The sequence below is a fragment of the Haloflavibacter putidus genome, assembly GCF_006546625.1.
Lineage (GTDB): Bacteria > Bacteroidota > Bacteroidia > Flavobacteriales > Flavobacteriaceae > Mesonia > Mesonia putida.
In genome coordinates this window covers 57,672-115,342 of the sequence record NZ_VIAR01000001.1, presented here as the reverse complement: position 1 = coordinate 115,342, position 57,671 = coordinate 57,672, and the positions used below count along the sequence as shown (strand labels likewise).

At 36.8% G+C, this 57,671-nt stretch carries 46 protein-coding genes, 1 tRNA gene and 1 pseudogene (2 of these 48 cut by a window edge); 38 read left to right on the top strand and 10 right to left on the bottom strand.

Annotated features, from left to right (window positions below):
• The 3 genes from glmS to FKR84_RS00490 form a co-directional block, all read left to right on the top strand.
• On the top strand, positions 1-761 hold the end of the coding sequence (glmS, locus tag FKR84_RS00500) for a glutamine--fructose-6-phosphate transaminase (isomerizing) (protein ID WP_141420222.1). Its footprint begins 1,087 nt before the window's first position; the window shows 761 of its 1,848 coding nt (coding positions 1,088-1,848); its start codon lies off the left edge, out of view; its stop codon occupies positions 759-761.
• A gap of 126 nt (positions 762-887) precedes the next feature.
• Positions 888-2,405, top strand: coding sequence for a F0F1 ATP synthase subunit beta (atpD, locus tag FKR84_RS00495; protein WP_141420221.1), 1,518 nt, complete (start codon positions 888-890; stop codon positions 2,403-2,405).
• 26 nt (positions 2,406-2,431) lie between these two features.
• Positions 2,432-2,710, top strand: coding sequence for a F0F1 ATP synthase subunit epsilon (locus FKR84_RS00490; RefSeq protein WP_141420220.1), 279 nt, complete (start codon positions 2,432-2,434; stop codon positions 2,708-2,710).
• A gap of 135 nt (positions 2,711-2,845) precedes the next feature.
• Here the strand turns inward: FKR84_RS00490 and FKR84_RS00485 are convergent, their stop codons facing one another.
• The 3 genes from FKR84_RS00485 to FKR84_RS00475 all read right to left on the bottom strand — a co-directional run bounded on the left by FKR84_RS00485 (position 2,846) and on the right by FKR84_RS00475 (position 4,101).
• On the bottom strand, positions 2,846-3,265 hold the full coding sequence (locus tag FKR84_RS00485) for an MgtC/SapB family protein (RefSeq protein ID WP_141420219.1): 420 nt from the start codon (positions 3,263-3,265) through the stop codon (positions 2,846-2,848).
• A 112-nt stretch (positions 3,266-3,377) separates the two neighbouring features.
• Entirely contained in the window at positions 3,378-3,584 is a 207-nt protein-coding gene (locus FKR84_RS00480; protein WP_141420218.1) for a helix-turn-helix domain-containing protein, read from the bottom strand.
• A 1-nt stretch (position 3,585) separates the two neighbouring features.
• Positions 3,586-4,101: a DUF2975 domain-containing protein gene (locus tag FKR84_RS00475; RefSeq protein WP_141420217.1), complete on the bottom strand. Its 516-nt coding sequence runs from the start codon at positions 4,099-4,101 to the stop codon at positions 3,586-3,588.
• 188 nt (positions 4,102-4,289) lie between these two features.
• Here FKR84_RS00475 and FKR84_RS00470 point away from each other — a divergent pair, with 188 nt between their 5' ends.
• The 9 genes from FKR84_RS00470 to FKR84_RS00430 all read left to right on the top strand — a co-directional run bounded on the left by FKR84_RS00470 (position 4,290) and on the right by FKR84_RS00430 (position 21,018).
• Positions 4,290-6,602: a putative monovalent cation/H+ antiporter subunit A gene (locus FKR84_RS00470; RefSeq protein WP_141420216.1), complete on the top strand. Its 2,313-nt coding sequence runs from the start codon at positions 4,290-4,292 to the stop codon at positions 6,600-6,602.
• Between the two features lies 1 nt (position 6,603).
• Positions 6,604-7,017: a Na+/H+ antiporter subunit B gene (locus FKR84_RS00465; RefSeq protein WP_141420215.1), complete on the top strand. Its 414-nt coding sequence runs from the start codon at positions 6,604-6,606 to the stop codon at positions 7,015-7,017.
• A gap of 1 nt (position 7,018) precedes the next feature.
• Positions 7,019-7,372: a Na+/H+ antiporter subunit C gene (locus FKR84_RS00460; protein ID WP_141420214.1), complete on the top strand. Its 354-nt coding sequence runs from the start codon at positions 7,019-7,021 to the stop codon at positions 7,370-7,372.
• Entirely contained in the window at positions 7,369-8,886 is a 1,518-nt protein-coding gene (locus FKR84_RS00455) for a proton-conducting transporter transmembrane domain-containing protein (protein ID WP_141420213.1), read from the top strand. The genes FKR84_RS00460 and FKR84_RS00455 overlap by 4 nt, the downstream gene beginning before the upstream one ends.
• Positions 8,886-9,356 carry a Na+/H+ antiporter subunit E gene (locus FKR84_RS00450; protein WP_141420212.1) on the top strand — a complete coding sequence of 157 codons (471 nt, stop codon included), beginning with the start codon at positions 8,886-8,888 and terminating at the stop codon, positions 9,354-9,356. Before FKR84_RS00455 ends, FKR84_RS00450 begins: the two co-directional genes overlap by 1 nt.
• A gap of 1 nt (position 9,357) precedes the next feature.
• On the top strand, positions 9,358-9,672 hold the full coding sequence (locus tag FKR84_RS00445) for a cation:proton antiporter (protein ID WP_141420211.1): 315 nt from the start codon (positions 9,358-9,360) through the stop codon (positions 9,670-9,672).
• The gene (gene mnhG, locus FKR84_RS00440; protein WP_141420210.1) at positions 9,669-10,088 is read left to right on the top strand and encodes a monovalent cation/H(+) antiporter subunit G; all 420 of its coding nucleotides are present in this window, start codon (positions 9,669-9,671) and stop codon (positions 10,086-10,088) included. Before FKR84_RS00445 ends, mnhG begins: the two co-directional genes overlap by 4 nt.
• Before the next feature lie 341 nt (positions 10,089-10,429).
• Positions 10,430-20,791, top strand: a complete 10,362-nt coding sequence (locus FKR84_RS00435) for a CARDB domain-containing protein (RefSeq protein WP_141420209.1) — start codon at positions 10,430-10,432, stop codon at positions 20,789-20,791.
• Between the two features lie 11 nt (positions 20,792-20,802).
• Positions 20,803-21,018 carry a hypothetical protein gene (locus tag FKR84_RS00430; protein WP_141420208.1) on the top strand — a complete coding sequence of 72 codons (216 nt, stop codon included), beginning with the start codon at positions 20,803-20,805 and terminating at the stop codon, positions 21,016-21,018.
• Between the two features lie 585 nt (positions 21,019-21,603).
• Here the strand turns inward: FKR84_RS00430 and FKR84_RS00425 are convergent.
• Together FKR84_RS00425 and FKR84_RS00420 are read right to left on the bottom strand one after the other, a co-directional pair.
• Entirely contained in the window at positions 21,604-23,409 is a 1,806-nt protein-coding gene (locus FKR84_RS00425) for a hypothetical protein (protein WP_141420207.1), read from the bottom strand.
• 205 nt (positions 23,410-23,614) lie between these two features.
• Complete coding sequence (locus tag FKR84_RS00420; RefSeq protein ID WP_141420206.1) at positions 23,615-24,634, bottom strand: DUF6252 family protein; 1,020 nt, start codon at positions 24,632-24,634, stop codon at positions 23,615-23,617.
• A gap of 145 nt (positions 24,635-24,779) precedes the next feature.
• On the opposite strand from FKR84_RS00420, the gene FKR84_RS00415 reads away from it, so the two are divergent.
• The 4 genes from FKR84_RS00415 (at position 24,780) to FKR84_RS00400 (ending at position 27,956) form a co-directional block, all read left to right on the top strand.
• On the top strand, positions 24,780-25,355 hold the full coding sequence (locus FKR84_RS00415) for a 30S ribosomal protein S16 (RefSeq protein ID WP_141420205.1): 576 nt from the start codon (positions 24,780-24,782) through the stop codon (positions 25,353-25,355).
• 11 nt (positions 25,356-25,366) lie between these two features.
• Positions 25,367-25,891 (top strand): ribosome maturation factor RimM, encoded by a 525-nt coding sequence (rimM, locus tag FKR84_RS00410; protein ID WP_141420204.1) that lies wholly within the window; start codon positions 25,367-25,369, stop codon positions 25,889-25,891.
• Positions 25,892-25,990: 99 nt separating this feature from the next.
• Entirely contained in the window at positions 25,991-26,704 is a 714-nt protein-coding gene (locus tag FKR84_RS00405; protein ID WP_141420203.1) for a tRNA1(Val) (adenine(37)-N6)-methyltransferase, read from the top strand.
• A gap of 73 nt (positions 26,705-26,777) precedes the next feature.
• On the top strand, positions 26,778-27,956 hold the full coding sequence (locus FKR84_RS00400; protein WP_141420202.1) for an acyl-CoA dehydrogenase family protein: 1,179 nt from the start codon (positions 26,778-26,780) through the stop codon (positions 27,954-27,956).
• A gap of 97 nt (positions 27,957-28,053) precedes the next feature.
• Here the strand turns inward: FKR84_RS00400 and FKR84_RS00395 are convergent, their stop codons facing one another.
• Positions 28,054-28,461 carry a hypothetical protein gene (locus tag FKR84_RS00395; protein ID WP_141420201.1) on the bottom strand — a complete coding sequence of 136 codons (408 nt, stop codon included), beginning with the start codon at positions 28,459-28,461 and terminating at the stop codon, positions 28,054-28,056.
• A gap of 294 nt (positions 28,462-28,755) precedes the next feature.
• On the opposite strand from FKR84_RS00395, the gene dnaE reads away from it, so the two are divergent.
• The 8 genes from dnaE (at position 28,756) to FKR84_RS00355 (ending at position 39,930) form a co-directional block, all read left to right on the top strand.
• Complete coding sequence (gene dnaE, locus FKR84_RS00390; RefSeq protein ID WP_141420200.1) at positions 28,756-33,138, top strand: DNA polymerase III subunit alpha; 4,383 nt, start codon at positions 28,756-28,758, stop codon at positions 33,136-33,138.
• Positions 33,139-33,227: 89 nt separating this feature from the next.
• Positions 33,228-33,545 carry a thioredoxin gene (gene trxA, locus FKR84_RS00385; protein WP_141420199.1) on the top strand — a complete coding sequence of 106 codons (318 nt, stop codon included), beginning with the start codon at positions 33,228-33,230 and terminating at the stop codon, positions 33,543-33,545.
• Between the two features lie 180 nt (positions 33,546-33,725).
• Positions 33,726-34,655: a DUF58 domain-containing protein gene (locus tag FKR84_RS00380; protein WP_141420198.1), complete on the top strand. Its 930-nt coding sequence runs from the start codon at positions 33,726-33,728 to the stop codon at positions 34,653-34,655.
• 132 nt (positions 34,656-34,787) lie between these two features.
• Positions 34,788-34,861, top strand: a tRNA-Asp gene (locus FKR84_RS00375).
• Between the two features lie 149 nt (positions 34,862-35,010).
• Positions 35,011-35,244 carry a GIY-YIG nuclease family protein gene (locus FKR84_RS00370; protein ID WP_141420197.1) on the top strand — a complete coding sequence of 78 codons (234 nt, stop codon included), beginning with the start codon at positions 35,011-35,013 and terminating at the stop codon, positions 35,242-35,244.
• A gap of 964 nt (positions 35,245-36,208) precedes the next feature.
• Positions 36,209-37,264, top strand: coding sequence for a Fe(3+) ABC transporter substrate-binding protein (locus tag FKR84_RS00365; RefSeq protein WP_141420196.1), 1,056 nt, complete (start codon positions 36,209-36,211; stop codon positions 37,262-37,264).
• A complete protein-coding gene (locus tag FKR84_RS00360; RefSeq protein WP_141420195.1) occupies positions 37,245-38,906 on the top strand; it encodes an ABC transporter permease in 1,662 nt (553 codons plus the stop codon). Before FKR84_RS00365 ends, FKR84_RS00360 begins: the two co-directional genes overlap by 20 nt.
• Before the next feature lies 1 nt (position 38,907).
• Positions 38,908-39,930: an ABC transporter ATP-binding protein gene (locus FKR84_RS00355; RefSeq protein ID WP_233357612.1), complete on the top strand. Its 1,023-nt coding sequence runs from the start codon at positions 38,908-38,910 to the stop codon at positions 39,928-39,930.
• A gap of 10 nt (positions 39,931-39,940) precedes the next feature.
• On the opposite strand, the gene thiL is transcribed toward FKR84_RS00355, so the two are convergent.
• Positions 39,941-40,993: a thiamine-phosphate kinase gene (thiL, locus tag FKR84_RS00350; protein WP_141420193.1), complete on the bottom strand. Its 1,053-nt coding sequence runs from the start codon at positions 40,991-40,993 to the stop codon at positions 39,941-39,943.
• A 370-nt stretch (positions 40,994-41,363) separates the two neighbouring features.
• Here thiL and FKR84_RS00345 point away from each other — a divergent pair, with 370 nt between their 5' ends.
• From FKR84_RS00345 to FKR84_RS00280, 14 genes and pseudogenes are all read left to right on the top strand, one after another.
• Positions 41,364-41,693: a HesB/IscA family protein gene (locus FKR84_RS00345; RefSeq protein ID WP_141420192.1), complete on the top strand. Its 330-nt coding sequence runs from the start codon at positions 41,364-41,366 to the stop codon at positions 41,691-41,693.
• 58 nt (positions 41,694-41,751) lie between these two features.
• Positions 41,752-42,135 (top strand): annotated as a pseudogene (locus tag FKR84_RS00340) (four helix bundle protein).
• A gap of 33 nt (positions 42,136-42,168) precedes the next feature.
• On the top strand, positions 42,169-43,614 hold the full coding sequence (sufB, locus tag FKR84_RS00335; protein WP_141420191.1) for a Fe-S cluster assembly protein SufB: 1,446 nt from the start codon (positions 42,169-42,171) through the stop codon (positions 43,612-43,614).
• 13 nt (positions 43,615-43,627) lie between these two features.
• Positions 43,628-44,035, top strand: a complete 408-nt coding sequence (locus FKR84_RS00330) for a hypothetical protein (RefSeq protein WP_141420190.1) — start codon at positions 43,628-43,630, stop codon at positions 44,033-44,035.
• A gap of 7 nt (positions 44,036-44,042) precedes the next feature.
• Positions 44,043-44,798: a Fe-S cluster assembly ATPase SufC gene (gene sufC / locus FKR84_RS00325; RefSeq protein ID WP_141420189.1), complete on the top strand. Its 756-nt coding sequence runs from the start codon at positions 44,043-44,045 to the stop codon at positions 44,796-44,798.
• Positions 44,799-44,832: 34 nt separating this feature from the next.
• On the top strand, positions 44,833-46,146 hold the full coding sequence (gene sufD / locus FKR84_RS00320) for a Fe-S cluster assembly protein SufD (RefSeq protein WP_141420188.1): 1,314 nt from the start codon (positions 44,833-44,835) through the stop codon (positions 46,144-46,146).
• A 31-nt stretch (positions 46,147-46,177) separates the two neighbouring features.
• Positions 46,178-47,392 (top strand): aminotransferase class V-fold PLP-dependent enzyme, encoded by a 1,215-nt coding sequence (locus FKR84_RS00315; protein ID WP_141420187.1) that lies wholly within the window; start codon positions 46,178-46,180, stop codon positions 47,390-47,392.
• Complete coding sequence (locus FKR84_RS00310) at positions 47,389-47,790, top strand: META domain-containing protein (protein ID WP_141420186.1); 402 nt, start codon at positions 47,389-47,391, stop codon at positions 47,788-47,790. The genes FKR84_RS00315 and FKR84_RS00310 overlap by 4 nt, the downstream gene beginning before the upstream one ends.
• Before the next feature lie 55 nt (positions 47,791-47,845).
• Positions 47,846-48,223 (top strand): SufE family protein, encoded by a 378-nt coding sequence (locus FKR84_RS00305; RefSeq protein WP_141420536.1) that lies wholly within the window; start codon positions 47,846-47,848, stop codon positions 48,221-48,223.
• A gap of 12 nt (positions 48,224-48,235) precedes the next feature.
• On the top strand, positions 48,236-48,559 hold the full coding sequence (locus FKR84_RS00300; RefSeq protein ID WP_141420185.1) for an SUF system Fe-S cluster assembly protein: 324 nt from the start codon (positions 48,236-48,238) through the stop codon (positions 48,557-48,559).
• 10 nt (positions 48,560-48,569) lie between these two features.
• Entirely contained in the window at positions 48,570-49,076 is a 507-nt protein-coding gene (locus tag FKR84_RS00295; RefSeq protein ID WP_141420184.1) for a DUF2480 family protein, read from the top strand.
• Positions 49,077-49,554: 478 nt separating this feature from the next.
• Complete coding sequence (locus FKR84_RS00290) at positions 49,555-49,794, top strand: ribbon-helix-helix domain-containing protein (RefSeq protein ID WP_141420183.1); 240 nt, start codon at positions 49,555-49,557, stop codon at positions 49,792-49,794.
• The gene (locus FKR84_RS00285) at positions 49,787-50,074 is read left to right on the top strand and encodes a type II toxin-antitoxin system RelE/ParE family toxin (RefSeq protein WP_141420182.1); all 288 of its coding nucleotides are present in this window, start codon (positions 49,787-49,789) and stop codon (positions 50,072-50,074) included. Before FKR84_RS00290 ends, FKR84_RS00285 begins: the two co-directional genes overlap by 8 nt.
• A 266-nt stretch (positions 50,075-50,340) precedes the next feature.
• Positions 50,341-51,267, top strand: coding sequence for a DUF3078 domain-containing protein (locus tag FKR84_RS00280; RefSeq protein WP_141420181.1), 927 nt, complete (start codon positions 50,341-50,343; stop codon positions 51,265-51,267).
• Positions 51,268-51,786: 519 nt separating this feature from the next.
• On the opposite strand, the gene FKR84_RS00275 is transcribed toward FKR84_RS00280, so the two are convergent.
• The 3 genes in view from FKR84_RS00275 to FKR84_RS00265 are tightly spaced (at most 4 nt apart) and all read right to left on the bottom strand, a layout consistent with a single transcriptional unit that may run on beyond the window.
• Positions 51,787-55,260 carry an efflux RND transporter permease subunit gene (locus tag FKR84_RS00275; protein ID WP_141420180.1) on the bottom strand — a complete coding sequence of 1,158 codons (3,474 nt, stop codon included), beginning with the start codon at positions 55,258-55,260 and terminating at the stop codon, positions 51,787-51,789.
• Positions 55,253-56,422 (bottom strand): efflux RND transporter periplasmic adaptor subunit, encoded by a 1,170-nt coding sequence (locus FKR84_RS00270; RefSeq protein WP_141420179.1) that lies wholly within the window; start codon positions 56,420-56,422, stop codon positions 55,253-55,255. Before FKR84_RS00270 ends, FKR84_RS00275 begins: the two co-directional genes overlap by 8 nt.
• Positions 56,423-56,426: 4 nt before the next feature.
• Positions 56,427-57,671 carry the 3' portion of a TolC family protein gene (locus FKR84_RS00265; protein WP_141420178.1) on the bottom strand. 120 nt of this gene lie beyond the right edge of the window, so 1,245 of the gene's 1,365 nt are visible here — the last part of the coding sequence; its start codon lies off the right edge, out of view; the stop codon is at positions 56,427-56,429.

Genomic DNA, 57,671 nt, shown 5'->3' with positions numbered 1-57,671 from the left:
TGGCAGCGATAAAGCTAGCAAAAGAAAAAGGTGCTTTTGTTTTTGGCGTTTGTAATGTTGTTGGTTCTTCTATTTCTAGAGAAACCCACGCCGGAGCTTACACGCACGCCGGTCCCGAAATTGGCGTTGCTTCTACCAAAGCATTTACTACGCAAATTACGGTTTTAAGCTTAATTGCTTTAAAATTGGCCAAGGCAAAAGGTTCTATCTCTAATGCAGATTTTCATTACCATTTGCAAGAATTAGATTTAATTCCGCAAAAGATAGAAGAAGCTTTAAAGTCTAACGACCATATAGAAAAAGTTGCAGAAAAATATAAAGATGCCGCGAATTTCTTGTATTTAGGAAGAGGCTTTAATTTTCCCGTGGCTTTAGAAGGCGCTTTAAAATTAAAGGAGATTTCTTATATACACGCAGAAGGCTATCCGGCTGCAGAAATGAAACACGGTCCAATTGCACTAATAGATGAAATGATGCCGGTAGTGGTAATTGCCACTAAAAACGGGCATTACGAAAAAGTAGTAAGCAATATACAAGAAATAAAATCTAGAAATGGTAAAATTATCGCTATCGTAACCAAAGGCGATACCCACGTGCGCGAAATGGCAGATTATGTTATAGAAGTGCCAGATACCATAGAAGCGCTAACACCTTTGTTAACTACCATCCCATTACAATTATTGTCCTATCACGTGGCTGTAATGTTGGGAAAAAATGTAGATCAGCCAAGAAATTTGGCAAAATCTGTTACGGTAGAATAAAGAAAAAAATGTTATAATAATTTCAAAAATTGAGCTGTGATAATTCATACAAATAATTTATCTTTGCAGCCGAAAAACAATGCAGGTAGAATTGCATTAAGAAACTATAAATTAAACTAGTAGATAATGTCTAAAGTTACAGGTAAAGTTGCACAAATTATCGGTCCTGTTGTGGATGTGGAGTTCGACACAGAAAATGAAAACATAGAGTTACCGAAGATTTACGATTCCTTAGAAATAAATAGGGAAGATGGTTCCATCTTGGTACTGGAAGTTCAATCTCATATTGGCGAAAACACCGTTAGAACCATTGCGATGGATTCTGCCGACGGCCTGTCTCGCGGAACCGCGGTTGTGGCTACCGGAAATCCAATACAAATGCCAATAGGAGAAGATGTTTACGGACGTTTATTTAACGTTACCGGAGACGCTATTGACGGTTTAGGAGATCTTCCTAAAAAAGGAAAAGATGGTATGTCTATTCACCGTGAAGCTCCAAAATTTGAAGACCTATCTGTATCTACCGAAGTTTTATTTACAGGAATTAAAGTAATAGATTTAATTGAGCCCTATGCAAAAGGTGGTAAAATTGGTCTGTTTGGTGGTGCCGGTGTTGGTAAAACCGTTTTAATTCAAGAATTGATTAACAATATTGCAAAAGGCCACGGTGGTCTTTCTGTATTTGCAGGTGTTGGAGAAAGAACCCGTGAAGGAAATGACTTGTTGCGGGAGATGTTAGAATCTGGCATTATTAAATACGGCGACGATTTTATCCACTCTATGGAAAATGGCGGATGGGATTTGAAAACCGTAGATAAAGCTGCGATGAAAGAATCTAAAGCAACCTTCGTTTTTGGTCAAATGAACGAACCTCCCGGAGCACGTGCACGAGTTGCACTTTCTGGTTTAACCATTGCAGAGTATTTTAGAGATGGCGCCGGAGACGGTCAAGGAAAAGACGTACTTTTCTTCGTAGATAACATCTTTAGATTTACACAAGCAGGTTCAGAGGTTTCTGCACTTTTAGGTCGTATGCCATCTGCCGTTGGTTATCAGCCAACTTTAGCTACAGAAATGGGTGCAATGCAAGAACGTATTACCTCTACCAAAAAAGGTTCTATTACATCTGTACAGGCGGTTTATGTACCTGCAGATGACTTGACAGACCCTGCTCCGGCAACTACTTTTGCCCACTTAGATGCAACAACCGTATTGTCTCGTAAAATTGCAGAACTTGGTATTTATCCGGCGGTAGACCCGTTAGAGTCTACTTCAAGAATTCTTACTGCAGATATTTTAGGAGACGATCACTACAACTGTGCACAACGCGTAAAAGAGTTGTTGCAACGTTATAAAGAATTGCAGGATATTATTGCAATTTTAGGTATGGAAGAATTGTCTGAAGAAGATAAACTAGCCGTTTCGCGCGCCAGACGTGTACAACGTTTCTTGTCACAACCTTTCCACGTTGCAGAACAATTTACCGGTTTAAAAGGTGTGTTGGTAGATATTAAAGAAACTATAAAAGGTTTTAATATGATTATGGATGGCGAGTTAGACCACTTACCAGAAGCAGCTTTTAACCTTAAAGGAACTATAGAAGAAGCTATTGAAGCCGGAGAAAAAATGAACGCAGAAGCTTAATAAGGCTCGCTTTTAAATAAACCAATATGTTTTTAGAAATAGTTACCCCAGAAAAAGTTTTGTTGAGCACAGAAGTAACCTCAGTTACGGTTCCCGGTGTTAACGGCGAATTTCAAATGCTCGATAATCACGCGGCCATCGTTTCTATATTAGAAAAAGGCTTGGTAAAAATTGAGGGGGATTTTACGTTAGAAGACGAAGTAAAAGAAGCTTTTGAAACTACCAAAAATAACACCTATCAATTATCAATAAAAGGTGGCGTGTTAGAGCTAAAAAACAATAAAGCAATTATCTTGGCAGATTAAATTTTGCCAATTTTAAATAAAAAGAAAAGCTTTCTAAGTTTAATTATTTAGAAAGCTTTTTTTATGCATAACTTTTTTGTTTTCGCTTACGCGGAATTTAAAGTTGTTTCCCTAAATTTTCTTTACGGAAAATTCTTAATCGTTTCTTTTTATTTTATCGTCTATTTTTCCGAAAACGTAGTTGATTATAATAACAAAAGCAGTTAAAATAAGCAGCTCCCAAAGCATTCCTGCGGCGGCTAAACAGCCGGCGCCGGCACTACACCAAATAGTAGCGGCAGTTGTTAAACCGCTAATTTTAGAATCGCGTTTCATAATGGCTCCCGCACCTAAAAAACCAACCCCAATAGCCACCTGACTTAAAACACGCGTAATATCTGTATACGCCTGATCTGCATATTCTAAAGAAATCATAACAAATACCGCAGAGCCTAAGGTCACCAGAATATTGGTTTTTAAACCTGCGTGTTTGTTTTTATACTCCCGTTCTATTCCTATAAAAGCACCGGCAGCAAAGGCACAAACCAAACGAATAGTAAATTGAGATAAGTCCATTTTTAAAACTGATCTTTATTTTTAAAAGTAACCAAAATATAAATGACCTTTTTAATTTTAACCAAACTTTTGATTAAATGTCTATAGGTCTTTTTAAAATCTTGCGTTAGGCTTATTCTTCTTTGTATTTTAAAATATCGCCCGGTTGGCAATCTAAAGCTTTACAAATTGCCTCTAAAGTAGAAAAACGAACTGCTTTTGCTTTTCCGGTTTTTAAAATAGATAAATTGGCGGTGGTAATACCAATCTCTTCTGCCAAATCTTTGGAGGTAATTTGGCGCTCGTTTAGCAATTCTTCTAAGTTAATATAAATTGACATGCTAAATAGTTAACTGATTTTCTTGTTTTAGGTTTCTTGCTACTTTAAATAAGCCGGATAAAAAGATAAAGAAAAATCCAATACTAAGGGTAAATAAAGTGCTTTGAAACAAACTTTCGGTTTGAAAACTAATATTTATTTCCTGTTCGTAAAGTAATTCGAAAAGAAATTTGAAAGCAATTTCTGCCAAGGTTAAACCAATTATTAATCTTCCTATGCGCAATAGATAAGCAATTTGCAATTCCGTAAAGAGATTTTTAGGCTTTAAGTTATACACCAAATTTTTAAAAATATACAGCGTAAATAGATAGCCGCCGTATAAAAGTAAAATCATGAAACCCCAAATGCCAAGTTCTATTTTACTAAAAGTTAATAGCTTTTCATTGTTTATAATGTCTGCACTGCTTATATCAAAAAACAGTACAGCTAGCAGGCCTATAAAAAATGCAATAAAAAGAATAAAACTTAAAATGTAAATCAGGTTGATTAATTTCCGTAAAGTTGTAAGTGCTTTCATAATTGATTGTTATTGTTTATCGATAATAAATATACTAAAATTATTGATAAACAATAATAATTTCGCTATTATTAAAAATAACAGTACGTAATCGAGTGTTAGTAAGCTGTTAAACCTGTTTATGGATGCACTTTCTTTAAGGTATCTTAAAATATTACTTTTATATTTGCAGTTCAGATTTTACAAGTATGCTCACAGCAATAGTCTTAGGTTTTATCTTTTCTATCTTTCTAATTTTTGGAGGGAAATTTATTAAAGGTAAATTTTCGCTTGTTTCCAGTCTTATTCCGCTTTCCCTTTTTGTTTACTTTTCCCGTTTTATAGGGCAAGTATCGCAAGGAGAAGTGATTGAAAGAACCTACCAATGGATCCCTTCTTTTGGAGTTAATCTAACATTTAGGTTAGACGGTCTTTCTTTGCTGTTCTCTTTAATGATAACCGGAATTGGCTTTTTGGTATTTATGTATACTTCTGCATACCTCCGGAATCATAAATATTTAGATAGGTTTTATGGCTATTTAAGCGTATTTATGGCTGCTATGCTTGGTTTGGTGCTTTCAGACAACATGATTTCTTTGTTTGTCTTTTGGGAGTTGACCAGTATTAGCTCCTTTTTTCTCATTGGGTTTAACAATACCAGCTCTGCCTCCAGAAAATCTGCCTTAACCGCTTTGGGTATTACCGGGCTCGGCGGATTATTTTTGCTGCCGGGATCGCTTGTATTGGGTTATATGACCGGCACTTATGAAATTTCTGAAATGCTTGCGCAAAAAGATCTTATAACCGCTCACGCTTTATATCCCGTTGCAGTACTTTTTATTTTTGTAGCAGCTTTTACCAAATCAGCTCAATTTCCTTTTCATTTTTGGTTGCCCGGTGCTATGAAAGCACCAACTCCCGTTTCTACTTACTTGCATTCGGCTACTATGGTAAAGGCCGGTATTTATTTGCTGTTGCGTTTAACTCCGGTTTTGGGCGAGGAAAATTTATGGAATACCAGTTTGATAATTATTGGTGCAATAACAATGTTATACTCTGCTGTACACACTATTTTTAGAAGAGATTTAAAAGGTATTTTGGCCTATTCTACTATTGCCGCGTTAGGTATTTTGGTTTTCTTAATTGGTTTAGGAACCAAAGAAGCACTTTTGGCCGCCGGTGTTTTTATTATTGTGCACGCACTTTATAAAGCTACATTGTTTTTAATGACGGGAGCAATAGATTTGTATACCGGAACGCGCGATGTAACGCAACTAAGCGGTTTACGGAAAATTATGCTGCCGGTAGCCATTGCCGGAATTTTGGCCGCAATTTCTAACGCCGGTATTCCATCTTCTATTGGGTTTATAGGAAAAGATTTGATTTACGAAGGCACGTTAAATTTTAAACACAACGCAGCTTTATTAACAGCATTGGCATTACTTACAAATGTATTTATCTCGTATGCAGGCTACGTTGCAGGGGTGAAACCTTTTATAGGGAAATTGCCAGAACGTTTTGAAGATGTAAAACGTCCAGGATTTTTAATTTGGTTTCCGCCTGTATTGCTTGCCGCTTTAGGTCTGCTTTTTGGTTTGATGCCGTTTTTACTAGAACAAGCTTTGGTAAAACCAATTGTAACAGCTCTAAACCATGATGCGGGAGATATACATCTTAAAATTTGGCATGGCTTTACTACTATTTTGGCCTTAAGTTCTATAACCATAGTTTCCGGACTTAGTTTATACTTTATTTTAAAACCTTCAGAAAAACTAGAAGATTTTATTGAGAGATTTGAATTTATCTCTCCCAAAAGTATTACCGAAAACTTGGTAGATTGGTTTGATAAATTCTCTAGTTTATGGACAAACACTTTTCAAAATGGCTATTTACGGAATTATATAGCCGTAATTATCATGTTTTTGGTAGGAATTGTTTCTTACAGCCTATTGCGAAACACCACCTATCAAATAGATTATAATGCACTTTCCCGGTTAACTATTTACGAAGTAATTGTCGTAGCTATTTTGTTAGGCGCAATTTTTTATACCGTATTTACTAAATCTAGGTTAGCAGCAGTTGCATCTTCTGGTGTAATTGGTTATGCTATTTGTTTGCTCTTTGTGTTTTATAGCGCACCAGATTTGGCTATGACACAATTTGCCATAGATACCTTAACGGTTATACTTTTTGTACTGGTTTTATATAGATTGCCAAAATACCTGAGACTTTCAGACTATAAAATGCGTGTTAGAGATGGGATAATTTCTATAATGTTTGGCGGTTTAATAAGTATTTTAGCTTTAGAGGTTTTGGCGCAACCAGCCAATAAAGATATTGCAAATTATTATGCAAAAAACGCCTATTTAGAAGCCCACGGAAAAAACGTGGTAAATGTAATTTTAGTAGATTTTAGAGGTACAGATACAATGATAGAAATATCTGTGCTAACTATTGCAGCAATTGGCGTTTTTGGGTTGCTTAAGCTGCGTCTAAAATCTACAGAACGTAAACAAAAATAAGATGAGAACAATTATATTAAATACAGCCTCCAATTATTTGTTGCCTATTTTACTGTTGTTTTCAGTATTTATATTGCTGCGCGGTCATTACGAGCCGGGCGGTGGTTTTGTAGGCGGACTAATTGCTGCAATTGCATTTGTATTGCACGCTTTTGCCAACGGTTTAAATAACACCAAACGTCTTTTAAAATTTCATCCGGGATTTTTAATGCCGTTAGGTTTAGCGGTTTCTTTCCTTAGCGGATTGTTGCCGTTATTAATCAACTCGCAAGCGTTTATGACCGGTTTATGGTTAGAGCAACCCATCCCGGTAATAGGTGCTGTTGGTACCGCTTTGTTTTTTGATATTGGCGTGTATTTGGTGGTGTTGGGCGTAGCTTTAACAATAATATTTACAATCTCAGAATCTGCTTGATATGGAGTTATTGTTAGCATTAATGGTGGGAGTACTTTATGGTGCAGGCTTGTATATGATGCTGCGCAGAAGTTTGGTAAAATTGATAATTGGCTTAATTATAATTGGAAACGGAGCAAACTTGTTAATTTTCCTTTTAGGAAGAATAACCAAAGGTCAACCTCCAATTATACCCGAAGACGCCAAAGTTTTTGCCGAAATTTACGCAGATCCCTTACCGCAAGCTTTAATTCTTACGGCTATTGTAATTAGTTTTGGTTTGCAATCTTTCGCAATAATTTTGGTTAAACGCGCCTATCAAGTGGTAAAAACAGACGATTTAGATAAAATGAATGCAACAGACGAAGAATCATGATGCAACAGTTACTTATATATCCTTTACTGCTTCAGCTACTCCTAAGCATTATTCTTATGTTTATGTGGCGACACATCAATGCGCAACGAGTAGTAAGTATAATTGGTAGCGCCGTTGGAGTTTTACTTTCCGGTATGCTACTTTATCAAGTTTGGACAGAAGGAACGCAGCTTATGCAAGCCGGTTCTTGGTCTGCACCATTTGGAATTAGTTTTGTCGCAGATGTACTTTCTTCTACTTTAGTGTTGTTAACTTCTATTGCCGGTTTTGCGGTTTCCAGCTTTTCGTCTGCTTCGGTAATACCGGCACGATTACGATTTGGTTATTTTGCTATTTTTCATTTTTTAATTTTAGGATTGATAGGTGCTTTTCTCACCGGCGATATTTTTAACCTGTATGTTTGGTTCGAAATTATCATAATAAGTTCTTTTGTATTAATAACCCTTGGAGGGGAAAAAGCGCAGATAGAAGGAGCCGTAAAATATTTTACACTTAATTTTTTAGCCTCTATAATATTTTTAACCGCTATTGCCGTAATGTACGGTTTGGTAGGTTCTCTTAATATGGCAGATTTAGCAGTGTTAGTACCCAAAATAGAAAATCAGGGTTTACTACGAGTTGCCGCTTTGTTGTTTTTGGTTGGATTTGGTATTAAATCTTCGGTTTTTCCACTTTATTTTTGGTTGCCGGCATCGTATCATACGCCACCTTCTGCGGTATCGGCTATTTTTGGTGGTTTATTAACCAAAGTTGGGGTGTATGCCATAATACGAATTTTTGGTCTACTTTTCTTAGACGATCCATTTATCGCAGACATGCTGAGTATAATTGCTGTACTTACATTATTTAGCGGAGCCGTGGGAGCTTTGGTACAGCGCAACCTTCGTAAAGTATTTTCCTATCTTATAATTTGTCATATAGGGTTTATGATAATGGGTCTTGGTATGTTTACTGAAGTTGCTATAGCCGGAGCAGTTTTTTACTTAATTCATGATATTGTAATAAAGACTAATTTGTTTATGATTGCCGGGGTTATTTATAGAATTAAAGGAACAATCAATATAAAAAAACTCGGTGGTTTGTACGAAAGTCACCCGTTGCTGAGTTTATTAATAATTATTCCATTCTTTTCGGTAATTGGTATTCCGCCATTTTCTGGGTTTTGGCCCAAGATTTCCTTAATTATTGGGGCTTACCAAGATTTAGATTACGTAGCAATTGGTGCAATAATTTTTGCCAGTTTGCTTACCTTACTTATAATTTCAAAAATATGGTCTGAAGTTTTCTGGAAAAAAGGAGAAGAACTTCCAATTAGAGAACATTTTTTGTATTTTAAAGACATGACAAAGCTGCGAAAAATTCAGTTTATCGGACCGGTGGTTTTTTTAACATTAGTTACTTTATACATTGGGTTTGGTGCAGAGCATATCCAGCAATTATCTTTACGGGTAGCAGATGAATTATTAAACAAAGAGCAATATATTAACGCAGTATTGCCAAATTTAAATCAGTAATGAAAAATAGGTTTTTATCTAACATATTACTTACCTTCATCTGGGTTTCCATCACGGGAGATTTTCAGTTTTCCAACTATGTATTTGGTTTTCTGTTAAGCTTTGCCATACTGTTTATCATTACCAGAGGAGATGCTAAATATTTTAAGGTAATTCCTAAATTAATATTTTTTATATTTTTTTTCCTTTATGAATTAATAAAAGCAAACTTGCAAGTGGCTTTTGATGTGATAACTCCAAAGTTCTATATGACTCCGGGAATTGTAAAAGTACCTTTAGATGCCGAAACCAATTTAGAAATCACGCTGTTGGCAAATTTGATAACTTTAACACCGGGAACTTTAAGTTTAGATGTCTCTGACGATAGGAAAGTTTTGTACGTGCACGCAATGTACATCAACGATCGCGAAGAATTTATAAAAGGCATTAAAAACGGGTTTGAAAGACGATTACTCGAAATTCTGAGATAAAATGACAATAGAAGAATATTTATATTATATTATTTTGCCGGTGCTAGCCGTCTCCGTTTTGTTGGTTTTTTACCGCTTTATTATTGGTCCTAGCATTGTAGATAGGGTAGTAGCTCTAGATTTATTAATAACCATTGGTATTACTTTAATAGCCGTTTATAGTATTGTGTATGGGCAATCTACCTTTTTGGATATTGCCATGATTCTTGGTCTTATTGCTTTTTTGAGTACGGTTGCTTTTTCTTATTATTTAGAGAGAAGAACCAAAACAAAACGGGAAAAAAAGCTAGACGAGCAAAAAAATAAAGAAAAATGACAGATATTTTTATAGTTATACTGGCAACTTCGGGCGCTATCTTTATTTTGTTGGCTGCTGTGGGTTTTGTGCGTATGCCCGATACCTATTTGCGTATTTCGGTAACTACAAAAGCCGCTACTTTGGGTGTTGGTTTAATTTTAATTAGTGCTGCGGTCTATTTTCAAGACCTTTCGGTGACTTCTCGGGTTTTGGCTATCTTTCTCTTTATCGTATTAACCGCCCCAGTTGGAGCGCATTTAATTGGCCGGGCTTCTTATTTCTTAGGAGCGCGTTTATGGTATAAATCGTTAATAGATGACCTTAAAGGAAAATACAAAGAACACTCCCACGAGCTTACCAGCGGCGAAATAGAAGACGAATTATTACTCAAAAGTAAAAAGGAAGACCAAGACCATAAATCTACAAATAATTAATTCCCTCGGTTCATTATGCAACTAAACCTTCCGTAAAGATATTTACCGATTATCCTTAAAAACTTACCATTTACAAAGTATTTTATGCAGAGTATACAGTATACTTAAAACTTGGCTCTATTTTTATGATATTTGTGTATAAAACCATTTTGTTTTATCAAATTAATAACAAATAGTGTATTTTTTGAAAAGTTTCATAAATAGAGGTGTGGTTAAAATACTTTTTTAATTTCTTCTAATTCTTTAAGGTTACTAAAGTGCATTGCTCGTATCGAGATGAAGCGTGTTTTTTAGAAATACACAAAAAACTATTTTTTGTTGGTTCACAAATACGCTATATTATGAAAAATTTTAACTTTCTAACGGGCATTGCAAGTTGTGTAATATTGTTGTTTGGTATGTTACCTATGCACATAAATGCACAGGCGCCAACCACTCCATCAAGCAATCTGACTTTTTCTAGTATTGATGGTAATCGTTTCCGATTAAATTTTACAGAAGGAGATGGGGCAGAGAGAATTATTATTGCAAAAGCGAATTCTCCTGTTACAGCTGTTCCGGTAGATGGGACTGATTATCTGGCAGATGATTTTGGAGAGGGTAATGAAATTGCACCGGGTGAGTTTGTAGTGTATAAAGGCTCTTATAACAAGCCTACTATAGTAGGTTTGGACCATTCTACCACCTATCATTTGAGAATTTACGAATTTAACGGCAGTAGTTTTTCTACAGAATACCTGACGTCCAGTTTCTTGGAAGGCAGCCAAGCAACTTTGACCCATCCCGAAATCCAAGCGAGCAATATTACATTTAGCAATGTGGTAGGAAGTGAGATGACTGTTAATTGGACTAATGGTGATGGCACTGGACGTATATTGATAGCACGGGCAGACAGTCCTGTAGATGTAGAGCCACAGAATTTAGTAGATTATAACAGTCCATATTACAATAATTTTGGTAATTCTAATTACGAAATCGGAACTGGAAATTATATTATTTATGAAGGAAGTGGAAGTAGCACAGATGTTATAGATCTTGATCCCAATACTACTTATCATTTCGCATTATTTGAATATAATGGCGATTATGGCAAGGTATATCTAACTTCTACTTCTGCTTTAAATCCCGCTCCGGGTGCTATAGGTAATCAAAATACAGTTGCTTACCCTACAATTAATAGTAGTAATATGGTATTTAGTTCTATCGACGGGGATAGATTTAGATATAGAGTAGATAATAGTTCTATTGGAAATGGCGAAAGTAGGCTAATTATTGCCAAAGCGGGAAGTCCGGTAACTGCAGTTCCTGTAGATGGCAATGAATATACAGGTGATAATACTTTTGGAGACGGAGACGAAATAGCTCCGGGTGAATTTGTGGTTTATAGCGGAAGCTCTACTAGCACACAATATCTTTCTGGCCTACAACCCCATACTACCTATTATTTTAAAGTATATGAATATAATGGTAGCGTGGCCAATACCTTCTATCTAAAAACCAGTGATACCAATGGTGATCCTGTTTTAGAAGCTAATCAAGCAACTATTACTTATCCCTCCACGCAAGCCAGTAATATCACTTTTAGTGATATAATGGTTACCAGTATGAATGTTAATTGGACTAATGGTAATGGCGCTGGGCGTATATTGATTGCACGTGCAAATAGTCCTGTAGATGTAGAGCCCCAAGATTTGGTGAATTACAATGACCCTTATTATAATGATTTTGGTGTTTCCGGTTATGAAATTGGTTCAGGAAATTATATAATTTATAGGGGTAGTGCAAGCGGAACAGATATCAATAGTCTAGAATCCAATACCACCTATCATTTTGCCTTATTTGAATATAATGGTGATAGTGGCAAAGTTTACTTAACTTCAACTTCAACCTTCAATCCTACTCCCGGCGCTACGGCAAACCAAAGTACAGACGCCTATACTGCCCCCACAGTTAATGCTAATAATATGACCTTTAGTTCTATTGATGGAGATAGACTCCGTTATAGGGTAAATAATAGTTCTGTTGGAAATGGCGAAAGTAGGCTAATTATTGCCAAAGCGGGAAGTCCGGTAACCGCAGTTCCTGTAGATGGCAATGAATATACAGGTGATAATACTTTTGGAGACGGAGACGAAATAGCTCCCGACGAGTTTGTGTTGTATAGCGGCACCTCTACTGGCACACAATATCTTTCAGGCTTACAACCACATACCACTTATTATTTTAAAGTATTTGAATTTAATAGTAGTGGAACCGAGACCATTTATTTAACAACAACAGATACCAATGGTGATCCTGTTTTCGAGGCCAATCAAGCAACCATTACTTATCCCACCACCCAAGCCAGTAATATCACTTTTAGTGATATAATGGTTACTAGTATGAATGTTAATTGGACTAATGGTAATGGCGCTGGGCGTATATTGATTGCACGTGCAAATAGTCCTGTAGATGTAGAGCCCCAAGATTTGGTGAATTACAATGACCCTTATTATAATGATTTTGGTGTTTCCGGTTATGAAATTGGTTCAGGAAATTATATAATTTATAGGGGTAGTGCAAGCGGAACAGATATCAATAGTCTAGAATCCAATACCACCTATCATTTTGCCTTATTTGAATATAATGGTGATAGTGGCAAAGTTTACTTAACTTCAACTTCAACCTTCAATCCTACTCCCGGCGCTACGGCAAGTCAAATTACGGACGCCTATACTGCTCCCACAGTTAATGCTAACAATATGACCTTTAGTTCTATTGATGGTAATAGGCTGCGCTATAGGATGTATAGTGGTGACATTGGAAATGGTGAAAAAAGATTGGTTATAGCCAAAGCGGGAAGTCCCGTTACGGCAGTTCCCACAGATGGAATTGAATATACAGGCGATAATTATTTTGGAAATGGAGATGAGATAGCTCCCGACGAGTTTGTGTTGTATAGCGGGAGTTCTACTGGCACACATTATCTTTATGACTTACAACCGCATACCACTTATTATTTTAAAGTATTTGAATTTAATAGTAGTGGAACCGAGACCATTTATTTAACAACAACAGATACCAATGGCAATCCCGTTTTAGAAGCTAATCAAGCAACTGCTACTTATCCCACCGTACAAACCGGGAATGTTTTTGTGAATAGTAAAACCACAACTTCCTTCAACATAAATTGGACGAACGGCAATGGGGCAAGACGTATTTTGGTCGCTAGAGAAAACGAACCCGTAAATGCCGAACCACAAGACTTAACAAGTTATTCCAGTTCAAGTGGTGGTTTTGGTAATGGATATTATGAAATTGGTATTGGAAATTATGTACTTTATGATGGAAGCGGAACTTCAGATAATGTAACTAATTTACAGCCCGGCACTAATTATCATTTTGCTCTTTTTGAATATAATGGAAGTTCAGGAAAAGTCTATTTAAGGCCAGGCTATACTTTTGAAGCCGAAACTTTTGGGGCAACACCAACCACGCAGGTTTCCAATGTCAATTTTGCGGAAATTGGCGCAACTTCAATGCAGGTTAATTTTACCCGCGGAAATGGCTCCTCTCGTCTAGTAATTGCAAAAAAAGGAGCCCCCGTGGATGTACAACCATCCGATAATACTACCTATTTGGCAGATACTAATTTTGGTGCAGGACAAGAAATAGGCGCTAACAACTTTGTAGTCTATAACGGTACAGATGAAGAATTTATACTTTCCAACTTAGAAGAGACCAGCAACTATCATTTTGCTTTTTTTGAATATGCCATCAATCAAAATAACGAACTATATCTCATACCGGGAGAAACAGCTTCGCGAGCAACACCAGCTCCACCAACTGTAATTCCCAGTAATTTTAGCTATACAAGACCTTGTGATAGCGATCTTATTTTAAACTGGACGTCCGGAAACGGACAGGGACGAATCGTTATTTTAAGCGAATCTCCCCTAAACACTACCCCAACAAATGCGACCAACTATGATGCAAATTTTGGGTATGGCTTAGGAGATGCTATTGGTAATGGTTTTGTTGTTTATAATGGTGCCGGAAATTTGGTTCCGCCTAATTTATTACAAGCCTCAACCAATTACTACGTTAATATTTACGAATATAACGGCACGAAAACCGATCCTATTTTTAATATGACCCCCTTACAAGGTTTTATAGGAGATATAACAGCACCTAGTGCAAATTGTAATGATATTCCAGTGGTTTTAGATGAAAATGGAAGTGCCACTATAACACCCGAAGACGTTGGGACAATACCAACGGGAGACTGCGGTACTGTTACAGCAGCAATTGATATAGATACGTTTGATTGTTCTAATTTGGGTCCAAATAACGTTACGTTTACCATTACAGATTCTGATGGAAATACAAACTCTTGTGTAAGTATAGTAACCGTAGTAGATGAAACTGTACCTACGGTAAATACCAAAGATATTACTGTTCAACTGCAACCAAATGGCACCGCAACCATTACAGAAGATGCTGTTGATGATGGTTCCACAGATGCTTGTGACTCATTAAGTTTCGATACAGATATCACCGCATTTGATAGCAGTGATTTGGGCGACAATACTGTAACCTTAACCGTTACAGATGGCAGCGGTAATGAAAACTCTGCTACCGCCTTAGTAACCGTAATAGATATAGCTGCACCAACTAATGATGATCTTTGTAATGCTACTTTATTAGCAATAGGTGCGACCTCCAATGGCGATGCTTATTCTAACATAGCCGCATCTGCACAAAACCTTGAATCTGGCGGGACGTGCTGGGGAGGAACACTCGATTTGCAAACCGTTTGGTTTAGTTTTGAGGCTCCCGGTAGCGGTAATGTAATCGTAAACACCAATATTATAGGAGGTACGTTAAACGATACACAAATTGCTATTTATGAAAGTGCAGGAGATTGCAACGACTTGTCTTCTTTGGGTAATGAACTTGCCTGTAGTGAAGATACCAATGCAGGCGCAAAAGCAGAAACACTAGTTACAGGTCTTAATCCCGGTAGTATTTATTATGTGCAAGTAGATGGAAAAAATACCCAAACAGGTACGTTCGGAATTGAAATCTCAGACGCCGGTTGTATAGCGCCTTCCGACTTATCTTTAGACGCAACAACAGACACTACGGCCGATATTTCTTGGACAAACAATGGTTCGGAAACGGAATGGATAGTTAAGTATAGCGAGACTCCAGGTTTCGATCCCGTAACGGAAGGTAGTTCAGAAACTGTAAACGGTTCACCAGACTTTCAGTTAAATGGTCTAAGTGCAAACACCAATTATCAATTATATGTAAAAGCTAATTGTGGTGGGGGAGACGAAAGTAATTTTGTCGGGCCATTAGCATTTACCACAGACTGCCTAGGCTCTCCAAATCTTTCCTTTTTAGGAACTGGCGAATTCCAAAATGGTATTGTTAGTCCTACTCAAGGCACGCCAGAAACAACCTATGAGTTTGCTGTGGTTTATACTAATGAAGACGGAATAATGCCACCATACGGTTTTCCCCGAGTAGTGTTAGATTATGAAGGTAATGGCAGTTTCAGCAACACAAACGATAGATCGGTTATTCTATCTCCTGCAGACCCAACAGATAATAATACGGCAGATGGAAAAGTTTACGTGGGTTCTATCAGTCAATTACCTTCTGGTACCAATTGGCAAGCTTATGTGCAAGTGCAAGCAGATGCTTGCGAAACACAAATTGGTCCTTTTGATGCGCCAAATGTTTTAATCGCTCCAGACTTGGAGATTTTTGCAAACGATATTGTTTTCGATAATCCCAATCCAGATGTTTCGTCGGCCTTGCAAATTACCGCTACCATTCATAATAATTCTGATTTGCCGGCAGAAAATTTTGTCGCACATCTAGAAAATCAATACAATCCCACTGCGGTTTATCCAGATATAAATGTAGATTATCTTGGTCCGCAAGAAAGTACAAACGTGGTTTGGAATATAACTACCCCGGCAGATCCATCGTGGAATCCTATGGAAGTGTTTATAGACCATACAGATGTAATAGAAGAATCAAATGAGCTGAATAACAGAGCAATGCGTCCATTTATAAATGGCGACTATAATCTTCCGGGGGCAATCAATATAGAGGCTTCTGTTAGCCCAAGTCTTGTACAATTACCTTCTGGCAATGATAAAGTGACTATTTCTGGTCACGCCTATTATACAGATACGGCAGTAGTATTACAAGATTCTACTGTGGCGGGAGCTACAGTAACATTTGTAAATCCAATCACAGGAATTCAAGTACAAACGCACACCAACTCAAATGGTTATTTTTATTTTAAAACCCACAGAGGTTCCCAGCCGGGCGTTTATACTGCTCCGGTAGAGGTGACCGATTTTACCCTAACCGCAGAATCGCCCATTACTTGGGAACTTGTTCAAGGGCCTTGTCTAAAAGATTTACGAGCAAAAATAAATCTTTTTGATAATCACATTCTTGTTGGAGAATCCATTTCTGGAGAAGTGGTAGTATCTAATAATGGTTGCCAGGCTGTTGCGGTAGAAACCTTGTTAGAGATAGATCAGACCGGAGGTTTACCGCTTATAAACGATGTAACCGTTCCGTCACTCGATCCGGGAGAATCTTTCACCTATCCTTTTACCGCTCAATTCAATACGGAAGGAACCTATTATATTACGGCAATGACAGATACCGGTTCTGTAGTACAAGAATCTTCCGAAAACAACAATTTTGCAAACAGCACCATTATTGTAAATCCTGCTATTCCAGATATAACTCCTGTAGGAAGTGCTTCGTTAGGGACAACATATCTATGTAATGCCAGTACTACACAAAGTTTCGGTATAAAAAATATTGGGTATGTTGCTACGGGAGAATTTGATAATACTATTGAAGTCTATTACAATGGTTCTTTAGAAGACACCTTTACAAGAACAGTTCAAAACATAGAACCTGGTCAGAGTACTTCGGTTTCTATTCCGTATGCATATCAACAAACAGGAAACTACAGCTTCGTGCTAAAATGCGATGTGCCTTTACCGGATGGCGTGGTAACCGAAATTTTGGAAAACAATAATCAAAAAAGTTATGCTATTGATATTATTGAATGTCAAGCAGACTTGTATATCGCATCCAGTTGCGATCTACTTGTAAACCCAATAGATTTGCAAGTTCCGGGCAACGTTACCTATTCTGTAGATGTGCGGAACAAAGGGAATGCCACGGCAACCGCTCCCGTAGAATTACAGTTTACGTTGAGTAATGGAGAGATTTATAACCTTGTTCATAACCAAGATATTTTACCGGGCGAAACAGTTACTTTTATAACACATCCCGTTCCTGCATTAAATTCCGGAGGCGTGCAGCTTACAGCCAGCGTAGATCCCAACGAGCTTTTAGAAGATGCAAGCCGCGCCAATAATAGCAAATCAGAAACTCTATGTTGGGAATTCAGCCCTGTAGAACGCTGTGGTTATGATTTCTGGAACGGAACTTATCATGAAAACGAATCGGTGCAATTGGCCCTTGGAATAAAAGCGGAACATTTATACCAAGCTTCTGAGGTAAAGGTACGTTTTGAAGTAAGCGGTCCCGGCATTTCAGGATGGGCATTATTGGGAGACGCGGCAGTTCAAAATATAAAAAACTGTCACGGCTGTCCGTATAGTGCTGCACTTCCTACGCAATTTGTTTTCAACCAAACTGGTGTCTATACGTTTAGAATGACATCAGATCCTGATAACGAATATACAGAATGTAATGAAAGCAATAATGTATTAATCAAAGAAGTGACTGTTGCCAACAAGCCAGACATGCGAATCTTGTCAGAATATATCAATCCTACTTTGCTTAATCCTGATCCCGGCGAATCTATATTCTTAGATATTTCTTACGAAAACATCGGCTATTCCAATATTAACGATGAGATGGATCTTACTATATTAATAGACAACCAAGAGCATGCGGTTGTGCAAAATGTTTCGGGTCTTATTAAAAATACGACCAATACGATTGCGGTGCCGGTTTCCTATTCTTCAGAAGAAATAGGCCTGCATGTTATTCGTGCTATAATAGATTCTAATCTGGAAGTTAATGATGCTAACAGAAGTAACAATGAGGCCACCCGATCATTTATTGTTGGGGAAGCAGCAAACTTGTTTTTCGATGATTTTTATGTTTCTAACGAAATTCCCAATGTAGGCGAAACCATTAACATTGAAGCGCTTATTGAAAACAATGGCGAGATTGATGTAAATGCAGATGTATTGTTTTCCTATGTTTCTACTGCCGGAGACACCTTGGCAATTGCCACTAAACCGGTTAGTTTGGCCAGTGGTGCTAATCAAGCGGTTTCACTTCCGTGGAATGTTCAGCAAAGTCCAACAATTATAGTAGCAGAAATTATTAACACGTCTGAATTAGAATTTGATTATAATGATAATTTTGCCACTGCTCAATTAAATAGTTTTACAGTTTCTGTGGCAGCAACACCTGCCTGTGAAGAACAATATTTGGGCAGTTTAACTGCCAGCGCAAGTAACGGAACCGCACCTTATACGTATAATTGGAGTAATGGCACGACGGGAGAAGTCTTAGATGCGCCAGCCGGAACTTATAGTGTAACTGTGGTAGATGCCGCCGGAAAGCAAGCCTTTGCCACAGGAATAATAGAAGAAGATAGCGCTTGTACGCCACCATCTTGTAGTTTGTCGGCAGTAAGTTTTGAAATTGGATCAGAATGTGGTCTCAATACTGGAGTTTACTCTACAAATTTGGTAGTAGCTTACGAAAACGAACCCACACAAGGTTCAATTACCGTAAACGGAACAGATTACCCAATCACCGGAAGTCCGCAAAGTTTTGATATAGATTTTACAGCCGGACCGGTAAATTATACGGTTTCCTTTACGGAAGAAAACAGCTGTAATTTAACCATTCCTACCGGGGCTGTATTAGATGCCTGCGGACAAGATGGTTATGTTTACCTAAATGATACCGATGGTTGGACGCCGGGCAATCCTAACATAGATCTCAACTTTACACCCGCCGATAATATTACAATAATGGAAGGCACCGCCAGCCTTACCACCAATATAGAAGTAAACGATATTATCGTAAACAGTGGTGCAACTTTAAACGTAGAACAGGTATTAACTATAAACGGCAATATTACCAACAACGGAAACTTTATATTTAAAAGTTCCGAAAATAAAAACGGAGAGTTGGCTGCAGTTCCTTCTACATCAGTTATTACAGGAGAGTTTACAATAGAAAGATATATGAGCGCAAACCGTTCTTATCGTTTTGTAAGTAGTGCAGTAACCAGCTCACAGCCTATTCACGCCAATTGGCAAGAAGGGGCAACCAGTAATACAGATAATCCTAATCCGCATTACGGAACCCATATTACCGGAACCACTACAGACCAAACCAATGGGTTTGATGCAACGTTAACAGGAAATCCGTCTATGTTTACTTTAGATGCGATAGATCAGCAATTTGTAGCTGTTCCTAATACAGATAATACAAACATTACCGCGGGAGAAGGCTATTTATTATTTGTTCGCGGTAGTCGTGCGGTAGATTTAACCAATAATGCAGCAATTGCAGATACCACGGTTTTACGAACTACGGGAGATTTATTTATTGGAGATAAGCTACAAACTTTCAACTTAAGTAATGTAGCTGGCGAGTTTAACTTGTTGGCGAACCCGTATCAAAGTGCTGTAGATGTTACCAGTGTACTTGCAAATTCGCAAAACTTAAATGCAAATTATGTGTATGTGTACGATCCAACTTTAGGTACTTATGGTTCTTATGTAACAGTAGATTTAAGCACCGGTGGAAATAGTTCCGGCTCAGATGCGAATCAGTTTATACAACCGGGACAAGCGGTACAAGTTGCAACAGCTGCAAATGGAGCTACGTCTGTTTTGTTTTCCGAAACAGATAAAACCGCCGGACAGCATACCAGTACATTTAGACCGGAAAACCTGGTAGAAAACAATGCTCACATTACAGGACAGCTTTTTACAGCAGAAAATTATAATTCTGGCGGAAAGTTGCACGATAGTTTTGCCATCTTGTTTGCGCCGGGATACGATAATGCTTTGAATAACCATGATGCGGTAAAGCCATTTAATTTTTCAGAAAATATAGGTATTGGTAGTGCAGACTCTGTATATAGTGTAGAGCGCAGGGAAGCTCCGTTAGATGGAGAGCAGATTGCTTTGTTTACCAATAATTACGAGCACCAAGCTTATATGTTAGTGGTTACGACAGCTAATTTGGGCGAGAATACTACAGCCTATCTCGTAGATTCCTTTACGGAAGAAGAAACACTTTTAAACGCAGGAGAAAACACCATTGGTTTTGACGTACAGCTTGATAATAATGCAAGTATAGCCGTAGATAGATTTTATTTACGTTTTGAAGACGAAACTTTATCTACAGATGGTAGTTTTATAGCAAATAATTTGGAACTCTTTCCAAACCCTACCAGTTCTGAAAAAGGCTTTTACCTGACCTCTTCTTTATGGAAAGATCAAGAAGTGAAAATTGATGTTTGGGATTTATTTGGAAGATTGATCTATAGCTCTCAAAAAAGTTTTTCTAATGGCAAACTACACGTAAACCCTGGTAAGTTGAGCAACGGAACTTATTTTGTAGAACTTATACAAGACGATAAGCGTGTTATAAAACGATTTATAATCAAATAAAAAATAATAGCATGAAGAGACATGAAACCACTACATTTTTTAGGCTATTCTTCAGTGTGCTGTTTTTTATCACAATTACACTGCCCGTCCAAGCGCAAATTCCATTTCCGGGAGGAGATCCCAATGTTCCAGATGTGCCAGAAGCACCAATAGACGGTTTAATAGGATTAGCATTAATTGCTGGGGCTTATGTGGGAATTAAGAATTTTAAGAAAAATAATTTTTAAATTGATGAATCTGTATAAAAGAAAAGCCCACTATCTGGTAGTGGGCTTTTTTATAATTAAAAATTTTGCAAGTGCTGTATAGAGAGTTTGAAATGGTCTTCACTAGGGCAAATCAAAAACCTAATAAAAATCAATAGGTTGCTAATCTAAGTAAAAATTTGTTGTGTGTTTCAGACTAAGCCCAATTTTAGTTCACTTTATAAGTATAAAGAATATTGGACTGCGTTCAAACCAAAATTTTTTTAAAGACTTTGAATTACTTCTTGTTAAATTGGTAATTAAGCTAGTATACAGATAATTAAATATTGATCTTTATATTTCTTTTTTAAATTTAGGAATTACCTCTAAAAAAACAAACAATGACAGAAGCCGAAATGAGCGCAAAGAAATTGGAAATCATACAATTTATACTGGATTGTAACGAGGAAAAAGTCCTATTAGAATGCGAAAGGATTTTAAAAGAAGCGAGGGAATAATTCTTTACGGAATGATTTTTAATTCCGTAAAAAAAAGAGAGATTAACTTAATGCTATTTAGATTTCTTAAGTTAATCTCTCTATTGAATTTTATTTTAAAGCCACCAGCTTAACTCGCTTGCGGAAGCAAATGTGCTTTTAAACTTACTATCGAAGTTTTACACGCTAACAAATCTTCTTTAAATTGGAGCTTCTCTGTAATTTTATTTCCAGAATTAAGGGTTTCATAATGTTTTACCCCCTCCAATAAATTATTTATAAACTTTTCCCACTTTTTAAACTCTCTACGCGTAGGTTGCGCCACTGTTTTAATTTCTTTGGTAAGAAAATCTATATACAAACGCAGTTCGGTTATAAACATAGATGGTCGGTCAGGTTTTACTGCCAAAGCTCTACGACCATAAATATGGTCTGTCATTTCTTGTAAACTGCTAAGTTTTGAAAAATTGGCAATATTTGGTCCCGGGCAAATGGTTACCGCCTTTTGCTTTTTGAGAAAGGGAACTTGGTAATTTAACGCCGCCGAATTACTTAAACCGACACAAAGACATTCTTTTGCCAAAACATCTACTTTTTGTTGTTTTAATTCTTTTTCCGGCAAGTTGGCTTCTTCCAGTTGTTGTAATTTTAATTTTTGGTATTTGTGCGAAGCCGTGCAAATGGGTTTGTCTGTAAACTCTGTGTTAGAAACCAATAATTTTTCGGTACACGGACTTCCGGGTTTTCCGTTTTCTATACGCTCTAAACGTTCTTTTTCTGCGCTCGTGTTTTTTAAATAATTAAAACCTACGCCTAAGGGAGAGGCTTTACTGCAAAATACATCCTTTTCTTTGGCTTCTTGCAACTGGTTTAAGGTCGTTTTATCTACATTGGTAGCTTCCGGACACAATAAAAATGGCGTTCCCCAGCCGGTGCCATCTACTTGGTAATATTTTCGTAATAATTTATCTTCTTCGTGTGTGCCAATACCGCCTTGCACAGTAATTTTAATAGGGTGCGGCTTAGAAAAACCGGTTTTTCCTTTGGCAATTAAGGCCGGATTGTAAAGCTCGAATAAGCTTGTTTTCAGGTTTTCTTTATTCTCTTTAAATTCTTCTAAAATTGGTCCCATTAGCAAGCCTTGCGTAGCAAAAACGTGGCCGCCACAATTAAGACCAGATTCTATACGAAACTCGCTTACCCAAATTCCTTTTTTGGCCAGATATTTTCCTTGTATAAGTGCAGAACGGTAATCGCTTACTTTTATAACCACACGTTTACGAAAATTCCCCCAGCTTTGCGCATCAAAGGCAGAAAAGCCTTCCATATAATTAAACAAACGCGGGTTCATCCCCGCAGAAAGCACCAAAGAAGAATTTTGCAAATTGCTCTCTGCATACCCCTTTAGAGCAGTTAAAGCATCGGAACCATTTTCTATAATTTCTCCTTTTTTATCAAAATTATCTTTATCTACTTTGGTCATTATATTTACCTCGATAGCGCCTGGCACAACCGCATCGCGTAATTCTTCCGTAAAGCTATTTTCTAAAGCAACACCTGCTTCTGCCCGCCAATCTTTAAATTTTTGATAAAGCTTAGATTCTTCGGGAAGCATCTCAAAATATTTGCGTAAATCTGAGCCGGTCTCAAAAGTAGAGCGCTTGAGTTTCTCTAAATTAGACTGTACCAAATCTTGCATTAAGTTTAAGTAATCTGTAACCCGGCGCGAACGAAATTCTTTTTCTTTTGGCCCAATTGGCGTATAAGTTTGCCCTTCTTTTTGATAATAATATTTCCGCATTAACTCTACTAAGTTATCTTCTATAACAGAAACTGCAGAATTAATTCCGAAATGCGCTACTTTAACAGGAGAGTCTATGGTGTAAGCAATGCCCATTACCGGGATGTGAAAACTATGCGGACTAGGGGTTTGCATAAAGTTGGTTTTTAAATTTAAAAGCGGTAAACTTAAAAAACAACTTCTCTGTAAAATATGACAAGTGTCATATAATTGCTTAATTCATTTTAGTCTTAAAAGTAGAATGTTTTCTTTACGGAAATAAAAGCAGCTGTTTTCAAATAAAGATTATTCTAATTATTTGAAAACAGCTGCTAAATTTTTAAAGCAAAAAGATTAGCTATTAGTATGCTAACTCAAAAGTACCATTGGTTATTTCTATTTGACCGTTATCATTATTTTCTAGTAAACCAGAAAAAGTACCGTTTAGATTTCCGGTAGTATTAAGGCTTATCGTACTGGTAAAAGGATTTGTCTCTGGCATATCTGCAGGATAAAATGTAGAAGTAAGCATAAGCTCAAAATTCTGTATTATATCTTGGCCTTCTGTTGCTTCGGGAACTTCAAAATAAATAGTATAGTTGTTTTCTGCAGAGGTTTCGCCACTTACTTGTAAAAGGCCTTCTACAAGGTTTACATCTACCATATCAAAAGTAATTTCCTGACTGCCTGCTGTAAGACTAATATTTCCAATATCGTTGTTACCACCTTCATCTTCACAATCACCCAAAGTGTCTATCATTGCTTGCAGTTCGCCATTTTCATCGCCACAAATTTCTATTTCTTGTAACAAAGCATCTTTATAAGCATTACAAGCTAAGATAAATTCTTCAGCGTTTTCAGGATTAGCTTCCTGATAAATCAAAGCTGCGGCCTCGCGTGTTTCTGTAGCTTCTGGGCAAGTAGTTTCTTCCCCGCCGGGAGTAGGGTTTTGTCGTGGTACAAAAAAGAAATAACCTTTGTTAAAATTTAAGGTGTCTCCGGTAGCGCTATAAGCGTCAAAATAAAATTGCCCGGAGACTGTATTGCCTTCTAATTTTGTTATTTCTATTTCCCCATACCCATTAGTACCGGTAGTAAAAACTTCTTGGTCGCTATTGGTAAAAGTAGCTTTATTTAAATTGTTTTGTCCCAAAGTATAACTACCCAATTTTATTGTATCTACTGTTAGAGCTATTTCTTCAAAACCGGTTTCTCCTTTTATAGTATAGGTGTTGTCTTCATTTTTTACCACAAAAGAGCTGTTTGCTCTAAAAAAGACACCATCTACCTCGCCTTGTATTGCCGGAGAGTTAGATTCTATTTCGTCACTACAGCTAAAGCTTAAGCAAGCAATTAGCAATAAAATTAAATATTTCTGCATAATTATTGGGATATTTTAAACAATTGATTCTGTTACAAATGTAACAGAAAAAAACAACAAGTTTTTATATTGAATAAAAAAATATATAGTACATTTGCAGCCTTATTAATAATCGGGGTCGAGCACCCTAAAATTTAATTTAATTATGTCTGTAAAAATAAGATTACAAAGACACGGGAAAAAAGGAAGTCCATTTTACTGGATTGTTGCTGCAGATTCGCGTGCTAAAAGAGATGGTAAGCACTTAGAAAAACTAGGTATTTACAATCCTACCACCAACCCTGCAACAATAGAATTGAATGTAGACAAGGCGGTACAATGGTTGCAACACGGTGCCCAACCAACAGATACGGCACGTAACATTCTTTCTTATAAAGGAGCTTTGTTAAAACATCACCTAGCCGGTGGCGTAAGAAAAGGAGCTTTAACAGAAGAGCAAGCAGAAGAGAAATTTAAAGCTTGGTTAGAGGAAAAAGAAAGCAAAATAAGCAACAAAAAAGAGTCGGTTTCTAAAGCAGACGAAGATGCAAAAGCAAAAGCTTTAGCTGCCGAAAAAGAAGTTAACGAAAAACGCGAAGCAGAATATAAAGCTGCTCGCGAAGAAGCAGAAGCTGCCGCAAAAACCGAAGAAGGTGAGCCGGAAGCAGATGTAGAAAAAGAAGTAGAGGCAGAAACAGCAGAAGAAGCCAAAGCGGAAGAAAAGAAGAAAGAAGAAAAATAATTTGCTAATCAATGCAAAAGAAAGATTGTTTCTATCTTGGCAAAATAGTTAGTAAATTTAGTTTTAAAGGGGAAGTACTGGTTAAATTAGACACAGACGACCCTGAATCTTACTTAGAAATGGAATCGGTTTTTGTTGACTATAACAAAAATCTGGTTCCATTTTTTATTGAAAAAAGTTCGCTACAACGCAGCGAGTTACTTCGGGTAAAATTTGAAGATGTAGAAGATGAAGCAGATGCCGAAGATATTTTGAGGTGCGATGTATATTTACCCCTCTCCCAACTTCCAAAATTAAAAGAAGACCAGTTTTATTTTCACGAAATAACCGGTTTTGAAGTCACTGACAAAAACTTTGGAAATGTTGGAACGATAAAAAGCGTAAACGATTCTACTCCACAAGCCCTGTTTGAAATAGAAAAAGACGGTAAAGAAATCTTGATTCCCGTTAACGACGATTTTATTGAAAAGGTAGATAAACCAAATCGTAAAATCTATGTAAACACCCCAGAAGGTCTTATAGAAATGTATCTTTAGTAATTAGAGGTGAGTTTTTTAGTGGTGAGTGGAATTATTTTAATGTAGTAAATTCATTATCCAATAACCATTCTCTAGTCATCCAATTTATCAACTGCCATGTCCAAACCTTTTAGATTTAAAGAATTTAGCGTAGAGCAAGACAAATGTGCAATGCAAATTGGCACCGATGGTGTTTTGTTGGGAGCTTGGACTACAATTCCTAAAAACACATTTTCTATTCTAGATATTGGCGCCGGCACGGGCGTAATTGCTTTGCAAATGGCACAACGCAGTCAAGCAGAACTTATAGATGCCATAGAAATAGAAGAAAACGCTTACGAACAATGCGTAGAAAATTTTGAAAACAGCCCGTGGAACGATAGGTTGTTTTGTTACCACGCCAGTTTAGAAGAGTTTACAGAAGAAATAGACGAGAGCTACGATTTGATTGTTAGCAATCCGCCGTTTTATGACGAAGATTTTACTTCCGTGGAAGCTACAAGAAACACTGCCCGTTTTACGGAAGCTTTACCCTTTAGTGAGCTTATAAAAAACGTTGCTAAATTACTTTCCGAAAAGGGAAATTTCTCTTTGATTATTCCGCATAAAAATCAAGAAGAAGTTTTGCAATTAGCCAAAGAGGCAGGTTTATACCTTCAAAAAATAACCTTGGTGCAAGGCAATGCAGACACTCCTGTAAAACGCAATTTGTTGCAGTTTAGCTTTACGGAAGTTGCTCTTGAAAAAACCCAATTGGTTATAGAAAAAGAGCGCCACCAATACACGCAGGAATATAAAGATTTGGTAAAAGCCTTTTATCTAAAAATGTAAGAGATTAACTGGTAATCTTAATTGCTTTCGCTAACTTTACGGCTAGGATTTAACTTAAAAGCAAATTATATAAATGAAAACCGACTTATTTCAAGCTCCGGATTATTATAATATAGACGATTTACTATCAGACGAGCATAAAATGGTACGCACTGCAGCGCGTGATTGGGTTAAAAAAGATATTTCTCCAATTATAGAAGAAGCTGCGCAAAATGCAGAATTTCCTAAATCTATAATCAAAGGTTTGGCAGAAATTGGCGCTTTTGGTCCCTATATTCCACAAGAATATGGCGGCGCAGGTTTAGACCAGATTTCTTATGGATTGATTATGCAAGAAATAGAACGTGGCGACAGCGGAGTGCGCTCTACCGCTTCTGTGCAATCTTCTTTGGTAATGTTTCCTATCTGGAAATACGGGAACGAAGAGCAGCGTAAAAAATACTTACCAAAATTGGCTACCGGAGAATATATGGGTTGTTTTGGTTTGACCGAACCCGACCACGGTTCTAACCCAAGCGGAATGACCACCAATTTTAAAGATAAAGGCGATCATTATTTATTGAATGGCGCCAAGATGTGGATTTCCAATTCTCCTTTTGCAGATATTGCCGTAGTTTGGGCAAAAAATGAAGAAGGAAGAATACACGGTCTTATTGTAGAAAAAGGTATGGAAGGTTTTTCTGCTCCCGAAACCCATAATAAATGGTCGTTGCGAGCTTCTGCCACCGGCGAACTTATTTTTCAAGATGTAAAAGTGCCAAAAGAAAATTTATTACCAAATAAAAACGGCTTGGGCGCCCCACTGGGTTGCTTAGATTCTGCGCGTTACGGAATTTCCTGGGGAGCAATTGGTGCAGCGATGGATTGTTATGATACCGCCCTGCGTTATGCAAAAGAACGCATCCAGTTTGATAAACCTATTGCGGCTTACCAATTACAACAAAAAAAGTTGGCAGAGATGATTACCGAAATTACCAAAGCCCAATTAATGGCCTTGCGTTTAGGACAGCTTAAAAACGAAGGAAAAGCTACAACCGCACAAATATCTATGGCAAAACGCAACAACGTAGATATGGCGATAAATATAGCCCGTGAAGCCAGACAAATTCTCGGCGGAATGGGAATTACCGGCGAATACAGCATTATGCGTCATATGATGAATTTAGAAAGTGTAATTACCTACGAAGGTACGCACGATATTCATTTGCTAATTACCGGAGCAGATATTACCGGTATCCCGGCGTTTAAATAATAAAATTGAATTAATAAAAAAGGGTAGTTATTTCACGGTAACCACCCTTTTTATTTATTCTCCCAAAACGCTTGATTAAGCACTGCATTTATTGCGTTTATGTTATTATAGTTGTTATACTGCAAAAAATTAACAACGCAAAACCTAAGCCAATTACGGCTTGTCTACTCTTGCTTACGGACAAATAAGCGTAAATCATAACTCCAAAATTTAAAATACCAAAAACTCCAATTGTTGTTTTAATTAGTGAATCATAGATTTCGAAATAGCTAATTGATGTAGCCAAAAGTATTACGATTAACGCCACAATTTGTTGCAAGCTATAAATTGGAGTAGCTTTGTGAGATTGTGATTCTATATTGCTAGTAATCAAATAAACAAAATATACGGCGATTATTATTGCAATAATGGTGAAGGTAATTATAGAAAGTTCCTCTTTTACTATTAATAAGTAAAGAACAGATAAGATTAATAATAATACGGCCTCTTTGTTTAACTTACTCATTTTAAAAGCTTCTAGGTTAAGATATGTCTGTATTTAAAAATCTTTAGCGCATAAAAATATTTAAAATTTATCTTTGCGCCAAAAATAGCAATGTAAATAGAACTTCTAAAATAGCTTTACGGAAGTTGACAAATTATTAAGATTACCAATCACGGTAAGTGAAAATTATAGTGACAGACCCAAAAAACCGCATTTTTTTTGGAATTTGCTTTTCTCTCATTATGGATAAATTAACTTTTTTGAAGCCAAGAGATTGGTTACATTTATTGCCCAAAACCTTCAGAAAAATAAATTATGTACCTAATTTTTGATACAGAAACTACCGGCTTACCCAAAAGGTGGGATGCTCCTATAACAGATTCAGACAACTGGCCAAGAGCTATACAAATAGCTTGGCAGTTGCACGATGATATGGGGCAACTTATAGAGCGCGAAGATTTCTTGATTAAGCCAGAAGGTTTTAACATTCCGTACGATGCAGAAAGAATTCACGGTATTTCTACAGAGTTGGCACAAGAAAACGGCATACCGCTTAAAGAAGGTTTGCAGCGGTTTAAAAAAGCTTTAAACAAAACTACTTTTGTGGTTGGTCAAAATGTAGGTTTTGATGTTAATATTATGGCAGCCGAGTTTTACCGCGAAGCTGTAGATAACAATTTGGCGCAACTACCGGTTTTAGATACGTGTACAGAAAAAACCGCACAGCTATGTCAAATTCCTGGTGGTAGAGGAGGCAAGTTTAAATTACCAACCTTAACAGAGCTGCACGAATATTTATTTAACCAACCTTTTGCAGAAGCGCACAACGCTACGGCAGATGTAGAAGCTACTACACGTTGTTTTCTAGAACTTATAAGAAAACGCGTTTTTACCGCCGAAGAGTTAGATGTGCAACCGGATTATTTTGAGCGTTTTTCAGAAGAAAATCCGCAGCCTATTGCGCTTATTGGTCTAAAACATATTAATCTGCAAAAAGCTTCTGCCGTTATTCGGGAGCAATTGGCAGAGAAAAAAGAAGATTTTATTTCTGAAGAAGAAGTAGAAGAAAATATAGCGCTTTTAGAAGATGAGAATTTTTCGCACTTACATACGCACACGCAATTTTCTATTTTACAATCTACCATAGATGTAAAAGGCTTGGTAAAAACTGCCGGAGACTTTAATATGCCGGCTGTGGCAATTACAGATCACGCCAATATGATGGGCGCTTTTCATTTTGTGACAGCTGTAGAAAAGTACAACGAAAAACTGGCAGAAGAAAAAGCAACGGCAGAAGAAAACAAGGAAAATTTCAGTAAAAAAGAATTAAAACCCATTGTAGGTTGCGAGTTTTTTGTGTGCGAAAATCATTTAGATAAAAGCAGAAAAGACAATGGTTATCAAATCGTGCTTTTGGCCAAAAATAAAAATGGCTACCATAATTTGGCCAAAATGTCTTCTATTGCTTACACAGATGGTTTTTACTATGTGCCAAGAATAGACAAAGAAATTATAGAAAAATACAAAGAAGACGTTATTGTATTAAGCGGTAATTTATATGGCGAAGTGCCTAGTAAAATATTAAATGTAGGCGAAAAACAAGCCGAAGAAGCTTTACTGTGGTGGAAAGAAACGTTTCAAGACGATTTTTATGTAGAAGTAATGCGCCACGGTCAAGAAGACGAAGATAGGGTAAACCAGATGCTTATTCCTATGGCCAAAAAGCACGGCGTAAAACTCATCGCTTCCAACAACTGTTATTATACCGAAAAAGAAGAAGCCAACGCCCACGATATCTTATTGTGTATTAAAGATGGCGAAAAACAAGCCACCCCAATTGGTCGAGGTCGCGGGTATCGTTATGGGTTGCCAAACCAAGAGTATTATTTTAAATCTTCTGAAGAAATGAAGGAGATTTTTAAAGATTTGCCCGAAGCGATTACCAATACGCAAGAAGTAGTAAATAAAATAGAAGTTTATAAATTATCGCGCGATGTTTTATTACCCGCATTTACAATTCCCGAGCGCTTTTTAGACGAACGTGATAAAGAAGATAATGGTAAACGCGGAGAAAATGCCTATTTGCGTTATCTCACTTTCGAAGGCGCCAAAGAACGCTATGGCGAAATAACCCCGGAAATAGAAAAGCGCTTAGATTTTGAGCTTTCGGTAATAGAAAATACGGGTTATCCCGGCTATTTTCTTATTGTAGAAGATTTTATTCGGGAAGCCAGAAATATGGATGTTTCTGTTGGACCGGGAAGAGGTTCTGCGGCAGGAAGTGCGGTAGCATTTTGTTTAAAGATTACCAATATAGATCCAATTAAATACGATTTGCTTTTTGAGCGTTTTCTAAATCCGGATAGGGTAAGCATGCCTGATATTGATATAGATTTTGACGACGAAGGCAGAAGTAGGGTAATGGATTATGTAATAAAAAAATACGGCGCCAATCAAGTTGCGCAAATTATTACTTACGGAACCATGGCGGCAAAATCGAGTATTCGCGATACCGCCAGGGTTTTAGATTTACCGCTTAGCGATGCAGATAGAATTGCAAAGCTGGTACCAGATATGTCTAAACTCTACAAGATATTTGCTTTAGACGAAAAGGGAATCCGGTCTAAATTCAAAGCAGAAGATGCAGAAAAAGTAAACGAGCTTTTAAACCTTTCAGAAGGCACAGATTTAGAAGCAGAAACTGTTAACCAAGCGCGCGTATTAGAAGGCTCGGTAAGAAATACCGGTATTCACGCTTGCGGCGTAATTATAACGCCAGGAGATATTACAGATTACGTGCCGGTTTCGGTAGCCAAAGATTCCGATTTGTATGTTACGCAATTTGACAACTCGGTTGTAGAAGATGCCGGCTTGCTTAAAATGGACTTTTTGGGCTTAAAAACCCTTACTTTAATAAAAGATACCGTAAAAATTGTAAAAGGAAGGCACGGTATAGATTTAGATCCGGAGAGTTTTCCGCTTGACGATGAAAAAACTTACGAGCTCTTTCAACGTGGCGAAACGGTTGGTATATTTCAATACGAATCTCCCGGCATGCAAAAGCATATGAAAAATCTGAAACCTACGGTTTTTGAAGATCTTATTGCTATGAATGCTTTATACAGACCGGGACCAATGGAATACATCCCGAGTTTTATTGCCAGAAAACATGGCGAAGAAGAAATTGCCTACGATCTGGAAGATATGGAAGAATACCTGCAAGAAACCTATGGTATTACCGTATACCAAGAGCAGGTAATGTTACTTTCGCAAAAACTGGCCGGTTTTTCTAAAGGTGAAGCAGATTTACTCCGTAAAGCAATGGGGAAAAAGATTTTTGCTTTGCTGGAAACCCTAAAACCAAAATTTTTAAACGGTGGCGAAGAAAAGGGGCATCCGCGAGAAACTTTAGAAAAAATCTGGAAAGATTGGGAGGCTTTTGCCAGTTATGCATTTAACAAATCGCACTCTACTTGTTATGCGTGGATTGCCTACCAAACGGCTTATCTTAAAGCACATTATCCGGCAGAATATATGGCAGCGGTTCTTTCTAATAATATGAATAACATCAAAGATGTAACTTTCTTTATGGAAGAGTGCAAACGCATGAAGTTAGAAGTTTTAGGGCCAGATGTAAACGAGTCTTACTTTAAATTTTCGGTAAACAAAAATAACGCAATTCGTTTTGGAATGGGCGCGGTAAAAGGCGTAGGAAGCGGCGCGGTAAAAACCGTTGTAGAAAACCGTAAAGAGGGCTCTTACCGTTCTATTTTTGATATGGCCAAACGTATAGACTTGCGTGCTGCCAACAAAAAAGCTTTTGAAAACTTGGCTTTGGCCGGTGGTTTTGATGGTTTCACCCCAACACATAGAGCACAATACTTTCATACAGAAGGCGATGAGGTTACCTTTTTGGAAAAAGTAATAAAATATGCCGCCAAATACCAAGAAAACCAAAACTCGTCGCAAGTAAGTCTCTTTGGCGAAGCCAGCGAAGTACAAATACCCGAACCAATAGTACCACCTTGCGAAGAATGGCCAACTATGGAAAAGTTGCGAAAAGAACGCGAAGTAGTAGGTATCTATATTTCCGGACACCCGTTAGACGATTTTAAGAGTGAGATAAAATATTTTTGTAACGGAACACTAGAAGATTTTAGAGCCTTAGAAAAAAACGTAAACCGCGAGATTTCTTTTGCCGGCGTGGTAAACGACGTACAGCATTTGGTAAGTAAAGCAGGAAAAGGCTGGGCGCGTTTTACGGTAGAAGATTATAACGAGTCTTATGAGTTTAGGATTTTTGGCGAAGAATACCTTAAATACCGTCATTTTTTAATGGCCAATAATTTTGTACACATCAAAGCATTTGTAAAAGAAGGTTGGCGCAATAGAGAGACCGGCAAAAGTGGCGACCCAAGAATTCAGTTTCGCTCGTTTAAACAATTGCAAGATGTTATGAATACCTATGCCGGTAAACTTACTATACAATTAGATATAGACAATTTGCAAAAAAATCAAATAGCAGATTTAAAAGATTTATTTAGGTCGCATCCCGGCGATCATCTTTTAAATTTTGTGGTATATAAAGTACAAGACCGTATAAAATTACATATGCCCAGCAAACGGCAAAAGGTAAAAATATCGCAAGAATTGTTACAAGGTTTAGAAGAGCAAAACCTGCATTATAAAATAAATTAAACCAATAAGCGCATAACCTAATCTAATCTAAAAGCACAAAATAATGGTTTAAAAATTGTATATTTGTGTAACAAAAAAAAATAAAAATTATGGCATTAGAGATAACAGACGCAACGTTTGAAGAAAAAGTTTTAAAAAGTGATAAGCCGGTAATGGTAGATTTCTGGGCAGCTTGGTGCGGACCTTGTAAAATGGTAGGACCGGTTATAGACGAAATTAGCAACGAGTACGAAGGTAAAGCCGTAGTAGGTAAGGTAGATGTAGATGCTAACCAAGAATTTGCTGCAAAATATGGCGTAAGAAACATCCCAACCGTATTGGTATTTAACAATGGCGAGTTGGTAGGTCGTCAAGTAGGCGTTTCGCCAAAAGATACGTATACAAAAGCAATAGACGAGCTTTTGTAAACTAAGAAAAACATATATTTTAAAAGGTTTGGCATAGCGTCAAACCTTTTTTATTTTTACCTTTATGCTGCCCCACGCAAAAAAGCGTGGCCGGGCTTTCGTTAGTCGCTTTATTTTGCCAACAAAGGCAAAATAAGAGCTCCAACAGGCCACTCAATCCCTGGCAGAAAAACAAAAACCATGCAATTAAAAGACCAACTTTCTAAAACCGGTGGCTTTGCACATATAGACTTGTTGGCAAAACAAGTAGTAGAAGGCTTTATTTCCGGCATGCATAAAAGTCCGTTTCACGGGTTTTCAGCAGAATTTGCCGAACATAAAATTTATAATCCCGGCGAGAGCACCAAACATATAGATTGGAAATTATATGCAAAAACAGACAAGCTCTACACTAAACGCTACGAAGAAGAAACCAATTTACGTTGCCATCTTATTGTAGATAATTCTTCTTCTATGCACTATCCAAAATTAAAGCAACAAAACATAGACAAACTCAACAAAATAGGTTTTTCGGCTTTAGCCTGTGCTGCGCTAATGCAATTATTAAAAAAACAACGCGATGCGGTTGGTTTAAGTATGTATAGCGAAGATTATGAGTTTTACGCCCCTGAAAAAGCAGGAGACAGACACCATCATTTACTGTTAGATACACTTGAAAAAAGTATTTTATCTACCCCCAATAATAAAGAAACAAAAACCTATACGTATTTGCATCAAATAACACAAAAACTCAAGCGCCGCTCATTGGTATTTTTATTCACAGATATGCTGCAGTCTGATGTGGAAGAAGACAAGCTGTTTGATGCCCTAAGCCATTTAAAATACAACAAGCACGAAGTAGTTTTATTTCATACCTACCACAAAAAAACCGAGTTGGATTTTGATTTTGACAATGCTCCCAAAAAGTTTTTAGACGTAGAAAGCGGCGAAAGCATAAACTTATATGCAGAAAATATTCAAGAAAATTATCAAAAGGCGATAAAAAGTTATTTCGAAAAGCTACGTTTACGCTGCATTCAGTATAAAATTAAGTACGTGCCGGTTGCCGTAGAAGAAAAATTCAATAAAATCTTGACCACCTATCTTATTGAACGTCAAAAATTTGTATAGAAGTAAAAAATAACTTAAAAAAAATTTATATTTATTTTTGCAGAAACTATAAATGCATGTATATTTGCCCTCGCAATTACGCAACGCGTTGGTTGTAAATAGACAAGCTTTAAGTCTTTAAAATACAGCAACGGTCTGGTAGTTCAGTTGGTTAGAATACCTGCCTGTCACGCAGGGGGTCGCGAGTTCGAGTCTCGTCCAGACCGCAAAATAAAAAGCTTCAATTTCTATTGAGGCTTTTTTTGACGAAGTTGTGTTGTGAATATCGAGCTTAAAGCTTTGATATTTAAGGTTTAAGTAGTTAAACCAATGAAGAGCTTTTCCTGTAAGAAGGAGAGGCTTTTTTTGTTTTTTTATGGAGAAGTATTTTGTTTATATAATTTATTCTAGTTCCTGCGATAGTTATTATCGAGGTTATTCTACACAACCTGAAAAACGTTTAAAACAACATAACGAGGGAGAAAGTCGCTATACTAAAAATAAAAGGCCTTGGGTGTTAGTTTTTGTACAATCTTATGTAACTAAACGAGAAGCTTTGATTCGGGAAAAAAGATTAAAAAATACAGTAAATCTCAAATTATTCAATTGATAGAGTCTCCAAAAAACGAATTAAAATAGAATATCTGCCTGTCATCCCCAAGTGCACTTGGGGACGAGTTCGAGTCTTCCCCAGTAGACTTGGGGACAAAATAAAAAGCTTCAATTTTTAATTGAGGCTTTTTTTGACGAAGTTGTGTTGTGAATATCAAGCGTAAAGCTTTGATATTTAAGGTTTAAGTAGTATGCCAATTTAATTTTATAATGTTATACAGAAAACGTAGTTGCTTTTTTGTTCTATGACGCTATGAATGATTTGCATAGCCTTAGCTATGGAAATTAAGAATAAGGAAATAGAACGGAAAATGAACAAGTTTGAAGATGACATTATATTGTTAAATTGGTATGTAACCAATGAAGAGCTTTTCCCGTAAGAAGGAGAGGCTTTTTTTGTTAATCATAAGCAATATGCTGTAAGCTTTATGCGGTAAGCGGGGATCAAGAGCCATTGTTGTGTTTAAACAAAATGGGTTTAATCTGTATCAAAAGCTTATGCAAAGCTTATGCAAAGGTTATGTAAAGGTTATAGTAGTGCTATAACGACAGATGCAGAAAATATTGAGATTATAGCCATAGTTAGCGTTTGTTTTTATAAAAAACAGATATTACAATTTTATATAGCGAATAGGTCTTGCATCTTTAACCGGACAATAGTGTTTAACAATATCAAATTCAAATTATAAAATAACGCCAAAAGTTCTTTTTAGTTTTTATGAGGGTTTAATGAACTATCTATGGCTTATCTATGGGGTAACTATGGAGTATCCTTTAATCATAGAATTGAAAAAGTATCGCCAAAAGTATTTCGATGGTGTGAAGCGATCTTTTTATATCCTTCTTTTTCAATTAATTTCCGTAAAGCTATTTCTTAATAAATGTTAAAATTAGCTTACAAATAGCTTATTTTTATTTAAATCGATTCTAAATTAATACATTTGCTGTTCTAAAAAATCACCATGAAAAAAGTATTTTTAATTGTAGTTGCTTTTGCACTCTTTACTGCTTGTAAAAACGATGAGAAAAACAAAGAAACTTCTACGGAAGATAAAGCACAGAAAGAACAGGTTGTTAACCTTTACACGCACCGTCATTACAAACCCGATCAAAACATTATAGAGATGTTTGAAAAGGAAACCGGTATAAAGGTAAAGGTGACCAACGCGAGTGCAGATGAGTTAATCCAGAAAATGAAAATGGAAGGAAAGCAATCTCCTGCAGATGTTCTTATCACAGTAGATGCCGGCCGTTTACACCGTGCAAAAGAGCAAGGTTTATTGCAAAGTATTGAATCTGATAAGCTTGAAAGCAGAATTCCTTCTCATTTACAGGATACCGATAACCAATGGTTTGGCATCACTAAAAGAGCAAGAATTATCGCTTATGCCAAAGACAGGGTTTCTCCAGAAGATTTATCTACTTACGAAGATTTGACTTCCGAAAAGTGGAACAATAAGATTTTAGTACGATCTTCTTCCAATATTTACAACCAATCGCTTATGGCTTCCATAATTGCCAATAACGGTGAAGAAGAAGCAAAAGAATGGGTAAAAGGTATTGTAAACAATATGGCAAGAGCGCCAAAAGGCTCCGATAGAGATCAGGTGAAAGCCGTTGTTGCCGGCGAAGGCGATTTGGCGATTGTAAATTCTTATTATATCGGTAAAATGCTAAACTCTCCCGACAGCGAAGAAGTAGAAACCGCAAAAAAAATCGATTTGTTTTTTCCTAATCAAGATGGAAGGGGAACGCACGTTAATGTAAGCGGTGCCGGAGTTACTAAATATGCGCCAAACAAAGAAAACGCAATTCGGTTTATTGAGTTTTTAGTGAGTGATGAAGCGCAAAAAGAATTTACAAATGCTAATTATGAATATCCGGTTGTAGAAACAGTTGAACCTGTTCAAGACATCAAGGCTTGGGGAGATTTTAAAGAAGATACGTTAGCCTTGACAAAACTGGGAGAAAACAATAAAAAAGCCGTTTTACTTTTTGATGAAGCAGGCTGGAAATAAAAAAAAGTTCTCCTTATCTACAAGGCTGAATAGGTTTATAAGAGATACAAACAAATGGTCGGTCTTTACACTGGCCATTGTTCTTTTCTTAGCATTGCCTATTTTCTTTATTGGCGTGGAGCTATTTGCAGGTCCCGGCGAATCTTGGGATCATATTCTTACATATTTACTTCCAGAATATATCGCAAATTCCCTCTACCTTATTCTCTTTTGTAGCATACTTGTTTTAATTTTTGGAGTTTCAACCGCTTGGTTTGTTTCAAGGTTTAATTTTCCTTTACGGAAACAAATGGAGTGGCTTCTCATCTTACCATTAGCAATACCATCTTATATTGTGGGCTATGCTTATGCCGGCATTTTTGACTATGGCGGCAGTTTAGCTTTACTATTAAGAGAATTAAACCTTGATTTTATCCGTATTGATGTGATGAACAAAGCCGGACTTGCTTTTGTGTTAAGCATATCCTTATTTCCTTACGTTTATGTAAGTGCAAGGGCTTTTTTCCTTAATCAAGCCAATAACCTTTTGGAAGCTTCTAAAATGCTTGGCGTTGGCGAAACCAAAAGCTTTTTTAAACTCATGCTTCCGTTGTCAAGACCTGCCATTGTTGCCGGTTTGGTTTTGGTGTTGATGGAAGTTCTTAACGATTATGGCGCTGCCAAATATTATGGTGTAAATACGTTTACAACCGGTATTTTCAGGTCGTGGTTTTCATTAGAAGAACCGCAAACGGCAGTTTACCTATCTGCAATATTGGTTGTCCTAATTTTCGCTTTAATTTTATTTGAAAAATGGCAAGTCCGTAAAATGAAGTTTAATTCGGCAAAAACAAACAACACGCAATTAGAGCGCAGGCAAACTTTCGGCGGTAAGAAATGGCTTATATTTTTGTTGGTTTTGCTACCTGTTTTTCTCGGATTTGTTTTACCTGTTGCGCAACTTTTATACTGGGCAACACTTACAGCCTCAACGGTTTTTGACCTCGATTTTATCTTGTTATCCCTTCAAAGTTTTGGTATTGCAATTTCGGCGGCAGTAATTACCGTTTTATTTGCCCTTTTACTGATTTATTTTTCCAAATGGAGTGCTCTGCATTTTATTAAAAATACCGCCAGGGTTGGCGTTTTGGGTTACGCAATTCCCGGCGCTGTTATTGCCATTGGTATTATGTTGCCAACCCTTGCATTTGATAAATGGCTCATCAAAACGCTTGCCGAATTTGGCATAGATTCCGGCTTACTAATCAACGGAACTTTAATCGCACTTTTTTATGCGTATGCTGTACGATTTTTGGCTGTAGCTTACAATCCTATAGATTCAACTGCTTTAAAAGTGAGCGAAACCATTCCGGATTCTTCAAAGGTTTTAGGCGTTGGCCATCTCAAAACATTTAGAAAAATTGAATTTCCGTTAATTAAGACCGGCGTATTTAGTGCTGTGATTTTGGTTTTTATAGATGTTTTAAAAGAATTACCGCTTACCTTAATTCTCAAACCTTATCACGTAGACACTTTGGCGGTTAAAGCTTTTGAGTACGCAAGTGATGAAATGGTAATGGAGGCTTCAATACCATCACTTTTCATTATATTTACGGCAATGATTCCGGTCATTTTTCTTAACAAATTACTGATTAATAAATAGAATGCTAACAATAGAGGCACTTTCAAAGAGTTACGACAAAGGCAAAAATAATGCTTTAGACAATGTTACAATCCATCTAAAAGCAGGCGACGTTTGTGCTATTGTTGGCGAAAGCGGTAGTGGAAAAACAACTTTGGTGCGTTTAATTGCCGGTTTAGAAAGACCGGATGAAGGTAGTATTAGCCTTAACGGAAAAGTAATTGCTTCGGTTAAAAAATTTGTGCAACCGGAGAAAAGAAAAATCGGATTGGTGTTTCAAGAATACGCTCTTTTTCCGCATCTTACTATTTCAGAAAATATTCTTTACGGAATTTCAAAGCTGAAAAACAAGAAAAAAAGAGCGCAAGAAATGCTCGATTTGGTTGGTTTAAGCGATTTAGGTAAACGCTATCCGCATCAACTTTCTGGCGGGCAACAACAACGCGTTGCCTTGGCGAGAGCTTTAGCGCCCAAACCTTCGTTGTTAATTCTTGATGAACCTTTCAGTAACCTTGACGCTATGTTACGTATGCAATTGCGAAATGAGGTTTTTGACATAATCAAAAAAACCGGCGTTACCGTTTTATTTGTCACGCATGATACGCAAGATGCACTTTCGGTTGCAGATGAAATTATGATTCTTCAAAACGGAAAAGTCATCCAAAAAGATGCGGCAGCAAATTTGTATGTTAAACCCAACACTTTATACGTGGCTTCCTTATTTGGAAATACCGTACAAATCAATAAAAATCTACAATCGGCTTTTAAATGTCCGTTAAACGAAAATTGTTGTCACGCCATTCGCAACGAAAAATTTAAAGTTTTTCCAACCCAAGAAGGCGCAGACCCTAAAAGTATTGATGAATGCGACTATATTACCAAAGCAGAAGTGATTAAAAAAGTGGTGCTTGGAGACTCGATTCAGCTTTTGTTAAAATTAGAATCGGGCGAGCAACTTAGCGTGATAACGCAAGATTCTAATATTGCCGATTTTATTTATATAGGCTTTAACTCTAAAGATATTTTAGAGTTTAATGAGGAATAGTTTCTAAAACCTACTCCGCTTCATCTTCAAAGCTATTCCAACCTCTTGCTTTAATTGGTATTTTTTGATTGGCGCGGGTAATAAGATGCATACCTTCGTTTTCTTCGGTCATATGGCCAATTACCGTTAGGTTAGGATTACCTTTTATTTTATCGAAGTCTTTTTGGTCTAGGGTAAACAAAAGTTCATAATCTTCGCCGCCACTTAAGGCAACCATTGTGCTGTCTATATTAAACTCTTCACATACCGAAATAACTGCCGGGTCTAAAGGTATTTTCTCTTCAAACAAATTGGCGCCGGTTTTAGAGCTTTTGCACAGATGAATAATTTCCGACGAAAGTCCGTCGCTTATATCTATCATACTGGTTGGTTGCACTTCCAAGGCTTTTAACAAATCCGGAATGTCTTTTCTTGCTTCGGGTTTTAGTTGGCGTTCTACAATATACGAGTAAGGTTCTAAATCTGGTTGCGCATTTGGGTTTACTTTAAAAACCTGCTTTTCGCGTTCTAAAACCTGCAAGCCCATATAAGCTGCGCCCACATCGCCGGTTACAACCAGTAAATCGTTTGCTTTTGCGCCGCTACGTTTTACAATAGTTTCTTTTTTGGCTTTCCCAACCGCGCTTATGCTAATAATTAGACCGGCGGTAGAAGAAGTGGTGTCGCCTCCAACCAAATCTACTTTATAATTTTTTGCAGCCAGTAAAATTCCGCTATACAATTCTTCCAAAGCTTCTACCGGAAAACGGTTAGAAGCCGCAATAGATACCGTAATTTGCGTGGCTTCGGCATTCATAGCATACACATCAGAAAGGTTTACCATTACCGCTTTATAGCCTAAATGTTTTAGCGGCATATACGCCAAGTCAAAATGCACGCCTTCTACCAACATATCTGTAGTAAGCACTACTTCTTCATCTTCAAAATGTAAGACGGCGGCATCGTCTCCAATCCCGGTTTTGGTGCTGGGTTGGTTTATTTCTACAAAACGGGTAAGATGGTCTATCAGGCCAAATTCGCCTAATTCTGATAAGTTGGTTTTACTGTCTTTATTGTCAAACATAGCCTAGGTTTAAGCTGCAAAATTACGGTTTTCTAAAGACTTAACTATAAGAAGCTAAATTATTTTGTTTCCGTTTCGTTATGGATGATTATGATTATTATTTAGTGACTTTGTATTAATTTATAGTATGTTTTATAAGAATGGTTTTTTCCTAACTCCCCATATTTCCCCTGCAAAGGAAAATTAAAAATTACTGCCAAAATAAGGATTTTAAAAAGCTTTTTCGGACTTTTAAAACAAGCATTTCTCCCTGTTGCGCGTCCATAACAAAAACTTATTAAATTATAGCGTAGATATATGTTTACAAATATGGTTTTCAGTTGGCTAAATTGTATATTTGTACTTAATTTAGAATTAATATAAACAATGTATGATAAAAGTTAGCGAGCAAGCAAAACAAAAGTTAGCCAGCTTGATGGCAGATGATGGCTTTAGTGCCCAGGAAGATTTTGTTCGTGTTGGCGTAAAAAGCGGCGGGTGTTCCGGCCTTTCTTACGATTTAAGGTTTGATAAAGAAAAAATAGACGAGGATAAAGTTTTTGAAGATAATGGCATAAAGCTAATTGTAGACAAAAAAAGCTTTTTATACCTTATTGGTACTACCTTAGAATTTTCGGGAGGTTTAAACGGCAAAGGTTTTGTTTTTAACAATCCTAACGCGCAGCGAACTTGCGGTTGTGGAGAAAGTTTTTCTTTATAGTGTTTTAAGTCAAAGAGTCAAAAAGATAAAAATTAAAGAGGTTAATACCTAGTAGAAAATGGCAAAAGCAACGCAGTTTGAAGATTTGAAAGTGTATCAAGATGCTGTTGATTTTACTGTTGCTATGTATAAATTATTGGATAAAAACCAATTCAAGTATGAGTTTGGAATTGCAGATCAATTAAAAAGAGCAAGTTTGTCAATTTCCAATAACATAGCAGAAGGCTTTGAACGCCAAACCGATAAATAATATATTCGGTTTTTATATTATTCTAAAGGTTCTGCCGGAAAGGTTAGGAATTTATTATTCATTTTGAAAAGATTAAAATTAATTGATGAATTAGAGTTTGAACAAAGGAGAGATAGTGTTGTAGGAATATCGAAGCAGCTTTCCAATTACATCAAATTCATTAAAAAGAGAAGCGGAAATGCTAGAGTTTAACTCTTTAGCTTTTTCCCTTAATAATTTAAAATTATGGCATATACAGAAGATGATTTAAAAAAAGAATTGGAAACCCAAGAATATGAATACGGGTTTTATACCGATATCGAATCGGATACGTTTCCGGTTGGGTTAAATGAAGATGTGGTTCGGGCAATTTCTAAAAAGAAAAACGAACCGGAATGGATGACCGAATGGCGTTTGGAAGCTTATAGGATTTGGGAAGAAATGGAAGAACCCAATTGGGCTAACGTGCATTACGAAAAGCCAAACTTCCAGAATATTTCTTACTACTCGGCTCCCAACAAAAAACCTAAATACGAAAGTTTAGATGAGGTAGACCCCGAGTTGTTAGAAACTTTCGAAAAACTGGGAATTTCTATAGACGAACAAAAAAAGTTGGCCGGAGTAGCCGTAGATGTGGTGATGGACTCTGTATCGGTAACCACTACTTTTAAAAAGACCTTGGCAGAAAAAGGAATTATTTTTTGCTCTATGTCCGAGGCAATTCAGGAACACCCGGAATTGGTTAAAAAATATTTAGGAACCGTAGTGCCTAAAAAAGACAACTTTTATGCGGCCTTAAATTCGGCTGTGTTTAGCGATGGTTCGTTTTGTTATATTCCAAAAGGCGTGCGATGCCCGATGGAGCTTTCTACTTATTTTAGAATTAACCAAGCAGGAACCGGGCAGTTTGAACGTACATTGGTAGTAGCAGATAAAGAAAGCTATGTAAGTTATTTAGAAGGTTGTACTGCGCCGTCACGAGACGAAAATCAGTTGCACGCAGCCGTGGTAGAGCTTATTGCTTTAGATGATGCGGAAATTAAATACAGTACCGTACAAAATTGGTATCCCGGTAATGCCGAAGGAAAAGGTGGTGTATTTAACTTTGTGACCAAACGAGGTTTATGCGAAAAAAACGCCAAGATAAGCTGGACGCAAGTAGAAACCGGTAGTGCGGTAACCTGGAAATATCCAAGCTGTATTTTAAAAGGAGATAACTCTGTGGGAGAATTTTATTCGGTTGCAGTAACCAATAATTACCAGCAAGCAGATACAGGTACAAAAATGATTCACTTGGGTAAAAACACCAAGAGTACCATTATTTCCAAAGGTATTTCTGCGGGACATTCGCAAAACTCGTATAGAGGTTTGGTGCAGATAAGCAAACGTGCCAAAAACGCCCGTAATTTCTCTGAATGTGATTCGTTATTAATGGGTAACAATTGCGGCGCGCATACTTTTCCGTATATAGAAACCAAAAACAAAAGTGCGCAAGTAGAGCACGAGGCAACCACCAGTAAAATTGGCGAAGACCAAATATTTTATTGTAACCAAAGAGGTATAGATACAGAAAAAGCCATTGCGTTAATTGTAAATGGTTTTAGCAAAGAAGTGCTTAACAAGCTGCCAATGGAGTTTGCAGTAGAAGCACAAAAACTCTTAGAAATTTCTTTGGAAGGCTCTGTAGGATAATAAACCACATCAAATGAGAAAAAACATTTTAATTATTGCTGCTTTTGCTTTGTTGCTAAGCTGTGGTAAAAACAAGCAAGCAGAAAGCGCTAAAGAAGAAGCACCAAAAGAAGAAACCCAATCTCCCAAAGACGATTTGGTTAGCCTTAGCGGCGAATTTCTTTATCTGGCAGATGCGGCAGTTTTAAAACAAGAGAACCAAATTTACGGAGTTGTGCTGGACTCTATGACCATGCAATTGTCTAAAAAAGTAGATGCTTTAAAAAGAGACGATTTTGATATGGTGCCGGTTACCGTAAAAGCAAAAATAAAACCCAACCCAATGAAAGAAGGCTGGGACGAGGTAATAGAAATAAAAGAAATAATAAAGGTTTCCAAACCCACCGGGGAATCAAGTATTAAAATTAAAGGGGATAAATAAATAGACTATGTTAAAAATAAAAAACCTGCACGCAAGTGTAGAAGGAACAGAGATATTAAAAGGAATAGATTTAGAAATTAAAAGTGGCGAAGTACACGCTATAATGGGACCAAACGGTTCAGGAAAAAGTACGTTGGCTTCTGTAATTGCCGGAAAAGAGGAGTTTGAAGTTACCGAAGGCGAAATCTTTATGGATAACGAAGAAATATCTGACTTAGAAGTAGACGAGCGCGCACACAAAGGTATTTTCTTATCTATGCAATATCCGGTAGAAATTCCGGGAGTATCGGTAACCAACTTTGTAAAAACGGCCATTAACGAAACCCGTAAAGCACAAGGTTTAGAAGATATGCCAGCAAAAGATATGCTAAAAAAGATTAGAGAAAAATCTGAAATGCTGGCAATGGACCGTGGTTTCTTATCACGCTCGTTAAACGAAGGTTTTTCTGGCGGGGAGAAAAAACGAAATGAGATCTTTCAATTAGCTATGATGGACCCAAAATTGGCCATCTTAGATGAAACCGACTCCGGTTTAGATATTGACGCTTTACGGATTGTGTCTGACGGGGTAAATAAATTACGCACCAAAGACAACGCCGTTATGGTAATTACCCACTACCAGCGTTTGTTAAACTATATCGTACCAGATTATGTACACGTGTTGCTAGACGGTAAGATTGTAAAATCCGGGGGAAAAGAATTAGCACATAAATTGGAAGAACACGGGTACGACTGGCTAAAAGCCGAAACCAAACCGGTTTAAAGCTGGGTATTATTCATTTTTAAAAGATAATTCTATGAGTTTAAAAGATAAATTGGTTTCTTCTTTTTTCGCTTTTGAAGAAAGTGTAGATGTAAATGCAGATGTACATAAAGTACGAAACCAAGCTATTAAGAATTTTGAAGAAAAAGGTTTTCCTTCCAAAAAAGAGGAAGCCTGGAAATATACTTCGCTCAAGTCTTTACTGAAAAAAGATTACAGTCTTTTTCCTAAAAAAGAAAGCGATATAGATTACAATTCCGTAAAGAAATATTTTATTCACGATATAGATACCTATACTATTGTTTTTATAGACGGTATTTATTCGTCCCATTTATCAGAAACTACACACGATAAAGTAGATGCTTGTTTGATGTCTGCCGCTTTAAGCCGACCAAAATTCAAGCCTATTATAGATGCTTATTTTGATAAAGTTGCACCAAAAGACGGATTGAATTCTTTAAACACCGCTTTTTCTAAAGAAGGTGCTTTTATAAATATTCCGGATAACACGGTTTCAGATAAACCTATACAAATCATCAATTTTTCTACCGGTAACGAAGCAAACTTGATGTTGCAGCCCAGAAATTTGGTAGTGGTAGGAGAAAACGCCCAAGTGCAAATAATTGAGCGTCACCAAAGTTTAACAGATAACGAGGTGTTAACCAATTCTGTTACAGAGGTATTTGCCAATAAAAATGCTATTGTAGATTATTATAAAATACAAAACGATACGGCTTCTGCCTCGTTGATAGACAATACGTTTTTTGAGCAAAAAGAGCAAAGCGTATGTTCTGTACATACTTTTTCTTTTGGCGGCAAATTAACGCGTAACAATTTAAGTTTTTTCCAAAAAGCAGAACGCATCAATTCTATTCTAAAAGGCGTAACCATAATAGAAGACAAACAGCACGTAGACCATAATACGATGGTGCACCACACGCAACCAAATTGTGAAAGTCATCAAGACTACAAAGGTATTTACGACGACAAATCGGTTGGCGTTTTTAACGGAAAAGTGTACGTAGATAAAATTGCACAAAAGATAAATGCGTTTCAGAGTAACAACAATATTTTGGTGAGCGATAACGCTACCATAAACTCTAAACCGCAATTAGAAATTTTTGCAGACGATGTGGTTTGTTCTCACGGTTGCACAATTGGACAGCTAGATGAAGAAGCGATGTTTTATTTAAAATCACGTGGTATACCACAAAAAGAAGCGCAAGCTTTGTTAATGTACGCCTTTGCCAATAACGTGCTTTCCAGCGTTAAGATTCCGGAAGTACAAAAGCGCATTAACAAATTGATTGCCAATAAATTAAATGTAAAATTGGGTTTTGACTTATAAGTCAAAATTCAAGTTTTTCTAAACAGATTACATGTTGGATATAGAAAGAATAAGAGCAGATTTTCCAATACTTTCACGTAAGGTAAACGGTCATCCGTTAGTATATTTTGATAATGCGGCAACCTCGCAAACGCCAAAACAAGTAATAGATTGCATTGTAGATTATTACCAAAACTACAATGCAAACATTCATCGTGGCGTACACAGTTTATCGCAAGAAGCTACAGAGGCTTATGAAGATGCGCGCATTGCTTTGCAAAAATTCTTTAATGCCGGCAAAAAAGAAGAAATCATATTTACCGCCGGCACCACGCACGGCATAAATCTGGTGGCCAGTGGTTTTGCTTCGCATATAAATGAAGGAGACGAGATTATGGTCTCTGCTTTAGAGCATCATTCTAATATTGTGCCTTGGCAAATGCTTTGCGAAAAAACCGGTGCTAAGTTGCGGGTAATTCCTATGACTGAAGAGGGGGAGTTAGATATGAATGGCTTTCATACCTTATTATCTAACAAAACCAAACTGGTTTTTGTAAACCATGTTTCTAACGCTTTGGGAACTATAAATCCAATAAAAGAAATAATAGAACAAGCCCATAAAGTAGGCGCTGCTGTTTTGGTAGATGGTGCACAAGCTGCACCGCATATTCAGGCAGATGTGCAAGCTTTAGATGTAGATTTTTATGTAGTTTCTGCTCATAAAATGTATGGACCTACAGGAGTAGGTATGCTTTACGGAAAAGAAAAATGGTTAAATAAATTGCCACCTTACCAAGGCGGCGGCGAAATGATAGAAGAGGTAACCTTTGAAAAAACAAGCTATGCCGGACTTCCCCATAAATTTGAAGCCGGCACACCAAATATTTGCGGGGGGATTGCATTTGGATGTGCAATTAATTATCTTTTGGACCTTGGTATGGATAAAATTGCAGAATACGAAGACAAATTATTGCAGTATGCAACTAAAGAGTTGTTGGAAATAGATGGTCTTAAAATCTATGGAACTTCCAAAAAGAAAACTGCCGTTATTTCCTTCAATATAGAAGATTTGCATCCGTACGATATTGGTACTATTGTAGATAAATTGGGCATTGCCGTTAGAACCGGACATCATTGTGCACAGCCTATAATGGACTTCTACAAAATTCCGGGTACCATCAGGGCTTCGTTTTCCTTTTATAATACTAAGAAAGAAATAGATACTTTTTTAAATGCGGTAAAACGCGCTAAAATTATGTTATCATGAAAAAATTACTTTACTTATTATTTGTAAGCACTTTAGTTTGGTCTTGTAAAACTGCAGAACACCAACCCATTTCAGATACGATGAATATGGAGGTAATAAGCATTAACAACGAGTATGTTGGAGACTACCAAATCTCTATGAAACTCGATACAGACGAGAATAAAATAACAGGAAAATCTACCTGCAATACTTATGGCGCAAACTTTGATGCTAAGAAGAGAAAAATGGAAATAGAAGCTATTTACAGTACAAAAAAGATGTGTGGAGAGGAAGAGATGAAAATAGAAAAAGACCTCTTAACCAATCTCGAAAAAATAAAACGCTATAAGTTTGACGGCGAAACTTTAAAACTTAACACTAATCGCAGTACGACTGTAATTACCGCTATTTTAAAATAAATAAATTTTGAGTAACATAAAACAAATACAAGAGGAAATAGTAGACGAGTTTTCTATGTTTGACGATTGGATGCAACGTTATGAATATATGATAGAACTGGGAAAATCGTTACCTCTTATAGAAGATCAATACAAAACAGAAGATAAACTTATAAAAGGTTGCCAAAGCAAAGTTTGGGTAAACGCAGAGATGCAAGACGACAAAGTAGTCTTTACCGCAGATAGCGATGCAATTATTACCAAAGGTATAATAGCCATTTTAATTCGCGTTTTTTCTAACCAGCCGCCGCAAGCAATTTTAGATGCAGATACAGAGTTTATAGATGAGATTGGTCTTAAAGAACACTTGTCACCAACTAGGGCCAATGGTTTGGTAAGTATGATAAAACAATTAAAAATGTATGCCCTAGCATACGAAACCAAAGCAAATTAAACAACAGAAGTCATGGCAGAAACTATAGATACAAACCAACTGGGAGAAAAAATTGTACGGGTTTTAAAAACTATTTATGACCCCGAAATTCCGGTAGATATTTACGAATTAGGATTAATTTACGATGTATTTGTAAACGAAGACAGAGAAGTGAAAATTTTAATGACCTTAACTACGCCAAACTGTCCGGTGGCAGAAAGCATGCCGCAAGAAGTAGAAGAGCGCGTAAAATCTATAGATGAGGTAAAAGATTGCGAATTAGAATTAACCTTTGACCCGCCTTGGTCGCAAGAGTTGATGAGCGAAGAAGCCCGATTTGAATTGGGAATGCTGTAAAAATAACTTTATGGAAGAAATTGTAAATAGAGTGGCCAAAAGTAAATTGGTCACTTTTAATTTAGAAGAATATTACCCAGCAGAGAAAAGACTTTTGTTTGATGTAAAAGATTGGCTTTACGAAGGTTTTGTTTTGCGCGAAAAAGAATTCCGTAAAGCAGTAAAAGAGCACGATTGGGCACAATATAAAAACCAGTTTGTAGCCTTAACTTGTAGCTCAGATGCTATTGTTCCCGCATGGGCATATATGCTTATTAGCGTGAATTTACAACCATACGCCAAAAAAATTGTTCTTGGTAATCTAGAAGATTTAGAAAAAAGCATTTATCAAAATGTGCTGGAAAACCTAGATGTAGAAGCTTACAAAAATTTGCCGGTGATTATAAAAGGTTGCGCCAATAAACCAATTCCGGAAGATGCTTATGTTCAAGCGGTGCAAAAATTACAACCGGTGGTAAAAAGCTTGATGTTTGGCGAGGCTTGCTCTTCTGTACCGCTTTACAAAAAGAAAAAATAGAATTTAGAGAAGTTTACGGAAGTATTTTTCTATAAAGCATTTAAAATGTATAGAGGTTAGTAGTTGCTTAACTTTAAGTGAATATTTGTTCCGTATGTCAGATTGAGACCCCGTACAAAAAATTTAAACTTGTGCCCTGAGATGTCAAATGGTCGTATTGACATATAAAGTGTTTTAAAGTCTTTCCTTCGGAGAATTTCCAAAGAATCGGGATAGGATGAGAGAAGCAATCTTAGCCTTCATCCCATCCCCAACCCTTCCCAGAAGGAAGGGAGTGAATTTTTTAAAAGTCTGAAAAAGCAATTATTTGATTACGTCAATGATAGCGCAGCCGAAGTCCGTTTGCTAATGGTAAAGAGTTTTCGATTGCGCTCAAACTGACATTTTTAGTATATTTAAAATACTTATTACCAGGTAGTTGTCAACAATTTGAAAATGATTCATTTTTGGTGTAAATTTACATCAAATAAATAAAATTATGCCTAGACAAAGTATATCCTTTACAAAACCGAATGACGAGTGGCTAAAAGCTCAAGTGGACAATAAAGAATATTCAAGCAAGAGTGAATTAGTTAACGACCTGATTAGACAAGCTCGAAAACAACAAGTGCAAATTGACTGGATTAGAGCAAAACTTGAAAAAGCTGAAAATAGCGGATTTACGGACGACAGTAAAGAGAGTATTTTAGCCCAATCAAAGTCGTTGCTTAATGGCTAAATATAAATTAAGTAACGAAGCAAAAAATGACTTGATTCGGGTTCACCACTACGGAATTAAAAAATTAGGAAAGACTCAAGCCGATAAATATTTCGAATCTTTTTTTGAATATTTTGATATTATTACACAACGTCCTTTTTCATTCGAATCAGTTGATTATATTAAAAAAGGATATAGACCTTGTGTATGCGGAGTTGATAGCATTTACTATAAAATAAATGAAAATATTGTTGAAATAATGGCAATTGTCGGTAGACAAGATTTGAATGAAAAACTATAACAGAATTAAAAAACTGTTGTGCTATAAATGTATTTGGGCAAGCTGTATGGTTTGCTCTTTTTTTATTTAAATTTTGTACGAAGAATTTCTAATTTGGTTCAAAAACCTATTCTCGATACCATCCCGATGAAAAATCAGTTTTTCTGTAAAAATTAAATCTTTACGGAAGTAGAGATCTGTCTTAAAACTTCCGTAAAGTTATAAGTCGAAATATTGCAATTGCGAGAATATTATATCTTTGCATCCTAAAATTAAAAAATCTGTTTATGAAGAAGTTTTTACTATGCGGTTTGCTATTGTTTAGTGTTTCTGTATTTGCACAAGAAACCACCGAAGAAGAAGAACCAAAAAACGGTTGGTCCAATTCCGGTGCAATTTCTTTACTTTTTAACCAAGCTGCTTTTAACGCAGAATGGCAAGGCGGCGGAACTTCTAATTATGCTGGAAATCTAAGCCTGAATTATAATATTAATTATAGAAAAGACAAGTTTACTTGGGACAATAAAATCTTAGCAGATTATGGTCTTACCAAAACCAAAGACGACAGATTTACCAGAAAAACCAACGACAGATTAGAGTTAAACTCGGTTGGTGGGTACCAAATAGATGATTCTAATTGGTTTTATTCGTTTTTTGTAAATTTTAAATCGCAATTTTCTAAAGGTTATGAATACAGCGAGCAAGATGTGTTAAATGATAATGGCGATGTGGTTGGCACCGAAAACATAAGGACAGAAACCACGCATTTTATGTCTCCCGGATATTTGCAATTTGGCCCCGGAATGCTTTGGAAGAAGAACGATAATTTTACGGTTAATATTGCTCCGGCAACTGCGCGACTAATATTTGTAGACGACAAATTTACCAGTATGCCCGGCTACGAAGATGGCGATTATTACGGCGTAGATAAAGGCGAAAGTAGCAGATTTGAGTTTGGTGCTTCTGTAAACGTTTTTGCAAAATATACTTTGGTAGAAAATGTAACGATGGAAAATATGCTGAGCTTGTATTCCAATTACTTGGAAGATCCTCAGAATGTAGATTTAGATTATACGTTGAACATCAATATGAAAGTAAACGATTATATTTCTGCCAATTTTGTGTTCCAAGCTATTTATGACGATAATGCAGTGCAAGCCGTTCAAGTAAGAGAAGTCTTGGGGGTTGGTTTTACGTACGATATTAATAAATAGTCAAAAATAGTTGATGAGTTGATTGGTTGATGAGTTGATGAGTTGATGGGTTGATGAGTCAAGGAGTAAAGAAGTAAAAGAGTCAAGTGAAAAAGTTAAAAAGAGAAAGAGTAAAAAAGAAGACAAAAAAAATTGGAAAATCTGCCTACTCACGACTAAAGACTATCGACCAATTAATCATTTGCTTGCTTTTGATTGTGTCTAGGCTTGACGTGATATGTAAAACTAAAAAAGGTCTAAAATCTCCGCTAGCGCTCGACTGTTTTGAGTGCCGGCAAAGAAGAGAAATAGTTGATGAGTTGATGAGTTAATGAGTTAATGAGTAAAAAAGTCAATGAGTGAAAAAGTTAAAAAGAGAAAGAGTTAAAAAGAAGACAAAAAATTAGAAAATCTACCTACTCACGACTAAAGACTATCGTCTAATAAATCATTTGCTTGCTTTCGACTGTGCTGAGTTTTTGACGTATAATGAAAAATTAAAAAAGGTCTAAAATCATCTGACTTTAGACCTTTTTTAGTTTATGCTTGGGAGCTTTGCAGTGGTTTTCCGCGTTTTTTTCTTACTCTTATTTTGGCGCGATTGGTTATATAAAACATTACCGGCACCACAATTAACGTTAAGAAAGTGGCAAAGGTAAGTCCAAAAATAACCGTCCAGGCCAAAGGTCCCCAGAATTTTACGTTATCACCACCAATATAAATCTGCGGATCGTAATCTGTAAACAATGTAAAGAAATCTATATTTAATCCTACCGCAAGTGGTATTAAACCTAACACAGTAGTAATTGCCGTTAACAATACCGGGCGCAGCCTAGATTTTCCTCCTGCAACAATTACTTCATAATATTGTTTTTTGGTAAGATAATCTTCAGGTTCTAGGTCTAATTCTTGCTTTTTACGGTCTATTAAAATTTGTGTATAATCTATTAATACAATGGCATTGTTTACCACAATTCCTGCTAAGGAAATTATACCCATCATGGTCATTATAATCACAAAATCCATTTGAAAAATTATCAAGCCCAAGAACACGCCTACCAAGCTCAGAATAATTGCCATTAAAATAATTACCGGTTTAGAAAGACTATTAAATTGTGCTACTAAAATGAGCAAAATTCCGCCCATCGCAATTAACAAGGCTTTTACCAAAAAGCTCATGTTTTTTTCCTGCTCTTCCTGCTCTCCGGTAAACTCCATCGTGATGTTTTTAGGAAGCTTATAATTTTCTAACTCTCTACGCAATTGGTTTACAATCTCGTTGGCATTATAATCTTCTAGCACGTTAGAATATAGGGTTATTACCCTTTTAAGGTCTTTTCTTTTTATAGAACTAAAACTTGCCGTAGGTTTTTTATCTACAACCGCAGAAATAGGCACTTGAATTAAAGCGCCGGTATTTTGGTTTTTAAACGTAATAGGCTGGTTAAAAATCGCGTTTTCGTCGTAGCGGAATTCTTCCTGAAAACGCACATTTATCTCATAATCATCATCATCTTTTTTATAGGTAGAGACCTCCTCGCCGTAAATAGCGCGGCGCAAAGTTTGTCCAACAGTAGCCGTAGAAACACCTAATTTTCCTGCTTTTTGTCTGTTTACACGTACGTCTAATTCTGGTTTAGATTTATTTACATCTAGTTTTAACTCCTCAATTCCGTCTATATGCAAATCTTTAATATACGAACGGACTTCTTCGGCTTCAGCCAACATTTTTTCGTAATCTTCGCCTTTAATTTCTAGATTTATAGGATAACCTGAAGGTGGGCCAACATTGTCTTTTTCTACAATTACAGAAACGCCGGGAAAACCTTTTACCGCGTTACGAACTTGCGATAAAACATCGCTACTTTCTACGCCGCGTCTTTTATGAAACTCCCGCATAGATAACGTAACTTTTCCTTTATGGGGCATTTCGTTTTGTTGGCCACCATCTGTTTGCGGATTGCCGGCACCTTCTCCCACTTGCGATATCATAGACTCTACCATAAAATTATAGCCGTCTTCGTCTTCGTATTGCGCGATAACATCTTGAATGCGGTCTTCTATTTTTTTGGTAAGCGCATTGGTTTTCTCTATTGCGGTAGCTTCGGGATATTCTATATAGGTGATAATTTGATTAGGTTCGTTTTCCGGAAAGAATAATACTTTGGGTTGCGCCAAAGCAATTAAAACAAAGCTTAAGAAAAGTAAAGCTACGGTACTAAAGAAAAACAAATAGGCCATTCTACCTTTTAAAGCAAATCGCAACGAATTTTCATACCAACTTTCTAATCGTTTTAAGGCCCTAAATTGAAAGAAAGCTACTGCTTTAGCCAGAACCCAGCGGTAAAGCCATAATAGCAATAAGGCAGCGAGCATTAAGTTTCCAATTCCGCGTAAAGCGCCAGAAGGAATAATAAAGCCAAGTGCCAAAAACAAAGCGCCGCCAATTAATAATATTAAACTTACAAACAGCGCTCGTTTTTTTCGCATTTCTTTTTCTTCTGTTTGCATAAATTGCGAAGTAAGCATAGCGTTTATAATTAAGGCCACAAATAAGGAAGAACCCAAAACTACCGATAAAGTAATTGGAAAGACAACCATAAATTTACCAATGGTTCCCGGCCACAGCCCAAGCGGAAAAAAGGCCGCCAAAGTAGTTGCGGTAGATGCAATTATGGGCCAAGCAATTTCGCCTAAACCTTGCTTTGCTGCCGCAATACGCGATTTGCCTTCGCTCATTAAAGTGTAAACATTTTCTACTACTACAATACCATTATCTACCAACATACCTAAGCCCATTACCAAAGCAAATAAAACCATGGTGTTAAGTGTGTATCCCATAGAAGATAAAATAATGTATGAAATAAGCATAGATAATGGAATGGCAATTCCTACAAAAAGCGCATTTCTAAATCCTAAAAAGAACATTAGAACGCCAACTACCAAAATTACCCCAAAAATAATGTTGTTAACCAAGTCGTTTACTTGGTTTTCTGTTTTGATAGATTGATCGTTCGTAAGCGAGATATGTAGATCTGTAGGATAATAAGCTTCTTTTTCTTCTTCTACTATTTGTTTTATTTCTTCTACGGCTTCAATCATATTTTTACCGGCACGTTTTTTAATGTCTAACATTACTACCGGTTGACCATATTCTCGAGCAAAAGTGGTGGCATCTTTTTCCTGAAAATTAATCTGGGCAATATCTTTTAGGTAAACAATGCCGTCTTCGCGTTTTACAACCACGTTTTCTAATTCTTTTGGGTCGTCTATTTCACCAATTACACGAATGTTTTTTTCTATACCGTTTTTGGTAATATTACCGCCAGAGATGGTTTTGTTTTCATACTTTACCGCATTTATAATATCGTCAAAACTTACTTTAGAAGCCGTCATTTTAAAGACATTTACGGCTATCTCTACTTCTTTTTCTTCGGCACCGCGTATGGTAGCCTCTTTTATTTGCGGTAAAAGTTCTATTTTTTCTTGCAAGTATTCTGCATAATCTTTTAGTTGCTGTACGGTATAATCTCCGGTAAAGTTGATGTTGAGAATGGGCATTTCTTCCGAAATATTCAAATCGAATACATTGGGTTCTACTTTTGCGCCATTATCTAAAGTTGGCCAGGTGGTTTCTGCCTTGACCATATCTACTTTATCTTTTACTTGCTGTTTGGCTGCCGGGATAGCAATATCTTCTTCAAACTCTACAATTACAATGCTGTAATCTTGCAAAGTGGTAGAAGTTATCTCTTTTACCCCGCCAATATTATTAAACTCTTCTTCTAAAGGTTCTGTAATAAATTTTTCTACATCTTCTGCAGAGTTTCCGGGGTTAACAGAGCTTACATAAATTTTGGTTTCTACAACTTCCGGGAAAGCTTCTCTTGGCATACTGTAATAAGACATAAATCCGCCAATTACTGCAATGGCAATAATTACATAAACCGTCATCTTATTGTCTATTGCCCAAGACGAAAGCCCAAAGCCTTTGTAGGTATCTTTTTTACTCATCTTCTTGTGCTATTTTAACTTCCTGGCCTTCTCGTATTGTTCTGGCTCCCTCTAAAATAATTATTTGTCCTTGATTAAGACCTTCGGTTATTTCTATTTTGTCTTTATAGCTTTTGCCGGTAGTTACGATTGCTCTTTTTGCAACTCCAACGCTATCGTTTTTTTTCTTTATATAATAGGCAATGCTTTCTCCTTTGGCATTTTCTTGTAAAATGCTTTGCGGAATAACCAAAGCGTTTTGTGCAGAATAATCGTTTAATTTTACTGTAGCTATCAAGTTTGGCTTTATAGCTTCGTCTGCGTTGGGAATAGCTATTTTAACCTCAAAACTACGATTGTTGGGATTTATAAAACTGGTTACTTGTAATACTTCTCCTTTATACTCTCTTCCTATAGACTTTAAGGAAATAATTACCTCTGTACCTTTATTAATTTTGCCCAAATAGGTTTCTGGTACATCTGCGCTAACATACATATCGCGCAAGTTTATTAATCTAAAAAGTTGGTTTTGTCCTTGCGAAACCAATTGCCCCTGATCTGCAATTACATTATCTATCGTGCCTTTAAATGGTGCTTTTACAACAGTTTTTGCCAATTGCGCTTGTAATTGATTTACAGAACTTTGCATGGCTTCGTATTTGGTCTTTGCTTCTAAATACTGAATTTCAGAACCTATTTGTTGGTTCCAGAGTCTTTCTTGCCTTTCGTAAGTAGTTTTAGCTAAAGCCAACTGGGTTTGAGCTTCTGCTAACTGACTTGATAAACCGCCATCGTCAATTTTTGCTAAAGTTTGTCCTGCGTTTACTTGCTGGCCTTCCTCTACATAAATTTTGGTTAACACTCCCGAGTATTCGGGGTAGATAACAATGTTTTCATCGGTTTTTACATCTCCTTGTACTTCTACATAATGCTTAAATACCGTGTCAGATAATTTTTCTACCGTTACTAGAGGTCTTGATTCTGCCGTATCTAGTTTTTCTATTTTTTCGTTAAGCAAAGCAATTTTATCGCTAATTTCTTTTTGCTTACTGTTCAATTCAGATTTTTTAGCTCTTATTTCGGGCAGGCTTCCTTCTTCAATAATTTGATCTACAGTTTTTTCAGATTTTCCACAAGCCCATAAAAGGCTTATTGTTACTAATAATAGGATACTTTTTTTCATGTGTTTAATTGTTATTGAAGTCTATTTGTGGCGTGTTTAATACGGTTTCTAATTTAGCTTTTGCATTGATGAGATCTAGCATAGCTTGCAAATATTCTTGTTGTGCGTTGTAGAGTTGTGTTTGCGCCTGGCGTAGATCGAAACTACCGGTTATACCTTCGCTAAATTTAATTTGATTTTTATTTTCGATACGTTCTGCCAATTTTAAGTTTTCTTTGGCAGTACGGTAACTTTCTATGGCAAAAATATAATTGCTCTTGGCTTCTTTAATGTCTAAGCGAACTTTTTCTTTGGTTTGCTCAAACTGGGTTTCTGCTTGTTCTAAAGCTATTTTGGCCTGTACGGTTTTTGCATTCCGCTTTAGCGAACTAAAAATGGGAATGTTTAAACTCACGCCCCAAATAGAAGATTGAAACCAGTCTTGGTTGTCGTTTAAAAAAGTAAATTCTTGGCTATAAGCGCTAGTGCCGTAATTTATAAATGTAGTTAGCCTAGGTAATGCCTTGCTTTTTTCTAAGTTTAATTCATGTTCTCGTTGGCTTATTTGAGTCTCTGCCAATTTATACTCTATATTTTGTTCAATATCTTCTTCAGCGTCCATTAATTCTAGCCGAATATTCTCTTCGGCAAGGTTATCTAAATTGTCTACCAAGCTTATTTCGCTTTCTATGGGAATACCCAAACTTAGGCTTAGCATGTCTTTGCTTATTTTAAGCATACGTTGTGCGTTGCGCAATTGGTTGGCATTTTGCAAAAAAGTAATGCGCAATTGGTCTACGCTTTCCTCGTCTTGCAAACCTTCTTCAAACATAGCGCGGGTTTCTTTTAGGTTTTTTTCTAAAGTTTTTTGGTTCTTTTTTAAGATGGTCAAACTTTCTTTAGCCAATAAAACATTGCCGTAAGCATCTATAACACCTTGCCGTATTTCTAAAGCAGTCTTTTGTGCATTGGTATTGGTATAATTTAGAAAAGTTTTTGCAGCTTTCACAGCCACAATATAAGAGCCGTCAAATAAAAGCTGGGTTGCCGTAGCAGTGGCAGACATAGTTTGTTTGGTGCCAAAAGTAACCGGAATATAATCTCCCGAAGGACCATCAAAAAACTCTGCCGGTAATAAGGTTACGGGTTGTTTTAGGTTGTTTTGATAGTCTACAGCGGCATCTATTTGCGGCAAGCCGTCTGCGGTGGTTTCCCACTTTCTTTTTATGGCCGCAGCAATATCTCTTCTAGCGTTAATAGCTGTATAACT

Excerpts from the sequence above, each read along its gene's own strand:
- FKR84_RS00480 (WP_141420218.1), bottom strand. The coding sequence starts at position 3,584 with ATGTCAATTTATATTAACTTAGAAGAATTGCTAAACGAGCGCCAAATT.
- FKR84_RS00310 (WP_141420186.1), top strand. The coding sequence starts at position 47,389 with ATGAAAAAATTACTTTACTTATTATTTGTAAGCACTTTAGTTTGGTCT.
- FKR84_RS00415 (WP_141420205.1), top strand. The coding sequence starts at position 24,780 with ATGTCTGTAAAAATAAGATTACAAAGACACGGGAAAAAAGGAAGTCCA.
- FKR84_RS00330 (WP_141420190.1), top strand. The coding sequence starts at position 43,628 with ATGAGAAAAAACATTTTAATTATTGCTGCTTTTGCTTTGTTGCTAAGC.
- FKR84_RS00300 (WP_141420185.1), top strand. The coding sequence starts at position 48,236 with ATGGCAGAAACTATAGATACAAACCAACTGGGAGAAAAAATTGTACGG.
- trxA (WP_141420199.1), top strand. The coding sequence starts at position 33,228 with ATGGCATTAGAGATAACAGACGCAACGTTTGAAGAAAAAGTTTTAAAA.
- rimM (WP_141420204.1), top strand. The coding sequence starts at position 25,367 with ATGCAAAAGAAAGATTGTTTCTATCTTGGCAAAATAGTTAGTAAATTT.
- FKR84_RS00270 (WP_141420179.1), bottom strand. The coding sequence starts at position 56,422 with ATGAAAAAAAGTATCCTATTATTAGTAACAATAAGCCTTTTATGGGCT.
- sufB (WP_141420191.1), top strand. The coding sequence starts at position 42,169 with ATGGCATATACAGAAGATGATTTAAAAAAAGAATTGGAAACCCAAGAA.
- FKR84_RS00460 (WP_141420214.1), top strand. The coding sequence starts at position 7,019 with ATGGAGTTATTGTTAGCATTAATGGTGGGAGTACTTTATGGTGCAGGC.
- FKR84_RS00400 (WP_141420202.1), top strand. The coding sequence starts at position 26,778 with ATGAAAACCGACTTATTTCAAGCTCCGGATTATTATAATATAGACGAT.
- FKR84_RS00475 (WP_141420217.1), bottom strand. The coding sequence starts at position 4,101 with ATGAAAGCACTTACAACTTTACGGAAATTAATCAACCTGATTTACATT.
- FKR84_RS00435 (WP_141420209.1), top strand. The coding sequence starts at position 10,430 with ATGAAAAATTTTAACTTTCTAACGGGCATTGCAAGTTGTGTAATATTG.
- FKR84_RS00315 (WP_141420187.1), top strand. The coding sequence starts at position 46,178 with ATGTTGGATATAGAAAGAATAAGAGCAGATTTTCCAATACTTTCACGT.
- FKR84_RS00425 (WP_141420207.1), bottom strand. The coding sequence starts at position 23,409 with ATGCAAACCCCTAGTCCGCATAGTTTTCACATCCCGGTAATGGGCATT.
- thiL (WP_141420193.1), bottom strand. The coding sequence starts at position 40,993 with ATGTTTGACAATAAAGACAGTAAAACCAACTTATCAGAATTAGGCGAA.
- FKR84_RS00380 (WP_141420198.1), top strand. The coding sequence starts at position 33,726 with ATGCAATTAAAAGACCAACTTTCTAAAACCGGTGGCTTTGCACATATA.
- FKR84_RS00365 (WP_141420196.1), top strand. The coding sequence starts at position 36,209 with ATGAAAAAAGTATTTTTAATTGTAGTTGCTTTTGCACTCTTTACTGCT.
- FKR84_RS00285 (WP_141420182.1), top strand. The coding sequence starts at position 49,787 with ATGGCTAAATATAAATTAAGTAACGAAGCAAAAAATGACTTGATTCGG.
- FKR84_RS00355 (WP_233357612.1), top strand. The coding sequence starts at position 38,908 with ATGCTAACAATAGAGGCACTTTCAAAGAGTTACGACAAAGGCAAAAAT.
- FKR84_RS00280 (WP_141420181.1), top strand. The coding sequence starts at position 50,341 with ATGAAGAAGTTTTTACTATGCGGTTTGCTATTGTTTAGTGTTTCTGTA.
- dnaE (WP_141420200.1), top strand. The coding sequence starts at position 28,756 with ATGTACCTAATTTTTGATACAGAAACTACCGGCTTACCCAAAAGGTGG.
- FKR84_RS00395 (WP_141420201.1), bottom strand. The coding sequence starts at position 28,461 with ATGAGTAAGTTAAACAAAGAGGCCGTATTATTATTAATCTTATCTGTT.
- atpD (WP_141420221.1), top strand. The coding sequence starts at position 888 with ATGTCTAAAGTTACAGGTAAAGTTGCACAAATTATCGGTCCTGTTGTG.
- FKR84_RS00465 (WP_141420215.1), top strand. The coding sequence starts at position 6,604 with ATGAGAACAATTATATTAAATACAGCCTCCAATTATTTGTTGCCTATT.
- FKR84_RS00345 (WP_141420192.1), top strand. The coding sequence starts at position 41,364 with ATGATAAAAGTTAGCGAGCAAGCAAAACAAAAGTTAGCCAGCTTGATG.
- FKR84_RS00430 (WP_141420208.1), top strand. The coding sequence starts at position 20,803 with ATGAAGAGACATGAAACCACTACATTTTTTAGGCTATTCTTCAGTGTG.
- FKR84_RS00490 (WP_141420220.1), top strand. The coding sequence starts at position 2,432 with ATGTTTTTAGAAATAGTTACCCCAGAAAAAGTTTTGTTGAGCACAGAA.
- FKR84_RS00360 (WP_141420195.1), top strand. The coding sequence starts at position 37,245 with ATGAAGCAGGCTGGAAATAAAAAAAAGTTCTCCTTATCTACAAGGCTG.
- FKR84_RS00455 (WP_141420213.1), top strand. The coding sequence starts at position 7,369 with ATGATGCAACAGTTACTTATATATCCTTTACTGCTTCAGCTACTCCTA.
- FKR84_RS00290 (WP_141420183.1), top strand. The coding sequence starts at position 49,555 with ATGCCTAGACAAAGTATATCCTTTACAAAACCGAATGACGAGTGGCTA.
- FKR84_RS00470 (WP_141420216.1), top strand. The coding sequence starts at position 4,290 with ATGCTCACAGCAATAGTCTTAGGTTTTATCTTTTCTATCTTTCTAATT.
- FKR84_RS00305 (WP_141420536.1), top strand. The coding sequence starts at position 47,846 with ATGTTTGACGATTGGATGCAACGTTATGAATATATGATAGAACTGGGA.
- FKR84_RS00370 (WP_141420197.1), top strand. The coding sequence starts at position 35,011 with ATGGAGAAGTATTTTGTTTATATAATTTATTCTAGTTCCTGCGATAGT.
- FKR84_RS00295 (WP_141420184.1), top strand. The coding sequence starts at position 48,570 with ATGGAAGAAATTGTAAATAGAGTGGCCAAAAGTAAATTGGTCACTTTT.
- sufD (WP_141420188.1), top strand. The coding sequence starts at position 44,833 with ATGAGTTTAAAAGATAAATTGGTTTCTTCTTTTTTCGCTTTTGAAGAA.
- FKR84_RS00420 (WP_141420206.1), bottom strand. The coding sequence starts at position 24,634 with ATGCAGAAATATTTAATTTTATTGCTAATTGCTTGCTTAAGCTTTAGC.
- FKR84_RS00485 (WP_141420219.1), bottom strand. The coding sequence starts at position 3,265 with ATGGACTTATCTCAATTTACTATTCGTTTGGTTTGTGCCTTTGCTGCC.
- sufC (WP_141420189.1), top strand. The coding sequence starts at position 44,043 with ATGTTAAAAATAAAAAACCTGCACGCAAGTGTAGAAGGAACAGAGATA.
- FKR84_RS00450 (WP_141420212.1), top strand. The coding sequence starts at position 8,886 with ATGAAAAATAGGTTTTTATCTAACATATTACTTACCTTCATCTGGGTT.
- FKR84_RS00405 (WP_141420203.1), top strand. The coding sequence starts at position 25,991 with ATGTCCAAACCTTTTAGATTTAAAGAATTTAGCGTAGAGCAAGACAAA.
- FKR84_RS00445 (WP_141420211.1), top strand. The coding sequence starts at position 9,358 with ATGACAATAGAAGAATATTTATATTATATTATTTTGCCGGTGCTAGCC.
- mnhG (WP_141420210.1), top strand. The coding sequence starts at position 9,669 with ATGACAGATATTTTTATAGTTATACTGGCAACTTCGGGCGCTATCTTT.
- FKR84_RS00275 (WP_141420180.1), bottom strand. The coding sequence starts at position 55,260 with ATGAGTAAAAAAGATACCTACAAAGGCTTTGGGCTTTCGTCTTGGGCA.